This window comes from Thalassotalea sp. HSM 43, from assembly GCF_004752005.1.
Classification (GTDB): Bacteria; Pseudomonadota; Gammaproteobacteria; order Enterobacterales; family Alteromonadaceae; genus Thalassotalea_A.
Genome location: NZ_CP038493.1, coordinates 288,356 through 346,026, shown reverse-complemented (window position 1 = coordinate 346,026; position 57,671 = coordinate 288,356). Strand labels below are relative to the sequence as shown.

54 protein-coding genes (2 of these 54 running past the window's edge) are annotated in these 57,671 nt (G+C 39.5%); 49 read left to right on the top strand and 5 right to left on the bottom strand.

The annotated features are described in order from the left end of the window. The 39 genes from E2K93_RS01570 to E2K93_RS01380 form a co-directional block, all read left to right on the top strand. Positions 1-87, top strand: the final stretch of a protein-coding gene (locus tag E2K93_RS01570; protein ID WP_135437400.1) for a DapH/DapD/GlmU-related protein. It extends 885 nt beyond the left edge of the window; only the last 87 of its 972 coding nucleotides appear in the window; its start codon lies beyond the left edge, outside the window; it ends in the stop codon at positions 85-87. A gap of 16 nt (positions 88-103) precedes the next feature. Further along, the gene (locus E2K93_RS01565) at positions 104-595 is read left to right on the top strand and encodes a DapH/DapD/GlmU-related protein (protein ID WP_135437399.1); all 492 of its coding nucleotides are present in this window, start codon (positions 104-106) and stop codon (positions 593-595) included. A 3-nt stretch (positions 596-598) separates the two neighbouring features. Continuing rightward, positions 599-1,288, top strand: a complete 690-nt coding sequence (locus tag E2K93_RS01560) for a WbqC family protein (RefSeq protein ID WP_135437398.1) — start codon at positions 599-601, stop codon at positions 1,286-1,288. Next, a complete protein-coding gene (locus E2K93_RS01555; protein ID WP_135437397.1) occupies positions 1,285-2,094 on the top strand; it encodes a sulfotransferase domain-containing protein in 810 nt (269 codons plus the stop codon). Before E2K93_RS01560 ends, E2K93_RS01555 begins: the two co-directional genes overlap by 4 nt. Before the next feature lie 3 nt (positions 2,095-2,097). Next, positions 2,098-3,552, top strand: coding sequence for a lipopolysaccharide biosynthesis protein (locus tag E2K93_RS01550; protein WP_135437396.1), 1,455 nt, complete (start codon positions 2,098-2,100; stop codon positions 3,550-3,552). A 1-nt stretch (position 3,553) separates the two neighbouring features. Further along, positions 3,554-4,492 (top strand): glycosyltransferase, encoded by a 939-nt coding sequence (locus E2K93_RS01545; protein ID WP_135437395.1) that lies wholly within the window; start codon positions 3,554-3,556, stop codon positions 4,490-4,492. Between the two features lie 220 nt (positions 4,493-4,712). Next, positions 4,713-5,840: a glycosyltransferase gene (locus E2K93_RS01540; RefSeq protein WP_135437394.1), complete on the top strand. Its 1,128-nt coding sequence runs from the start codon at positions 4,713-4,715 to the stop codon at positions 5,838-5,840. A gap of 282 nt (positions 5,841-6,122) precedes the next feature. Beyond that, positions 6,123-6,998, top strand: coding sequence for a glycosyltransferase (locus tag E2K93_RS01535; RefSeq protein WP_135437393.1), 876 nt, complete (start codon positions 6,123-6,125; stop codon positions 6,996-6,998). A gap of 44 nt (positions 6,999-7,042) precedes the next feature. After that, positions 7,043-8,164 carry a hypothetical protein gene (locus E2K93_RS01530; RefSeq protein WP_135437392.1) on the top strand — a complete coding sequence of 374 codons (1,122 nt, stop codon included), beginning with the start codon at positions 7,043-7,045 and terminating at the stop codon, positions 8,162-8,164. Further along, positions 8,164-8,829: a hypothetical protein gene (locus tag E2K93_RS01525; protein WP_135437391.1), complete on the top strand. Its 666-nt coding sequence runs from the start codon at positions 8,164-8,166 to the stop codon at positions 8,827-8,829. Before E2K93_RS01530 ends, E2K93_RS01525 begins: the two co-directional genes overlap by 1 nt. Further along, a complete protein-coding gene (locus E2K93_RS01520; RefSeq protein WP_228445438.1) occupies positions 8,816-9,922 on the top strand; it encodes a glycosyltransferase in 1,107 nt (368 codons plus the stop codon). The genes E2K93_RS01525 and E2K93_RS01520 overlap by 14 nt, the downstream gene beginning before the upstream one ends. Before the next feature lie 9 nt (positions 9,923-9,931). Beyond that, entirely contained in the window at positions 9,932-11,023 is a 1,092-nt protein-coding gene (locus E2K93_RS01515) for a phosphotransferase family protein (protein ID WP_135437389.1), read from the top strand. After that, positions 11,016-11,702: a hypothetical protein gene (locus E2K93_RS01510; RefSeq protein ID WP_135437388.1), complete on the top strand. Its 687-nt coding sequence runs from the start codon at positions 11,016-11,018 to the stop codon at positions 11,700-11,702. Before E2K93_RS01515 ends, E2K93_RS01510 begins: the two co-directional genes overlap by 8 nt. 9 nt (positions 11,703-11,711) lie before the next feature. After that, positions 11,712-12,818, top strand: coding sequence for a glycosyltransferase family 4 protein (locus E2K93_RS01505; protein ID WP_135437387.1), 1,107 nt, complete (start codon positions 11,712-11,714; stop codon positions 12,816-12,818). Continuing rightward, complete coding sequence (locus tag E2K93_RS01500) at positions 12,811-13,434, top strand: sugar transferase (protein ID WP_228445436.1); 624 nt, start codon at positions 12,811-12,813, stop codon at positions 13,432-13,434. Before E2K93_RS01505 ends, E2K93_RS01500 begins: the two co-directional genes overlap by 8 nt. Then, entirely contained in the window at positions 13,424-14,386 is a 963-nt protein-coding gene (locus E2K93_RS01495) for an ATP-grasp domain-containing protein (protein WP_135437385.1), read from the top strand. The genes E2K93_RS01500 and E2K93_RS01495 overlap by 11 nt, the downstream gene beginning before the upstream one ends. Then, a complete protein-coding gene (locus tag E2K93_RS01490; protein ID WP_135437384.1) occupies positions 14,379-15,032 on the top strand; it encodes an HAD family hydrolase in 654 nt (217 codons plus the stop codon). The genes E2K93_RS01495 and E2K93_RS01490 overlap by 8 nt, the downstream gene beginning before the upstream one ends. A gap of 9 nt (positions 15,033-15,041) precedes the next feature. After that, positions 15,042-16,235, top strand: coding sequence for a DegT/DnrJ/EryC1/StrS family aminotransferase (locus E2K93_RS01485; protein WP_135437383.1), 1,194 nt, complete (start codon positions 15,042-15,044; stop codon positions 16,233-16,235). Positions 16,236-16,250: 15 nt separating this feature from the next. After that, entirely contained in the window at positions 16,251-17,417 is a 1,167-nt protein-coding gene (locus E2K93_RS01480) for a nucleotide sugar dehydrogenase (RefSeq protein ID WP_135437382.1), read from the top strand. A gap of 16 nt (positions 17,418-17,433) precedes the next feature. Continuing rightward, positions 17,434-18,309 (top strand): glucose-1-phosphate thymidylyltransferase RfbA, encoded by an 876-nt coding sequence (gene rfbA / locus E2K93_RS01475; RefSeq protein ID WP_135437381.1) that lies wholly within the window; start codon positions 17,434-17,436, stop codon positions 18,307-18,309. A gap of 13 nt (positions 18,310-18,322) precedes the next feature. After that, a complete protein-coding gene (rfbC, locus tag E2K93_RS01470; RefSeq protein WP_135437380.1) occupies positions 18,323-18,871 on the top strand; it encodes a dTDP-4-dehydrorhamnose 3,5-epimerase in 549 nt (182 codons plus the stop codon). 14 nt (positions 18,872-18,885) lie between these two features. After that, on the top strand, positions 18,886-19,773 hold the full coding sequence (gene rfbD / locus E2K93_RS01465) for a dTDP-4-dehydrorhamnose reductase (RefSeq protein WP_135437379.1): 888 nt from the start codon (positions 18,886-18,888) through the stop codon (positions 19,771-19,773). Positions 19,774-19,801: 28 nt separating this feature from the next. Beyond that, entirely contained in the window at positions 19,802-20,902 is a 1,101-nt protein-coding gene (rfbB, locus tag E2K93_RS01460; protein WP_135437378.1) for a dTDP-glucose 4,6-dehydratase, read from the top strand. A gap of 160 nt (positions 20,903-21,062) precedes the next feature. Further along, positions 21,063-22,982 (top strand): polysaccharide biosynthesis protein, encoded by a 1,920-nt coding sequence (locus E2K93_RS01455; protein WP_135437377.1) that lies wholly within the window; start codon positions 21,063-21,065, stop codon positions 22,980-22,982. A gap of 820 nt (positions 22,983-23,802) precedes the next feature. Continuing rightward, positions 23,803-24,132, top strand: coding sequence for an SH3 domain-containing protein (locus E2K93_RS01450; RefSeq protein ID WP_135437376.1), 330 nt, complete (start codon positions 23,803-23,805; stop codon positions 24,130-24,132). A gap of 261 nt (positions 24,133-24,393) precedes the next feature. After that, positions 24,394-24,999: an outer membrane beta-barrel domain-containing protein gene (locus tag E2K93_RS01445; protein ID WP_135437375.1), complete on the top strand. Its 606-nt coding sequence runs from the start codon at positions 24,394-24,396 to the stop codon at positions 24,997-24,999. Positions 25,000-25,086: 87 nt separating this feature from the next. Beyond that, positions 25,087-25,611, top strand: a complete 525-nt coding sequence (locus tag E2K93_RS01440) for an AraC family transcriptional regulator (RefSeq protein ID WP_135437374.1) — start codon at positions 25,087-25,089, stop codon at positions 25,609-25,611. 3 nt (positions 25,612-25,614) lie between these two features. Further along, the gene (locus tag E2K93_RS01435) at positions 25,615-27,663 is read left to right on the top strand and encodes a tetratricopeptide repeat protein (RefSeq protein ID WP_135437373.1); all 2,049 of its coding nucleotides are present in this window, start codon (positions 25,615-25,617) and stop codon (positions 27,661-27,663) included. Beyond that, the gene (locus tag E2K93_RS01430) at positions 27,663-30,755 is read left to right on the top strand and encodes a tetratricopeptide repeat protein (protein ID WP_135437372.1); all 3,093 of its coding nucleotides are present in this window, start codon (positions 27,663-27,665) and stop codon (positions 30,753-30,755) included. The genes E2K93_RS01435 and E2K93_RS01430 overlap by 1 nt, the downstream gene beginning before the upstream one ends. Next, positions 30,742-31,542, top strand: a complete 801-nt coding sequence (locus E2K93_RS01425; protein ID WP_135437371.1) for a tetratricopeptide repeat protein — start codon at positions 30,742-30,744, stop codon at positions 31,540-31,542. The genes E2K93_RS01430 and E2K93_RS01425 overlap by 14 nt, the downstream gene beginning before the upstream one ends. 11 nt (positions 31,543-31,553) lie before the next feature. Then, positions 31,554-32,033, top strand: coding sequence for a hypothetical protein (locus E2K93_RS01420; protein ID WP_135437370.1), 480 nt, complete (start codon positions 31,554-31,556; stop codon positions 32,031-32,033). A gap of 228 nt (positions 32,034-32,261) precedes the next feature. Further along, positions 32,262-32,912: a MotA/TolQ/ExbB proton channel family protein gene (locus E2K93_RS01415; RefSeq protein WP_135437369.1), complete on the top strand. Its 651-nt coding sequence runs from the start codon at positions 32,262-32,264 to the stop codon at positions 32,910-32,912. A gap of 12 nt (positions 32,913-32,924) precedes the next feature. Further along, positions 32,925-33,485 (top strand): ExbD/TolR family protein, encoded by a 561-nt coding sequence (locus E2K93_RS01410; RefSeq protein WP_135437368.1) that lies wholly within the window; start codon positions 32,925-32,927, stop codon positions 33,483-33,485. Beyond that, positions 33,482-34,045, top strand: coding sequence for an ExbD/TolR family protein (locus E2K93_RS01405; protein WP_189637828.1), 564 nt, complete (start codon positions 33,482-33,484; stop codon positions 34,043-34,045). Before E2K93_RS01410 ends, E2K93_RS01405 begins: the two co-directional genes overlap by 4 nt. Then, positions 34,045-34,983: a TonB family protein gene (locus E2K93_RS01400; protein ID WP_135437367.1), complete on the top strand. Its 939-nt coding sequence runs from the start codon at positions 34,045-34,047 to the stop codon at positions 34,981-34,983. Before E2K93_RS01405 ends, E2K93_RS01400 begins: the two co-directional genes overlap by 1 nt. A gap of 488 nt (positions 34,984-35,471) precedes the next feature. Further along, on the top strand, positions 35,472-36,152 hold the full coding sequence (locus E2K93_RS01395; RefSeq protein WP_135437366.1) for a PEP-CTERM sorting domain-containing protein: 681 nt from the start codon (positions 35,472-35,474) through the stop codon (positions 36,150-36,152). Between the two features lie 167 nt (positions 36,153-36,319). Then, positions 36,320-37,594, top strand: coding sequence for a Vi polysaccharide biosynthesis UDP-N-acetylglucosamine C-6 dehydrogenase TviB (gene tviB / locus E2K93_RS01390; RefSeq protein ID WP_189637827.1), 1,275 nt, complete (start codon positions 36,320-36,322; stop codon positions 37,592-37,594). A 31-nt stretch (positions 37,595-37,625) separates the two neighbouring features. After that, positions 37,626-38,645, top strand: coding sequence for an NAD-dependent epimerase/dehydratase family protein (locus E2K93_RS01385; RefSeq protein ID WP_135437364.1), 1,020 nt, complete (start codon positions 37,626-37,628; stop codon positions 38,643-38,645). Positions 38,646-38,954: 309 nt separating this feature from the next. After that, positions 38,955-39,320 carry a hypothetical protein gene (locus tag E2K93_RS01380; RefSeq protein WP_135437363.1) on the top strand — a complete coding sequence of 122 codons (366 nt, stop codon included), beginning with the start codon at positions 38,955-38,957 and terminating at the stop codon, positions 39,318-39,320. Positions 39,321-39,377: 57 nt separating this feature from the next. Here the strand turns inward: E2K93_RS01380 and E2K93_RS01375 are convergent, their stop codons facing one another. The 3 genes from E2K93_RS01375 to E2K93_RS01365 form a co-directional block, all read right to left on the bottom strand. Next, positions 39,378-40,241, bottom strand: a complete 864-nt coding sequence (locus E2K93_RS01375; protein ID WP_135437362.1) for a universal stress protein — start codon at positions 40,239-40,241, stop codon at positions 39,378-39,380. Between the two features lie 156 nt (positions 40,242-40,397). Beyond that, entirely contained in the window at positions 40,398-41,258 is an 861-nt protein-coding gene (locus E2K93_RS01370) for a universal stress protein (protein WP_135437361.1), read from the bottom strand. Between the two features lie 148 nt (positions 41,259-41,406). After that, on the bottom strand, positions 41,407-42,972 hold the full coding sequence (locus E2K93_RS01365; RefSeq protein WP_228445434.1) for an MBL fold metallo-hydrolase RNA specificity domain-containing protein: 1,566 nt from the start codon (positions 42,970-42,972) through the stop codon (positions 41,407-41,409). Positions 42,973-43,292: 320 nt separating this feature from the next. On the opposite strand from E2K93_RS01365, the gene galU reads away from it, so the two are divergent. Continuing rightward, the gene (gene galU / locus E2K93_RS01360) at positions 43,293-44,204 is read left to right on the top strand and encodes a UTP--glucose-1-phosphate uridylyltransferase GalU (protein WP_135437360.1); all 912 of its coding nucleotides are present in this window, start codon (positions 43,293-43,295) and stop codon (positions 44,202-44,204) included. A 109-nt stretch (positions 44,205-44,313) separates the two neighbouring features. Here galU and E2K93_RS01355 read toward each other — a convergent pair whose 3' ends face one another. Further along, positions 44,314-45,099: a transposase gene (locus tag E2K93_RS01355; RefSeq protein ID WP_135437359.1), complete on the bottom strand. Its 786-nt coding sequence runs from the start codon at positions 45,097-45,099 to the stop codon at positions 44,314-44,316. Positions 45,100-46,280: 1,181 nt separating this feature from the next. Between E2K93_RS01355 and E2K93_RS01350 the strand changes: the two genes are divergently transcribed. From E2K93_RS01350 to E2K93_RS01315, 8 genes are all read left to right on the top strand, one after another. Beyond that, positions 46,281-46,460, top strand: coding sequence for a hypothetical protein (locus E2K93_RS01350; protein ID WP_135437358.1), 180 nt, complete (start codon positions 46,281-46,283; stop codon positions 46,458-46,460). Positions 46,461-46,698: 238 nt separating this feature from the next. Then, positions 46,699-48,090: an HlyD family efflux transporter periplasmic adaptor subunit gene (locus tag E2K93_RS01345; RefSeq protein ID WP_135437357.1), complete on the top strand. Its 1,392-nt coding sequence runs from the start codon at positions 46,699-46,701 to the stop codon at positions 48,088-48,090. 94 nt (positions 48,091-48,184) lie between these two features. Beyond that, positions 48,185-50,572 carry a peptidase domain-containing ABC transporter gene (locus E2K93_RS01340; RefSeq protein WP_135437356.1) on the top strand — a complete coding sequence of 796 codons (2,388 nt, stop codon included), beginning with the start codon at positions 48,185-48,187 and terminating at the stop codon, positions 50,570-50,572. A gap of 269 nt (positions 50,573-50,841) precedes the next feature. Continuing rightward, complete coding sequence (locus tag E2K93_RS01335) at positions 50,842-51,210, top strand: hypothetical protein (protein ID WP_135437355.1); 369 nt, start codon at positions 50,842-50,844, stop codon at positions 51,208-51,210. A 643-nt stretch (positions 51,211-51,853) separates the two neighbouring features. Beyond that, positions 51,854-52,237: a response regulator gene (locus tag E2K93_RS01330; protein WP_135437354.1), complete on the top strand. Its 384-nt coding sequence runs from the start codon at positions 51,854-51,856 to the stop codon at positions 52,235-52,237. Between the two features lie 130 nt (positions 52,238-52,367). Then, positions 52,368-52,913 carry an adenine phosphoribosyltransferase gene (apt, locus tag E2K93_RS01325; protein ID WP_135437353.1) on the top strand — a complete coding sequence of 182 codons (546 nt, stop codon included), beginning with the start codon at positions 52,368-52,370 and terminating at the stop codon, positions 52,911-52,913. Positions 52,914-52,981: 68 nt separating this feature from the next. Then, positions 52,982-55,543 (top strand): DNA polymerase III subunit gamma/tau, encoded by a 2,562-nt coding sequence (dnaX, locus tag E2K93_RS01320; RefSeq protein ID WP_135437352.1) that lies wholly within the window; start codon positions 52,982-52,984, stop codon positions 55,541-55,543. 130 nt (positions 55,544-55,673) lie between these two features. Then, entirely contained in the window at positions 55,674-56,000 is a 327-nt protein-coding gene (locus E2K93_RS01315) for a YbaB/EbfC family nucleoid-associated protein (RefSeq protein ID WP_135437351.1), read from the top strand. A 68-nt stretch (positions 56,001-56,068) separates the two neighbouring features. Here the strand turns inward: E2K93_RS01315 and E2K93_RS01310 are convergent, their stop codons facing one another. Further along, a complete protein-coding gene (locus tag E2K93_RS01310) occupies positions 56,069-56,788 on the bottom strand; it encodes an NYN domain-containing protein (RefSeq protein ID WP_135437350.1) in 720 nt (239 codons plus the stop codon). A gap of 230 nt (positions 56,789-57,018) precedes the next feature. Between E2K93_RS01310 and E2K93_RS01305 the strand changes: the two genes are divergently transcribed. After that, positions 57,019-57,671, top strand: partial view of a leucyl aminopeptidase family protein gene (locus tag E2K93_RS01305; RefSeq protein WP_135437349.1) — the 5' portion only. Its footprint extends 706 nt past the window's final position; the window shows 653 of its 1,359 coding nt (coding positions 1-653); the start codon lies at positions 57,019-57,021; the stop codon falls past the right edge of the window.

The window sequence follows — 57,671 nt, the reverse complement described above, 5'->3', positions numbered from 1 at the left end:
GATATCAGAGAAACGCACTGCGTTGTATCCGGTGTGCCAGCAAGAAAAGTAGATAGAAAAACGGTGCTAAGTGGTGTGCCAAGATAAATTAATAAGGACATGTATGAACACTTCAGTTATATCAGAAAAAGCTAAAATTGGTAAAAATGTAACAATCGGCCATTGGTGCGTAATCGAAGATAATGTAACAATTGGCGATAATACAGTTATAAAGAACTTTGTAGAGCTGAGAGCGGGAACAGTGATTGGAGAAAACTGTGTGATTGATTCTAGAGTTTCTTGTTCTGGGGACTGTATTATAGGGAGCGGGGTCACTATCAGATATGACTCTATAATCGCTAGAGGATGCCAAGTAGGTGATAATACATATATTTGCCCAAGAGTTATGACCAATAATTTAGATACAGGAAAAGAAGCCATTGGTGGTGCGCATTTTGGTGCAAACTGCTTTATAGGGACAAATACGGTTTTACATCATGGAATTTTAATCGGAGATAATGCAGTTACAGGCGCTATGTCTTTCGTGAATAAAGATATACCTGAAAATGAAATTTGGTTTGGAAACCCTGCTAAGTTTGCAAAACATAGAGATTGATTTATGACTGTTGCGGTAATGCAGCCCTATCTTTTTCCTTATATAGGGTATTTCCAATTAGCTCACCATAGTGACTATTTTGTGTTTTATGATGATGTGAATTTTATAAAAAGAGGGCATGTTAATAGAAATAGGATCCTAAATAATGAGCAGGCTTTGAGGTTTACCCTTCCTGTACTCAAAGCTTCGCAAAACGCAAAGATCAACGAATTGTTTTTCGATATCGATGTTTATAAATTACTAAAAACAATTTCTCATAGTTATAGTAAAGCCCCTTTTTTTGAAGAAATATATGAGCTAGTAGAGAGAGTAGTTAAAGATGAAAATAGAAATGTTGCGAAACTTGCGAGTAATTCTGTAAAGGAAGTTTTTGAATACTTAGGATTGGAAAAGAAATTTTATTACTCAAGTGAACTTAACTATGATCGTACATTATCCGCAGCAGATAAATTATGTGAAATAACAAAACTACTAAATGATGTGCACTACTGTAATTCAATTGGTGGGTTGGATTTATATGAAAAAGAGCATTTCGCACAGAAAGGAATTAGCTTAAGTTTTATTAGCACAAAACATTTATCATACGATCAAAAAATCAACGGATTTGTGAAAGATTTGTCAATCATTGATGTATTGATGTTCAACTCTATTGAAGATACTAAAAAGCTTTTTGAGGAGTATCATATCATATGAAAAAAGTAGCTCTCCATTCAGTTCCAAGATCTGGTTCATCATGGCTAGGGGAAATTATAAATAGTTCGGAAGCTGTAAATTATTCATATCAACCATTGTTTTCTTTTAAGTTTAAATCAGTAATAAGTGAACAGAGCTCCTTAAGTGAAATAAATGATTTTTACGAAAAGATATGCTTGTCAGATGACAACTTTCTTACGCAAGAAGAAGCGAGAACTAATGGAATAAAACCATGTTTCGAAAAAAAGGGTATATCACATATAGTGTACAAGGAAGTACGTTATCATTACATTATTGAAAACTTGTTAAATAAAGACCCAAATCAGAAAGTTATAGGCCTTGTACGCAACCCTTTATCTGTTTTAAATAGTTGGAAAAGTGCACCTAGGGAGTTTCGTACGGATTTAAATTGGGAATTCGAAAAAGAGTGGGATAAAGCGCAGCTAAAAAATTTAGGAAGAAAAGAGGAGTATTTTGGTTACCAAAAATGGAAAGAAGTAGCTCTATTATTTCAATCACTGCAAGATAGGTATAGGGATGGTTTTTTACTTGTTAAATATTCTGATTTACTGAATGACACTCAATCGGAAGTGGAAAAAATATTTAAGTTTCTAGAATTAGAATTGTCACAACAGACTTTATCCTTCATTAATCGTTCTGCGTCGATTCAAATTGATGATACTTATTCTGTGTTTAAAACTAAAAGTATTGTTGACGATAATTGGAAAAATAGCATACCTAATTACGTTGTAGAAAGTGTCACTAAAGATTGTAATTCTAATGGTTTATCTGAATTTTTATCCTAAGAAATGAATGATTTAAAGAGTAAAAGCTTAAATGCATTCGCTTGGGATTTCTTAGGGAAGTTATCAACTCAAGGAATGAGTTTTATAGTTACAATATTCCTTGCTCGTATGCTAGCGCCCAGTGATTTTGGCTTAATAGCCATGATCATGGTCGTAATAGGGATAGCCCAAGTGTTTACAGACATTGGGTTAGGAAGTGCATTAATTCAGCGCAGAAAAGTGTTGCCTGTACATTATTCTTCTGTGTTTTTCTTTAATATTTTAATAGCTTGTATATTATCATTTGTCTTCTATATATCTGCTGATTATATAGCTCAGTTTTACGAACAAAATAAGTTGGTACCCCTTGTTCAAGTTTTAAGTGTACTCTTTGTTTTAAACGCATTTAGTAGTGTTCAAAATACAAAATTAAGAAAAGAACTCAACTATCGCTTATTGACAAAGGTTAACTTTATATCATCCTTTTTAAGTGGTGTGGTTGGTATTTCATTAGCTCTTAATGGTGCTGGAGTGTGGAGTTTAGTCTATCAAGTTATTTCTCAAAGCATTTTTTATAACCTTGTAATTTGGTCTGTATCATCTTGGTTTCCCAAGTTGAACTTTTCTTTCAAGGCTTTAAGGCAACTTTGGAGCTTTGGTTTTAGGATGTTTCTAGCGGGCTTATTAGAGGCAATATTCACCAGAATAGATTATTTGCTAATTGGTAAATTATTACCAGTCGCTACTTTAGGGTATTTTCAGCGAGCTAAGCAATTTAACTCATTGGTTATTCAATATTCTTCGGGAAGTTTGATGTCTGTAATGTTCCCAGTTTTAAGCAAGGTCCAAAATGACCTTGCGAGATATCAAAATATAGTTGTAAAGTCTCTTAATATTTTATGTTTTATAGTGTTTATTCTGCTTGGAGGGCTCTACGTAACGGCTAACGAAATAGTTTTATTTCTATTTTCAGATAAATGGCTGCCTTCCGTAATATATCTGAAATTATTGGCACTCAGTGGATTTGGCTACCCTATTAGTGCTTTATTAGTGAATGTTTTAAGTAGTCGAGGTAATTCTAAAGATTTTTTAAGGTTAGAAATGTTAAAGAAAAGTTTACATACGTTGAATTTCTTTAATTTATTTTATAATGGTATTGAGTTTTATTTATATGGCTTGGTTGTCGTTAGTTTTCTTAGCGTAAGTCTAAATATATTGTTTGCATCAAAAGAGACAGGTATAAAAATTACTAAATTTCTAAAACCTATTGTCATTCAATTTAGTATTTGTATTGTCTGTACATTGTGTACTCTATATGCATTTTACCTTGTAGAAGGGAGTTTAATACTTAATTTTTTTACCAAAATTATATTATTCACGACCATGTTTATTGGAATTAATTTGCTTTTTAAAACTGCATCGTTGATTGAAATCAAACTGTTCGTAAAACCTATAATCCAAAAAAGAATTAGTAATTAACATGTTAGATATAAAAAATGTGAAATTAAAAACAGAAGAAGAAATTATGTCTTCTTGGATTGATACAAAAAAGCTTGTTGTAAGTATTGTTTGTACGACATTTAACCATGAACTTTACATTGAAGATGCCATTACCGGTTTTTTAATGCAAGAAACTGATTTTGCATTTGAAATTATAATTCATGATGACGCTTCAACTGATAAAACAACGAATATAATAAAAAAATATCAGAACCAATATCCTAAAATTATAAAGCCAATATTTCAAATTGAAAACCAATATTCAAAAGGTGGATTTAAACCATCTTTCTTCGCAATGCAGCAAGCACAAGGAGCGTACATAACTTTGTGTGAAGGTGATGATTATTGGATTGACTCGAAAAAACTATCGAAGCATATTAAATTTTTTAGAGAAAACTCAGAATACGCTTTACATGTATTCGATTCCTACGAAGAATATGAAGGTAGTGTTAATGAAAACTCCTCTAAATTGAAAAGACTTTCGATCAAGCCTGGTGAATATTCATGCTCTGATATGAAATATCGCTTCTGTTTGCTGCCATTATCTTCTTGCTTCCTTAATAACTTTAAATTCCCACTTCCAAGCTACTTTAAAAAAAGCATTAATGGAGATACTTTAATCAATATATTGTTATCAAGTAAAGGAAAAGCTTATGTAGATAATTCTCAAAAGGTGGCTGTTTATAGAATTCATGAGGGTGGTGTTTGGTCAGCCGTTTCAAGTGAACTAAAGTTTTATGAATCTATGCACAATTTTTTGGTTCACGCTAGGTTTTTTAATGACGAAAAAGATATCAATGAAAAAATAATGAAGAATCTAACTATTTTTATGATTAATAGGATAGGAAAACTTAAGGTTATTTCTATCTTTTTTATGATGGCCATACGTAAGTTAAAGAGGCTACTTCTAGTAGATTGAGAAAATTTCACTCTAAATATTGATTTTATTAAAGTTCGAATAATATATGTTGGCGCAATAGTATGTGTTTTTAGTGTTTGAAATAGGAACTATACTGAGGATCTTTATCGTCTGAATATGGAGGTCGTCCTCAAGAATATTATTTCTTAATGAATTGCTTCAATTTGTTCTTGATTCTGAATTAAACCTAAACTTAAAAAATATAAACTAGGGAGAGGTAATGAACAGTTTATTTTTTGTTAATCAACCATTATCTAAGTCGAGTGGTATTAGCAATAAAATTATTGAGCAAAACAAATGCTTGGCAAAATTTAACAAAAACCATTCTTTTAGCCATTTAGAAAAATGTGACGATAGATATTATCATATTGTAAACGGCCAAAAAATACAAAAATTAAGTTCTAATTCAATAGCTAGAAAGCTGCAGATTGAGTATCGATTTAAATATGTATACAACCTAATTAAAGAAAATGATATTGATCTTTTATATATTAGATATATACACCAATGCAATTTATCGTTTTTGTTTTTTCTAAAAAGAGCTAATGATTTAGGGTGTAAAGTAATACTTGAGGTTCCTACTTTCCCATATGACGATGAAAGAAGTATATCATTTTTCAATGGTCTTCGTAATTTTGCAAATAGTTTATTCATTGTTCAAGAAAGGTTTACAAGGAAGTTTCTATATAAATATGTTGATAAGGTAGTTACGTTTTCGAACGACAAATATATTTTTAATATCCCAACAGTAAGAATTTCAAACGCCGTCTCTAGGTCTTTGTCATATAAGAAAACAAACAAAAATTTGGATTTTAATTTTGTTGGGGTCGCTAGTTTAGAATCTTGGCATGGGTATGATCGATTGATTAGATCTATAGCTACTTATTATCTTCAATCGACTAAAGAGAATAAAGTCTACTTTCATATTGTAGGAGATGGTCAATGCTTTGATGATTACACCGCTTTAGTTAAACAGTTGAACCTCGAAAAGTATGTTAAGTTTTACGGTAGGCTAGATGGAGAGCTTTTGACTAATGTCATATTACAATCTACCGTTGGCGTAGATTCATTAGGTCGGCATAGAAGTAAACTTGAATATAATAACTCCTTGAAGTCAAAAGAATACCTAATGAGAGGTCTTCCATTAATAAAAAGTCATAAAGATTATAGTATAGATTCCCAATACTATTTTCAGATTGATGCTAGTGAAGATGAATTTGATATTGGGCAAATAATTGATTGGTATGAAAATTCTAATTTTGATACTTTTACAATAAGGTCATATGCAGAGTCTTATTTTACTTGGGACAAACAATTTGACAAAGTATTCGAACAATTAGAAAAGTGAACTAACTAGTCAATTTTATAAGAGATTAATTAAAGCTCTCTGATTAAGTACCCATTATAAACATTCTGAATTGAGCTAATAGTTCATGTGAAGCTAATTTATCTAAGTGCTAGTACCAATGGAATTTTTGTTCAACAGGAAATACGATTCTGTTAATGGTATCAGGTAGAATAAACTGCAAACACCTTTCTAAATCCAACATATTAAATTAAGAATAGACCTCAATGTCATATGTTTTCGAAACAATAGACGTTCATTGAACCCAAAAAAACAGGAAAATTTATGAGTGGCATCTCTGTAATAATCGTTTGCTACAAATCAGAATTAGAATTAAGAAGCATTGTTGAATCAATTCTATTTTACAATGATATTTCACTTAGTAAATTAGAGTTTATAGTTGTCGATAATTATGGTTTAGGAAAAGAGCAACATATAGTAAAGAGTATTAAAATAGACCATGAAATTGATATTAAGTACATTAGATCAGAAGATAATTTAGGGTATGGTGCTGGAAATAACATAGGGATTCATGCTGCTAAGAATGACGTTATATGTGTTGTAAACCCCGATGTTAGATTCGTAAAGCCAATTTTTAATTTAGTATTGGATACATTTAAAGATAATGGAAATATTGTTGCTCTTTCAGGTGAGCAAATTAGCGGAAGAAATAAAAGTTACTTTTTAAGGCCTGAATTCCAAATTCCTTTTTTGAAAGGGTTGATAAATCGGTTTATAGACAGCATTGGATACAAATCAAAATTTATGGCTTTATCCGGAGCGTTAACTTTTTATGATAAAAAGTTATTCAAATCTATCGGCTTATTTGATGAAAATATATTTTTATATTGCGAAGAGTCGGATGTAGCATATAGAGCGTGTAAGCATTTATTGAAAACCAAATTTGACTCTAGAATTAAGTATGTTCATTTAGATTGGGATAGAACTGAACCATCACCAGAAACTGTTCAGAATTTAATTGACTCTGTTATTAAGTACTCTAACAAACATAATGAACGTTGTTTAGGGTATTTTTTATCGGGCTATATTCATTCTTTAATTAAGTCTCTATATGCACGATTATCTAATAACCAAAATGAGGCGAATCGTTTAATAAAAATTGCAGATTATTATCGGAAGAATAATTTCAATAGATATTAATCGAGCGCCAAATAAGATAATGATCAAGTCCTACCAATAATATAATGAAAAAAATATTTGTTTTTTTAGTAACTAGTTGCCTATTAGCTCCCATTTTAAACGCGTATGGTTTTTCTGGCGTTGGCTGGTTGGATATTATATTAATAGCAAGTTTACCTTTTGCTGTTTTTCGTTTTAATTTTAATTCTAGAGAATACTACATTGTACTCAGTGTTTTTGTATTTTATAGTTTGCTTCTTCTGTTTAACGGGTTTGATTTAATAGGTTTTTTTCAGTCATTCAAAGTTTTGTTATACATTGTGAGTGGCCTAGTTATACGTCAAGTTATAAGCGAAAATCTATTAGTGCATTCAGCCAAAATAGCTCTATTTATTGTGTTTTCGGGGTTTTTAGTTCAGTTCTTTTTATCGTTGGTTGGTATTTATGAATCAATGGTTTTCCACCGATTAGGATTAATCAACACAGCCATGGAAAACAGCCATTTAATCGCTTATACCTCTGGGGGAATTCGTTACTCGTCTTTTTTTCTTGAACCTTCCCATTTATCATATTGGGCTATTTTAATTTCTGGGGTTTTTATCGCAACATCGACCCTTAACTCTAAGAGAGCCTTTATGATTTTATTTATGCTTTTTATGAGTGGAAGTTCTTTTGGATTCGGTTTTGGTGTGTTGCTTTTAGCATTTATCTTTAGAACAAAACTTAGTATTAGAAAGAATAAAAAATGGATTGTTTTAAGTGCTCCTGTATCCCTCCTTTTAGTCATTTTTATACTTTTTAATAGCTCTAGTGCAGACTATCAAAAGCAGTTAGAGGCAGTTCCTCAATTAGATAGGTTATTAAATGAAAAACAAGTGGTTGATGGGCGAACTTCTGATTATGATTATTCACAGGACACCATTTCTACCATTATATTAGGGAAGGGCCTATATGGAACGAGTGGTTTTATCCCATACATCGAGAAAATGTATTTGTGGGGAGGTTGCCTGTTGTTACTGATGAAGATGATATTGTTTAACTACCTAATTTATCAAGGTAAAAAAGTGTGGTATCTACATATCGCATTAATACCTATGGCTCTGTTTTCTGGGATATTGTCTACGGCGTTAATTTTAACGTTATTTTTTCTTAAGGCTAGGCCTTCAAGTGCAAGGAGTGTTATTTAGTGATATTAAGTTTTTCTGGCTTAGATGGTTGTGGTAAATCTTCGATTATAGAAGCTATTACAGAGCGTGTTAATAATAAACATTCACAAATAAATGTAAAATGTATATGGACAAGGGTAGGGTATACTCCTTTCATTAACTTTCTTAAAGACTGCTTACGCAAATCAAAATTGAAAAGTGTACCTAGTCCAGGTCGGTCAAGACAACGCACTAACACATTGAATAAGAAGCCTGTTAGATTTTTGTGGATATCAATTTCTCTATTAGAGTTGATTTATATATTCTCAATAAAGTTAAGGTTTAGATCTAATAAGGATTTGATACTCTTGGACCGTCAAATTGACGACTCGATAATAGATTTGAGTATTTTGTTTGGTGAAGATATACAAAGAAGTTGGTACGTAAAAGTATTATTGTATGTTTTAAAGGTTACCTCGGTAAATTACTATAAAATTGGTATTGAAATAGACTTACCCACATCCGACTACCGCTGTTCAATAAAGTACGAACCTTTTCCTGATTTACCAGAAGAGAAAATAATTCGCCATAAATACTATGAAAAAGCATTGTCTTCTAATGCTTTTTCATTAATTCTCAATGGAATTGATCCTATAGAAAATAGTCTTGAAAAAGTTATGGATGGAGCTTTACGTGATTTTAACTAAAGACACTGTGTATCATTTAGCTCCTGCGGTTGGCGTAAAAGGCGGCGGCATTAGTGATGTTGTAATGAACCTTTGTAATGAGCAATCCTCAGAATATGCTCTAGTAAATGTTTACGGAGGCGATAAAAACCTTAAAAATGGAAACTTTTGTTACCAGCAATTAACTTTAGTTAAAATGATGTTTTTATTACTGACTATTTTAAAATCTCAGGATAAACACCATGTCATTCATGTTCATGGCGCATGGAGTTTTCAATTTATATATTTAAGATTTATATTGAGTTTTTTAAACATACTAAATTGCACCACAATTGTTTTTCAAGGACATGGGTTGCTTGATGAACTGCGCGTCAATACAAAGTCTAAATATCTAAAAATTCTTGCTTGGAATTTATACCAAAAAGCAATCCTTAATTTGTCTGATTGGATCATAGTTACGTCAAAGACTGAGCTTGAAGGCATCACTTGGTGTAAGTTAAAGAAGCATAAAATTAAAGAGATCACTCTTGGCATTGGAAATGAATTTTTTTCTAAATTAGAGACTATCAAAACGAAAAGTAGCGCATTGCTCTATATGTCTCAAATAATCCCAATAAAGGGGCTAGATGTATTAATAAGAGCTATATATAAGCTAAAAAATAAGAATATCATTATAAATCTCGATATTTATGGTTATGGGCCTGATAGCTATTTAAAAGAGCTTAAGGAGCTAACGTCAGCATTAGATTTGAGTGAACAAATTCGGTTTTTAGGAGAGGTTGAAAAAATGAATAGGGTTTCAACTTTAGACTCATATAAAACATTTATTTTACCTTCTCGCAATGAAAGTTTTGGTTTAGTTGTACCTGAAGCATTAAGTAGGGGCTGTAAGGTATTAACAACAACAGGTACTCCATGGAATATGAAACCTTACACCGAATATATAGATATATTTGAGTGCGATGTATCGAGCGTGGTTATGTTTTTAGAAAATTATATGGCTACTGATTGTAGCTTAACATTTGAGCATCAATGTAAGCAGCAAGACTTCATTAAAAGTGTTTTTAACTGGAAAGAAATATCTATCAAACTTAGACGTTTATACGTCAACTAAGGCAATAAAATGGATTATGCATATAAAGTCTGGAACAACAGACTTTTTTCATTACTGACAGATAAATATGCTTTCTACGAAAAAGCTTTATATTATAAAATACCTAAAACTTCATTTTACATTAAAGACGGTTTTACGTTTAAACAGTATCTATTTATAACCAAGGAAGTACGTTCAGGAAGGTACCCTTTCTTGCGATTTTGCTTGGTCGTTATTAATTATGTGCTTACTAAATATTTGCGGCATGGTGAGAAAATATTAGCACCTGCCAGCGAGCAATATTTTTCCATATTTCTCGGGAATCATAGGTTAAGATATACCAGTGTTGACTACCTAAATGATTTAGTCATTGATTTAAGCGACAAGAAACCAGACTTTAACGGAAGTTCTTTAGCTGTAAAGAATTCTGTTTTAGCCATATACTCGCCAGAACAAAAAATTAAAGATACTCCCAGAGTCATAGAAGAGGAAAGGTTATCAGGAACACCTATCAACAGAACCTTGTTTCTTCAGAGTGACGAAATTAACTTTATTCGGGCCTATCTCAAATTGCAATCGAAAGATAGTTATAACATTTCTCACTCTGATTACATCGCAGACTTTAAAACAAAATATTCTAATTTTCTCATTTCAGAGGGAGGAGATTCGAACAATAACCATCATGATTTTGGATTTTTAATGTCCCAAATTGATAGCCTAATGAGTTTAGCGGGAGCTAATTTGAAAGGGACTGTAAAAATTAGCATGTCACATAGAGATTTAAATCGAGGTAATGTTTTTCTATGCGAAGATAACGCTCTGAAATTAATAGATTGGGAGTTTTGTGGCCCTTCTTATTATAAGTATGATGCTTTTATTTTTGTATCAAATTTTAGACACAATAAGTCAATAATAACCAGTTGGAACAAATATAAAGAAGCATCAATTGAATTGTTTGGTGCAGTTGAATATTTAGATATAGCGTATTTTTTAGTAGAGGAAGTTTTGTTCTTTATTGACAATTATTCTATCCGACCAAATAAGAGAGAGAGTGACCTCAAGGATATGTGTGACAGCCTTGCAAAAGGAATTGACATTTTTAAGGAAGAATATAGTGGATAATAATGTTAAAGGGTTTCTAGTTTCATTTTTATCCAAATTAGAACGCGCCAAGGTGGATTGTTTAATATTAAGAGGGTATGACGATTTACCTGACATTGTTCATAACGATGTAGATTTCTTCGTCTCAAAAAATAGCCATCTAGAGTTTTTTGATTTATTGACTTCTACCGCGGAAGAGTATGATGCAATAATCGATACTGTATTAGAAAGACAAGGCGTTAGAAAGCTTTTAATTTCAGCTCCCAGTTTTATTTTACATTTAGACTATTGGTTTGAGCTTACTTTTTTAGGTTTGAAATATTTAGATTCAAAGAGTTTATTAACTAATAAAATTAACCATAAAACTGAATTGTTTAGTATACCATCACCGGCCTATGAATTTCAGGTTAGCTTTTTAAAAGAAATCTTACATAACCAAATTGTTCGAAAAGATAAGCATACTCATTTGACTGACCTTTACTCGCGGGCGCACTTTTCGCGTAATGATTTCATTTATAAATTAGTTAATAATGGCACAGTAGATAAAGCATTAAAATATGGGCCTTCAAAAAATATCATTATGTTTATTAGGGTTTTTATTGGTTTGTTTACTTTTAATATGATTCAATATGGCGTTATTAATACATTAAGCTCTATAAAAAAGTTTATAGCGATAAAGTATTTAAAAAGACGAGCTTAGCTAGGATTTATGAAAGTTTTAATTGTAACCCCTTTTTTTAATGAAAATCCCTCAGTATCAAGACCTTCATTTGTCAATTCTGTTCTGCAAGATGCGTCTCATGATACTACTGTTTTAACAAGTGATTATTCACATCAAGAAAAAAAGAAAATAAATAGAAACAAAAGCATCTTAATTAGAACAATATCGTACAAAACCAATAGGTCTTTTAAACGGTTGTTATCTCATTTTATTCTTTCATTGAAGTTTGGTTTCTATATTATTTTTAATCATAAAGTTTACGATAGAGTATATATTACAGTACCTTTTGGCATAACCGCACTTTTAGCTAGCTTTATTTGTCGAGATAAAATAGTAGTTGATATTGTTGATTTTTGGCCTGACTCATTACCATTTCCAAAAACTTTAAAAAGCATAGGTGCCCCTGTTTTTTTTATCTGGCGATATATCAATAAGTACTCAATCCAGCGGTGTCCAAAAGTTATGTCGCTATCATCAGTATTTTTGAAAGAATCAGGAAGAGAAAATACTGGTCAACAAATTTTATTGGGTGCAAAACCACAGTTTAAAAACGTTGTTCAATTAAGTTCTAAAAAGCTTAGAATTCTTTATATTGGAAATATAGGGGCTCTGTATGACTTTGACACCTTAATTGATGCTATAAAAGAATCCAAGCTTTCTATTCATATTGATTTTGTTGGTAGCGGAGATTTAGAATTTAATTTAAGAGAAAAGTTAAAGACTAATAATATTTCGCACAATTTTCATGGTGTAATTTACAATGAAAATGAGCTAATTAATATTGTAGCTAAATCAGATGTTGGGTTTAACGGATTTCGTGATACTACCGCCTCGTTATCATACAAATCAGTTTTATATATGAGTTATGGTCTACCTATCATTAACTCAATGTCTGGTGACCTGTATGATTTTGTTGAGTTGAATAACCTTGGTTTTAATTATGAATCTGAAAATATAAACGGGCTAACAAAAGCGCTTGGGGCAGTTTATTATTCTGATCGAGTAAATTTGTCAAACTCAGTAAAACAATTTTTTAGTACCAATTTTGATTATGAAGTTGTATCAAAAAAAATTCTGGATATTTTCAATGGCTAAACGATTATTTGATGTTATCGCGTCATTTTCTATTTTAATAATACTCTCTCCGATCATGGCATTAGTTGCTTATAGAATATCGAAATCTTTAGGAAAACCTGTACTTTTTAAGCAAAAGCGACCCGGGCTAAATGCTAAAGTTTTCGAAATGATTAAGTTTCGAAGCATGAAAAATGCTATTGATGAAAGTGGTAATTTATTACCAGATTCAGAGCGATTAACTCCTTTTGGTGAAAAGTTAAGGTCAACGAGTTTAGATGAACTCCCTGGTTTATGGAATGTTTTAAAAGGTGACATGAGTTTAGTTGGTCCGCGTCCTTTGCTCGTTGAATATTTACTTCTTTACTCTCCTGAACAAGCACGTCGTCATGAAGTAAAACCTGGGATCACTGGTTGGGCGCAAGTTAATGGACGTAACGCTATTAGCTGGGAAGATAAGTTCAAATATGATGTTTGGTACGTTGATAACCAAAGTTTATGGCTAGATATAAAAATACTGTTTTTAACAGTCAAAAAAGTATTTGTTAAAGAAGGTATTTCGGCTGATGATCATGTAACAATGCCATTTTTTACTGGTAGCGAAAATAAAGAAACGGATCAAAAGAATGAAAAATAACGTTTTAGTATTATCGGCTGGTCGTCGAGTATCATTAGTAAAAGCATTTCAAAAAGCCATTGCAGATTTGAGTATTGACGGTGATGTGTTTGGTGCTGATATGAAACCGAGTATGTCGGCTGCTTGTAATGTGTTAAGTAAAAGCTTTGTTTTACCTCATGTACTAAAAGATGAGTATATTGAAGAGTTAAAAAAACTCTGCCTTAAAGAATCTATTAAAATGGTTGTTCCAACCATTGATACAGAGCTATTAAAGCTTGCTGAATTTAAGCAAGAGTTTAAGGAACTTGATATTACTATTGTTGTTTCTGATAGTGAGCTAGTCATTCCGTGTAGAGATAAAAGGTTAACTCATGAGTTATTTGACGAGATTGGCTTCCCGGTACCTATCACTTACTCGTTAGATAACATTATTTTCCCATGCTTTTCAAAACCAATATCTGGTAGTCTTAGTCAAAATATTCGAATACTGCAATCTCAAGAAGAACTCGATACATGGGATGTACCAAAATCAGAAATGATGTATATGGAAATCGTTTCTAATCAAGAGTTTGACGAATACACTGTGGATGTCTATTATACTCAAAACAGTGAATTAATTTGTATGGTTCCTCGTCAAAGAGTTGAAGTGAGAGGCGGTGAAATAAGTAAAGGCCGCACTAACAAAGAGTTAGTAAATTTGTTAAAAGGACCTATGTCAAAAATTACTACTGCATTTGGCTGTTTAACTCTTCAGGTATTTAAATCAAAAACAACAGGACAAATATACGGTATTGAAATCAATCCAAGGTTTGGTGGTGGATTTCCTCTTAGCAATGCTGCTGGTGCTAGATATCCAGAGTTTTTGTTAAGGGAGGTTTTTATGGAAGAAAAGCTATCTTATACCGACGCATGGGAAGATCAGTTAGTAATGCTGCGTTATGATGCTGAGGTGTTAGTTTCAAATGGCTAACCTTAAAAACTATGATGTGGTTGTGTTTGATTTAGATGACACACTATATTCTGAAATGGATTACGTTATATCCGGTTATCGATATTTATCTGAATTAATTGCGAAGTTATATTCAAAAGATACTTACCAAACATTTATAGAAGCACTCGAAAAAGATGAGCCAGATGTATTTTCTTATGTTCTGGCTGAGCATAAGTTACCTAGTTTACTGAAAGAACATTTGATACTGGCTTATCGTTACCACTCGCCTGATATAAAGTTAAACGAAAGTGTTTTAACAACTCTTAAAGAACTTCGTTTGAGAAATGTACCTATGTACTTAATTACTGATGGTAGAGGAATAACTCAACGATTAAAAATTTCAGCTTTGCGTATTAATGACTTTTTTGAGTCTATTTTTATATCAGAAGAAGTCGGAGCTGGAAAGCCTAAACCCGATTCTTTTATAGCGATACAAAATAAACACCCCAAAAAATCTATAGTATATATTGCTGATAATCCCAAAAAAGATTTTATTGTACCTAAACAGTTAGGTTGGGGGAGTATAGGGGTTTTAAATATGCACAATCGCGTTCATAGTTTGATAGGTGATTATCAAGATAAAGCTGATTGTTGGCTAGAATCATTTAAAGAAATTAAAATTTAGAAGTCTAAAATGTTAAACACAAAATTCTCTCCATGGCCTTCGTATACTCAAGAAGAAGCCAATAAAGTATCTGAAGTATTACTTTCAAACAAAGTTAATTACTGGACTGGCCAAGAAGGGCGTGACTTCGAAAAAGAGTTTGCGGCTTTTACTGATTGTGAGTATGCCATTGTATTAGGTAACGGCACGCTTGCACTTGATCTTGCACTTGTCGCTTTAGGTATCGGTGCACGTAATGGCGGTAGTAAATCCGACGAAGTGATTGTAACGTCTCGCACTTTCTTAGCTTCAGCATCTTCAATTGTTACAGCAGGTGCTCGCCCTGTATTTGCTGATGTTGATGCAAACTCTCAAAATATTACGGCTGAAACTGTTTCTGCCGTAATGAGTGATAAAACTCGTGCAATCATTGCGGTGCACTTAGCTGGTCTTCCATGTGAAATGGATGAGTTAATGGCTGTTGCTAATGATCGTGGTTTGGCTGTTATAGAAGACTGTGCACAAGCGCATGGTGCTAAGTATAAAGGCAAGTCTGTTGGCTCTATTGGTCATGTTGGTTGTTGGTCATTTTGTCAGGATAAAATTATGACTACCGGCGGTGAAGGCGGCATGGTAACGACTAATGACGAGTCGTTATGGCGTAAGATGTGGTCTTATAAAGATCATGGTAAGTCGTATGCAGCAGTCTATGAGAAATCACACCCACCAGGCTTTCGCTGGTTACATGAATCATTTGGTACAAACTGGCGTCTAACAGAAATGCAATCGGCAGTTGGTCGTATTCAAGTTCGTCGTATGCCAGAGTGGTTTGCTTTACGTGGCAAGCATGCAAGTATGATAGCGTCAGCTTGTTCAGAGTTTTCATGTATACGTGTACCTACGGTACCTACTTATATGGAACATGCAAATTATAAGTATTATGTTTTTGTAGTTCCTGAGTTATTAGCTGAAGGCTGGGATAGAGATAGAATTGTTGCCGAGATAAATGCATTAGGTGTTCCTTGTATGCAAGGAAGCTGTTCAGAAGTGTATTTAGAAAAGGCATTTGATAATACCGGCTTTAGACCTGAAGAAAGGTTGCCAGTAGCCCGTGAGCTTGGCGATACCAGCTTGATGTTTTTAGTGCATCCGACGCTTACCGAGGATGAGATGGAATTAACTGTTTCTGCTATTCGTAATGTTCATTCACAAGCTCAAAAATAGCCAGTAAGGATTGATATGAAAATCGCTATCGCCGGTACAGGGTACGTTGGCCTTTCTAACGCAGTTTTGCTTGCACAGTACAATGAAGTTGTTGCTTTAGATGTTGTTAAAGAAAAAGTCGAGTTAATCAACTCAAGTAAATCACCAATTGTCGATACCGAAATCTCTGAATTTCTTGCTTCTCGTGAATTGAATTTGAAGGCAACGTTAGATAAGAAATTTGCATATGCTGATGCAGATTACGTAGTTATTGCAACACCAACTAATTATGATCCTATCACTAACTTTTTTGATACATCTTCTGTAGAAGCGGTTATTAAAGATGTTATGGCAATAAACCCTTCGGCATGCATAGTGATTAAATCTACTGTACCTGTTGGTTATACGGAGCGTATTCGTGAAGAACTTGGTTGTTCAGGTTTAATTTTTTCTCCTGAATTTTTACGTGAAGGCCGTGCTTTGTATGATAACTTGCACCCGTCTCGTATTATTGTTGGGGAAAATTCAGAGCGTGCTCGAGTGTTTGCTGGTTTGTTGGCGGAAGGTGCAGAAAAGGCGGATATCGATATCGTATTTATGCGCTCAACAGAAGCAGAAGCGGTTAAGCTGTTTTCAAATACCTACTTAGCAATGCGCGTGGCGTATTTTAATGAGCTTGACTCTTATGCTGAAGTTCATGGGTTAGATGCTCGCCAGATTATTGAAGGCGTGTCGCTAGATCCTCGTATTGGTGATCATTATAACAATCCATCATTTGGTTATGGTGGTTATTGTTTACCAAAAGACACTAAACAGTTGTTAGCTAACTATTCTGATGTACCAAATAATATTATTGGCGCTATTGTAGAAGCAAACCGAACTCGAAAAGACTTTGTTGCAGATTCTATTATTGCCAGAGAGCCAAAGATTGTTGGCGTTTATCGATTGGTGATGAAGTCTGGCTCTGATAACTTTAGGGCCTCCTCCATTCAAGGCATAATGAAACGTATAAAAGCAAAAGGAATTGAAGTCGTAGTTTATGAGCCGGTATTAGAAGGTGATGATTTTTTCCATTCTAGAGTAATTAAAGATCTTGAAGAGTTTAAGTCAACTTCAGATGTTATCGTTTCTAATCGTATGGATTTAGAGTTAGGTGATGTAGCTGGTAAAGTGTATACCAGAGATTTATTTGGTTCAGATTGATTATAAAGGAAAATAAATGAAAGGAATTATTCTAGCTGGGGGCAGCGGCACTCGGCTTTACCCTCTTACAAAAGTTGTTAGTAAACAGCTTATGCCTGTTTACGACAAACCAATGATTTATTATCCGCTTGCAACATTAATGCAAGCAGGGATTCAAGAAGTTCTTGTTATATCCACGCCAGATGAAATTCACCGCTTTGAACGTTTGCTTGGTGATGGCTCTAGCTTTGGTGTATCACTTGCTTATGCTGTTCAACCGTCACCTGATGGATTAGCGCAAGCCTTTATTATCGCCGAAGAATTTCTAGCTGGTGATTCTGCAGCCTTGGTGCTAGGTGATAATATGTTTTATGGTCATGATTTGGTTAAGTCTTTGCGAAACGCATCATCTCGTGATTCTGGCGGAACTGTGTTTGGCTATCGTGTTGCAAACCCTAAAGCCTATGGAGTTGTTGAATTTGATGATGTTGGTAAGGCTATTTCAATTGAAGAAAAACCTGCTAACCCGAAATCTAACTACGCTGTTCCTGGTTTGTATTTTTTTGATTCTCGTGTTGTAGAATTTGCAAAAACCGTTAAGCCATCTGACCGTGGCGAATTAGAGATAACTTCGGTAATTGATGAGTATTTAAAGCGTGGCCAACTAAACGTTGAAATTATGGGGCGGGGTACTGCTTGGCTGGATACTGGTACTCATGATGATTTACTTGCTGCTGCTCAGTTTATTGCCACCGTTGAAAAACGCCAAGGTTTAAAAGTAAATTGTCCTGAAGAAATTGCCTTTCGTAACGGTTGGATTTCAGCGGACGAACTTCGTGCTTTGGCTGAGCCGCTTCGCAAAAGTGGTTATGGTGAATATTTGCTAAATATTATTGAAGAGAAAATTTTTTAATGAGCTTATATAAATGAAATATATAAAAACCCAAATACCAGATGTCGTTATTTTGGAGCCACAGGTTTTTGGTGACGATCGTGGATTTTTCATGGAAACTTTTCGTGTAGATGAATTTTTAGCGAATTGCTCTAAGCGTATGTTCGTTCAAGATAATCACAGTAAGTCTTCAGTCGGTATCTTGCGAGGTCTTCATTATCAAACTGAAAATACACAGGGCAAGTTAGTGCGCGTTGTGTCTGGCAAGGTTTATGATGTGGCGGTTGATATGCGAAAATCATCGCCGACCTTTGGGCAACATGTTGGTGTTGTACTTTCTGCAGAAAATAAAAAGCAGTTATGGGTACCAGAAGGCTTTGCTCATGGTTTTTATGTAATGAGTGACTCTGCTGAATTTGTCTATAAATGCACAGACTACTATGCACCAGAGTCTGAAGTATCGATTCGCTGGGATGATCCTGAATTAGGTATTAAATGGCCACTTGTTGATGGCGAATTACCGTCTTTATCAGGTAAAGACGAAGCAGGCCTTTCCTTTACGGCTGCGCCTAAATTCGACTAATTAAGTTTTAACAAATGAAAAAATTTATTGTGATTGGGAAAAGTGGCCAACTTGCCTGGGAGCTTGAGCACATATCTGCTGACGCTACTAATTATGTTAGTATTGTTTGTCTAGGTAGAAACGACATTGATGTATTAGATTATGACTCAGCACTTTCAGTTATGCGTGAGATTGATGCTGATGCTGTTATTAATGCATCTGCTTATACGGCAGTCGATAAAGCGGAAGATGATAGAGACAATGCTTTTGCATTGAACTCTACCGCTGTTGGTATTATAGCGAAGGTGTGCAAAGAATTAGGTTTACATTTTGTTCATGTATCTACCGACTTCGTGTTTGATGGCCTAAAAAGCTCGCCTTATTTACCAAATGATTTTAAAAGCCCTATTGGTGTTTATGGTGCCAGTAAATCAGCAGGTGAAGACGAGCTTCTTACATCCATACCTAAATCTAGCTGTATTATTCGAACCTCATGGGTTTATTCTGTTCATGGCAATAACTTTGTCAAAACCATGCTACGCCTAATGGAAGATAAGCCAGAACTTGGCATTATTAGCGACCAGATAGGTTCGCCTACACTTGCATCTGGTCTTGCCCGTGTATGTGTTGAAGCTGCTGTTGAACGTGTTACTGGTACTCATCACTATACTGATAATGGCGTTGCCAGCTGGTATGATTTTGCTGTTGCAATTCAAGAGCTAGGTCTTGAAAAAGGATTGTTAAGCACAGGGATTCCGATTAAAGCCATTTCAACGTCGGATTACCCAACTCCTGCTGCACGTCCTAGTTATAGCGTATTAGATAAAAGCTCATTAGTTGAAGCACTTGCTGATGTAGAGCTTATTCATTGGCGTAAACAATTAAGCTCAATGCTTGATGAATTAAAGTCGCGTATTGAATAAAAGAAATTATAAGATTAAAAGATAAACTATGAAAAAATTACTTGTAACCGGTGGTGCCGGTTTTATTGGGGCTAACTTTGTACATTACTGGTTGAATAAATACCAAGAAGATAAAGTTATTGTATTAGATGCGCTAACTTACGCAGGAAATATGGAAAACTTGCATTTGGTGCAAGGCAACGACAACTTTACCTTTATTAAAGGGGATATTTGCGATCAAGCGTTAGTTGAATCATTAATGTTAGAGCATTCTATTGATACTATTGTTCACTTTGCGGCTGAATCTCATGTTGATCGTTCTATCACTGGTCCTGATGCGTTTATCGAAACCAATATTTTAGGGACGTACTCGTTACTTAAAGCTGCTAAAAAGTGTTGGTTAGATGTTGAAAGTGGCTCGGTTGAGCATCGCTTCCATCATGTATCAACTGATGAAGTCTATGGCACACTGTCAGCAGATGACCCAGCATTTTCAGAAGAAACAGCATATGCGCCAAACTCCCCATATTCGGCAAGTAAAGCTGCCAGTGATCATTTAGTGCGTGCATATCATCATACTTATGGATTGAACGTTACGACTAGTAACTGTTCTAATAACTATGGCCCTTATCATTTCCCTGAAAAGCTAATCCCTTTAGTGATCACGAATATTTTGCATAATAAAGAATTGCCGATTTATGGTGATGGTATGCAAATAAGAGATTGGTTATATGTAGAAGATCACGCTTACGGTATTGATCTTGTGTTAAATAAAGGCAGAGTAGGCGAGAACTATAATATTGGTGGTAATAACGAATGGGCCAACATTAATATAGTAAAAGAAGTATGTAAGCTTGTTGAAAGTGAGTTTGCTAAAGCACCTGAGCTTGCAGCACGCTTCCCTGAAGCCGTTGCTGCAATTAATGCTAATACAGAGTCTTTAATCACTTATGTGAAAGACAGACCAGGTCATGACCGCCGTTATGCGATTGATGCCACTAAAACCCGTGATGAACTCGGTTACGAGCCTCAAGAGTCATTTGAAACAGGTATTGCCAAAACGGTTACTTGGTATTTGAATAATGAGTCATGGTGGAAAGCTGTGATGGATGGTTCTTATCAGGATTGGGTTGAGAAGCAGTACAAATAAATTGAATACAAAAACTCCGGCATTTACCGGAGTTTTTGGTTTAAATAACTTTTTGCAGAAAATTGAAGTGTTTATCTAATACAAGGAGTATGCAAAAAGGCTAATCTGTCGTTATAATGTAATCCATTGTCATTTATAAGAAACTAAAATCTCTGGGATTTTGCGGTTTATGGAAAAAATCTTTCAACTGTCTCGACCGTTAAAACGGATGATCAGCGTGTGTGTCGATTCGATGTTTGTTGTCTTCGCGTTTTGGTTTGCAATGTTTTTACGTCTCGATGTTGAGACGGAATTTTTTAACTTGCATTACTGGGCCATGCTGATGTGTGTGGTCGGAGTCAGTATTGTTGCCAATATTCATTTAGGCCTTTATCGAGCGGTAATTCGTTACTTAGGCACGTTAGCTTTATCTGCTGTATTTTTAAGCACCTTTATTTCTGCGGCCTCTTTAGCGGTGGTAAGCTTATCATTTGATGTTTTCGTACCACGCTCAATCCCTGTGATTTATGGTGCGTTTTTACTTATTATGGTTGGTGGATCGCGCTACACCGTCCGCTCCCTTGCTAATCGTGGCAACTCTCAAACCAAAGAAAAAGTTGTAATATATGGTGCAGGTGCTTCTGGCATTCAATTAGTGAAAGCTTTGCGCAATGGCGCCGAATATGATCCTGTCGCTTTTGTAGATGACAATAAAATGTTACAAGGTTTATCGATCAATAATGTCTATGTTTACTCGCAAATAGACATACAGGACTTGGTGATAAAACATAACGTCAGTAAAGTGTTACTCGCTGCACCTTCTGCTTCTAGAAGCCAACGTGCCGCTATATTGAATAAACTTGAAAGTATGTATATTGAAGTTTTGGCGATTCCTGGTATGTCTGATTTAGTCTCAGGTAGAGCCAAAATAGATGACTTTGTTGAGGTGTCGATTGAAGACTTACTAGGTCGAGATCAAGTACCTCCGAATCAAGATTTAATGTCTGCTGACATCAAGAACAAAGTCGTTATGGTGACCGGTGCTGGTGGGTCAATTGGCTCAGAGCTTTGCCGTCAAATCATTAACCAGCAACCGGCAGCGCTTGTATTGTTTGAGTTAACCGAGTTTGCCTTGTATTCGATTCATAAAGAGTTAGAAGACTTTGTGAATGAAAAACAATTACCTATTACTGTTTATCCAATGCTCGGTTCTGTGGTAAAGCAAAATCGCTTAGAAAAGGTTATGCGCGCGTTTGGCGTACAGACAGTCTATCATGCAGCAGCATACAAGCATGTACCTTTGGTTGAGCATAATGTTATTGAAGGCGTTCGTAATAATATCTTTGGCACCTTGCGTTGTGCAGAAGCAGCTGTAAATGTTGGTGTTGAAACGTTTGTGTTGATCTCTACAGATAAAGCGGTTAGACCTACCAATGTAATGGGTACCACCAAACGCATGGCAGAGCTTTGTTTACAAGCGCTTGCGCATCGTGGCGGCCACAATACTCGATTTAGCATGGTGCGCTTTGGTAATGTTCTAGGCAGCTCGGGTTCCGTTGTACCTTTATTTAAGAAGCAAATAGCCGAGGGCGGCCCAATAACGCTGACGCACCGAGATATCACCCGTTACTTTATGACTATTCCAGAAGCTGCACAATTAGTGATTCAAGCTGGTGCTATGGGCATGGGCGGTGATGTATTTGTTTTAGATATGGGGCAACCCGTTAAAATTTATGATCTTGCCCACAAAATGGTTCATTTATCGGGCCTGCATGTTAAAAATGAGAAAAAGCCGCATGGTGACATTGAAATCATTGAAACTGGTTTGAGACCTGGTGAAAAACTTTACGAAGAATTACTAATTGGTGATGATGTAGAAGAAACAGGTAATGAGCGCATTATGACCGCGCAAGAAGTGTACTTGTCGTGGGAAATGTTATCTCCACTATTAAACCGACTACATAACGCATGCCGCGAATTTGACCAAGAAACGATTCGACAAATTCTATTGGATGCGCCTACCGGGTTTCAGCCAGCGGACGAAATATGTGATTTGGTGTATCTAAATCAAATGGATGACGTTGAAGAGAAAGTCAGTTAATACTGGCTTTTTTTTTGCTTTTTTTAAAGTAGTAAAAGATTCAGCATTAATCATTTCTCGTCATCCCGTTGAAAAACGGGATCTTCATTCGGTATTAACCATTCAAAAGATTCCGTGTCGTAGCACGGAATGACCCCCAAGGATGTGGCGAATGCCGAAAACGCATGGAGCAGCTTTCGGTGACGGATAGCTAATTAGGCAGGAATAACCCACAAGGATGTAGGGAATGCCGAAAACGCATGGAGCATTCTTTTCTCGTGCTTTCTTGCTCTCGTCATCCCGATGGAAATCGGGATCTTAAGTCGGTATCCGGAAGCTTAAAGATTCCGTGTCGTAGCACGGAATGACGTAGAAGGGGGCAGGGAATGATGAAAAGGTGGATAGTGTCGTAGCCTGGAATAACCTACGAGGATGTAGGGAAAGCCGAAAACGCATGGAGCAGTTTTCGGTGACGGTTAGCTAATTAGCATGGAATAACCTGAAAGGACGCAGTGACGTATTAGATATTAGTATGACAGAGATGATGTGTGAGATTTAATTAGAGTCTCATTTGTATAAGTTGCTTGTTTTTATTTGTAAAAACGCAATTTTTGCTCTTTTATTAAGCAAGTAGTGGTTATTTCTAGCTTTTATCAATGGTCAGACTTTTTTATTGAATAGTTTTTTGTTAGATTCAAATTAGGTAAAAATTTCGCTAACTTGTTGTAAAATAAAAGTAGTGTAAAAAGTGTGCGGATTTGGGGTGAAAAACACGCAGTGTGGCGTTGGTAATATAACTCATTGAAACCACAAGAAAACAAAAGTCATTAAGGCGTAAGTAATGCAATTTCTAAAATCGGTTTTTCTGGCGATGGTATGTCTACTGTCGTCATCTGTATTTGCTGAACAGCAACCTGTTGTCCAAGTTAATGCCCCCTTTATTGATATGCATACCGGGCCAAGTGGTGACTACCCTGTGTTTTATGTTGCCGAACAAGGTGAGTGGATAACAGTGGTAATGCGTCAACGTGGTTATTTTAAGGTGGTCACACAAGATGGCACCGAAGGTTGGGTACCTGAAATGACGCTTAATAACACACTTGATGCAAACGGTAATCCAGTTAAGGTTACCGCATCAGGGCTTACTGGCTTTTTAGAGAAGTTCCAATAAGCTTTAATACAGTGATGAGTGTATTAACGAGTAACAATACTGAATTTCTGGTTGTTGTGGAATGCGGGTGGAATGAAGGTGAAGTGAATATTCAGTTTTATAAGATAACGCTCACACTGTAACGCGCACATTGATTTGACCTAGAAGTCAGAAAAACTAGATAACAAATTAAATAAACAACAAGATAAAAAGAACAATGAGCTGTGGTAATAGTCACAACTCAAAGGATAAAAAAGGCCAAAAGGCCATCAGGAGCAAAACGTGGTAAATCTAAAATCAAGCTTGGGTACGCTTTTAGCCATTTTGGCGCTTTCTGGCGGCGTTAACGCCGAAGAGAATTCGCAACAAAACTCTCAAGACATCATCGAACCGGCATTGTCACGCCAAACTGTCGATGTGGATATGAGCTCAAACGACTTTGAGGTAGGTATCTTTGGTGGTGGTTTGAATGTTGATGGTGACACTCGATATGTTGATTCGACTACTAATGCGGTTGTGGGCGCACGTATTGGTTATCATTTTACTGAAAACCTGTTTATTGAAGCTTCATATTCTGTAACGAACCATGATCGTGAATTGACGCTGTATAATGCTGTTCTTGGTTATAACTTTCTTCAAGACACCTACGTTACCAATAACTATGACATGAAGACATCGCTATTTTTCGTGCTTGGTGCAGGTATTACCGATTATGATGGCCTAGATGATAATGAAACGGGTGTATTCGGTGCGGGTTATCGCATTATGTTTAATGATTCATTCTCAATGCGATTTGATGTTCGCGGTTATGTCCATGAACAATATGGCGCAGAAGATGAGTATTCCTTTAACACCGATATGACACTGGGCTTTGCATACTTCTTTTAAAAAGGCTTTTTTAACTTCTTAAGAGAAACGTAGAGCAAGTGGACCAAGTGGATTTAGGCAAACGCATAACAAGCGAAAGGTAGTCTCATGAATCAAAACATACAATCAATAATAGCAAGCGTCGCGCTATCAACGATGGCGCTATTGGGCAGTATGAGTACTGCTTCTGCACAATCACCTGATGAAGATCTGCAAACCTTTAAAGGCGGCTTGGTAGATATGGCCGCCGACATTAAAGAATTAGAACTGGCGGTACTTTACCCTGATGCAGATCAGTTAGCGGTGTATTTAAGTATTGATGCCGCAGATACATTTAACGTGACGGCAATCACCTTAATGGTCGATGGTGAGAAGGTACATAGCGCTTTATACACTGAATATCAGCAAGACGCGTTACGTCGCGGCGGTGTCGATAGAGTGTTCCTAGGTGATGTAGAGGTAGGAGAGCATCAAATTATTGCCTACATTAGCGGTACTGACGCAAGAGGGCGAAAAACCAAACGTGGTGTAGCTACAACGTTTATTAAAGCTGCCGACGCCAATGCCATTGAGCTTAAAGTTGGGGTTGATACATCGTCTAATCGCCCAACGTTTGTGGCAACAGAGCTGTAGCTTATGAGTACGTTTTCGATTAAAACGACACGCAATTATTTAACATCTGCAGTATCGGCAGCTTTAGTTTTTGTCACAGCTTCTGTCACTATTTCTGTTACAGCGGCTTCGGCGTTTACTACTTTTAGTGCTCAAGCGGAGACTGCAGAAGCTAATGCCGAAAACGCGCAAACATCTGCATCAGAAAAACTAGCGGCCAAGCAACGCATTGCTCGTGACCGAGCGCTTTATTATTATTTTACCGAAGACTATTTTGCCTCACTAACGCAATTGGCGCTTAACGATAAGCAAGGTGTTGGTGATATTTCCGGTCAAAGCCAAATTTTACGTGCTGGCCTTGAATTAAGTTACGACATGAACGAGCGAGCTAATGAAGAGTTTCGCCAGTTCGATGAAACTCAATCGCTAGATTCTGAACACCGTTCATACATTTATTTTCGCTTTGCCAAAGCCTTTTATAAAAAAGGTCAGTTTAGCCAAGCACGCCAAGCACTCAATAAAGTCGGCGCAGAACTGGCTAAAGAGCATCGTGATGCTTACCACTTTTTGGACGCACAAATGTTCTTAAAAGAGGGCAATGTGCCTTCAGCGCTTAGCGCAAAAGATAATATTCGCCCAGACTCCATATACCATCGCTATTTAGCCTTTAACTACGCCATGTCATATATTGGTGCCGAAGATACCTTAGGTGATGTCGCCAGTAATGAAAACATTATCCAGGCGTTGCAGTCGGTAGTTGACTTAACACCGGTGGCAATAGATGAAAGCGAATCTGAAGAGCTCGCGGATATTGAAATTACCGATGAGTTAGAAGCTATTATCGATCGCTCATACTTGGCACTTGGTTATTTGTACTTAGAGCAAGGTGAAAACCAAGCGGCAATGACGGCGTTTGAAAATGTCGCACAACAAGGCTTAGATAGCGAGTCAGCGCTACTGGGGTACGGTTGGGCTAAGGCCAATAACGAAGAATACGAAACTGCGGTATTGATTTGGCAAAACCTTGCATCGCGCAATAATAATTCTGTGTTTGCGCAAGAAGCGCGTTTGGCGGTTGGTTATGGTTTTGAAAAGATGCACGACAAGCGCCGCGCATTTGCAGCCTATCAGCAAGCCAGTGATGATTTTGCTGCGCAAAAGCAAGTAGTCGATAATGAAATTGCCAAACTAAGCAATGACAACAAAGCGTATATTGAATCTTTGATGGTGGTCTCTGAATATGACATCACCCTTGGCCTTAAAGCCAAGCAAGTCGAATTGAAGTTCCCGTCGGTATATCAAAGTTTTGGTTCAATCTCTTCAGATAGCTTTCAGCAAGACGTAAAAGACATCAACAGCCTAGGCGCTGCAATAAGCTCTATGAAGGTGTGGCAACTTGATTTATTAGCCTTGGCAGAAAGCAATTACCAAATTAGCTTAGATACATCGCAAGACCTACCAAAACAACGTGAAGTGACTTTGCGTAAAGCGCAATTGGATGAATTATCTCGTCAGTTTCGTCAATCTGATTTGATGATGAATCAAATGGCATTTCAATATCTAGGTAAGTTGTTTAAAGCCGACCCTGTGGTTGGTGAGCGCCATCAGTTACGTAATGCCTATGAGCAATATATGACGCTCAGCAAGCAAATCAATGCCATGCCTGCCAGCGATAACAAAGTACAAATGCAGCAACGTCTTGATAGACTAGGCGGTGCCTTGCTATGGCAAATTGGCGATTATTACCTTGATAAAGAAGGTCGTCTCGCCAAACAAAAGGTCGCCAATAACTTATCTCGCTTAAATCAATCTCAGTCTCTGTCGATGTCACCGGTTAATGACATGCACGAGCGCATTGAAGCGAAAATGTTGGTGGCAGAGAATATTCTGCAAACCTTATTCAATGATATTGAAGAAAAGTTAGTGAATGTGCTGAGCGTGCAACAAGAATCCCTTGCCGATTACTTAGAGCAAGCGAAAATCTCGGTCATTCGTATGACAGATGAAGCGTTTATTCGCGACCAGCAAATGGAACTAAATGAAAGCGAACAAAACGACAGAGGAGGCGAGTAATGCGTAAAACATTAATAGCATTGTCGGTATCCAGCATCCTACTGTCAGGTTGTAGTTTGTTTGAATCACAACCTGAACAAACAGCAAAGCGCCAACGTAGCGCTACCTTAGCTGACCTAGATTTACAACCGTCACCGGCGGTCAAGGCTGAGTTACCAAGGCTAACGCTTGAAGAGTTGAGTGAGACCTATAAAGATACACTGGCCTATGTTGAAGACGAAGAAGCGAAAGCGCAAATTCAACAGCGTATTGCCGTATTAGAGATGATGCAGGCTGAAGAAGCACAAATGCGTGGCGATCGCGTTGCCGATGGCCGTTATTATCAAACGGCTATTACCTCATTAGAAGGGTTTATTGAAGACAACCCTGAATCACCAAATAATGACAAGCTATTGTATCAACTTGCCAAGGCCTATGATCTGCAAGGCGAGCAAGACAAGAGTTTGCAAACGCTAAATCGCTTGATCAGTGAATACCCTGAAAACGACCACATGCTTGAAGCCGAGTTTCGAAAAGCAGAAATCCTATTCTCAAGTAAAGATTACATTGGTGCCTTATCCAGCTACGATTACGTGGTCAACAAGAGCCCAGAATCGGTCGAAAATAATCCATATTTTTCCATCTCGTTATACATGATGGGCTGGAGCTTTTTTAAGCTTGAACAAAACCAGCAAGCGTTAACCTCATTCTCTCGACTACTCGATGAGGTTATGCCGTATAAATTTATGAGCCAAGTGAACAACGAAGAAGAGTTTCTTGAGCTTATAGATAAGCGCAATCGTCAATTAACCGAAGAAACCTTTACGGTAATGACGCTGATCTTTTCTGATCAAGGCTCTGAGTCTATCGCTGCGCATTATGCTCGTATAGGTGAGCGTCCATACGAATACCTGCACTATGATTTGTTATCTGAGTACTACTTATCAAAACAGCGCTATTCAGATGCCGCCGATGTATATGACTTTTTCATTGCTCGTTCGCCGTATCATCACGTCAGCGTCTTGTATTCGATCAAAAAGATGGAAATCTTCCGTGTTGGTCAATTTCCAGCCGAGCTAACCGCAGAGCGTGCAGGTTTTGTTGATAGCTATCAATTTACCGGCCCGTATTGGCAAGAAGTTGATCCTGACGCCAAAGACCAAGTACAAGAACAAGTGGCACCGGTGTTATTAGACATCTTGCAAGAGTTTTCACAAAACACTCATGCCAATGCGCAAGAGCAAAAACGTTTATTGGCTGAAAATGACACCGAAGAGCAGCGTCAGATTGTTAAAGCTGCCTACCTTGATACTGCCAAGTGGTATCAAATCTTTTTGGATAACTTCCCAGAGATCAATGGTGCCAGTACCGTTAAGTTCTACATGGCAGAAAGTTACACCGAAGTGGAAGATCACCAACGTGCAGCCGAGTTGTATGAAGATGTAGCCTATTCTGGTGAAGCAATCGAAGAAGCCGCAGCTCGTTTAGAGTTGGCTGAATCGCAACAAGCCGCACAAGATGCTGACGGTGAAGCCCCTGATGTTAACGAGCAAGTGCTTGAAGGTGATTCAGAAGCCGCATTAGCAGGCCAAGAAGCGGAAGTGACCGAGCTGTTTGCAGAAGATTTTAGTAACGAAGCTGGCTACGCACTGATACTCACCTACGATGAGTTAATCGCATTGGCCAAAACCGATGAAGAAAAGCAGCAATTAACGTTACAACAACGTGAATTTAAAGCTAAATTCATTGATACCTATTCGGATGACGAACGTGTTAGCGAAGTGCAACGCGATTTATTCCAAGAATACTTTAAAGAAGGCGATAGCATCAATGCCATCGCGTTTGCGCAACAAGCACTTGATAGCAATCCAGATTTAACCACAGAGCAACGTTTATCAGCGCTACTGGTTATTGGTCACAGTCAGTTTGCTGAAGAGCAATATAGTGAGGCAGAATCTACCTACGCGACGGTACTTGATACCATGCCAGCAGAAGATGAACGTCGCGCTGATATGATTGACCGTTTAGCGGCCAGTATTTACCGACAAGGTGAAGTTGCTGCGACAAGCAGTGATACGCAACAAGCGGATTTGCAAGAGGCGACGCGCCACTTTGCTCGTGTATTGCGACGCACACCAAATTCAAAAGTACGTTTAAACGCGCAGTATGATTTATCAACCTACTTGCTAGAGCTTGAGCGTTACCCTGAAGCGATTGATTTGATGGTCGACTTTAACGAGCGCTACCCAAATCACAAGCTAAGCAAAACATTGCCACCTAAGCTTGCTTATGCCTACCAGCAAACAGAGCAGTGGGAAGAATCGGCGACCTATTTAAAAATGAGCTGGGCTGAAAAGCCAACCTCAGAAGATACCCGCCAAATGTTATGGCTTGCTGGTGAAACGTACATGAAAGCCGACAACAAGCCTGAGGCAATGTTAGCCTATCGTACTTATGCGCACACATATAAAACGCCATTTAATACTTACATGGAATCCTTGCACATTATGAGCGAGTTTTACCGTGGTGATAGTGACTATGCCTTGTCACCAGGTGGCGATTTAATGAAGCGCAATTTCTGGCTCGATAAAATCATGAATGCCGATGAAAATGCCGGTGCCAATCGCACGCCGCGCTCTAAATACTTAGCCGCCAGTGCCAGTATGCATTTTGCTGATGAACTAATGGGTAAATACAAACGCGCGAAATTAACGCTACCGTTGAAAAAGTCTCTGGCACGTAAACGCCAGTTATTAGAGCAAACCTTAACGGCATACAATAAGACCGCCAATTATCAGGTGAAGGATTTCACCACCGTGGCAAATTATCGTATCGCCGAAGTATACAGTCAGTTGGCCACCGATCTTATGGATTCAGAGCGCCCGAAAGATTTGGATGAGTTGGCGTTAGAGCAATATGAAATTTTGCTAGAAGAGCAAGCGTTCCCATTTGAAGATAAAGCTATTGAAGTACACGAAACCAACGCCAAGCGCACCGTAGATGGTATCTATGATGAGTGGGTGAAAAAGAGTTTCGCCGATTTATCTCGCCTATTACCTGGACGATATAATAAAGAAGAACAAGTTGTTGAGGTGATTAATGAGATTTATTAATTGTCAAAAAATAAAGTCCGAAGTACGAAGTACTAAGGACGAAGGATGGAATGAGCGGCTAACTGGACAAGCTAATAGTAATATTCTTAAAGCCTTGTGCACAGCATCTATATTTACACTATTATCTGCTTGTTCGACAATCGGTTTTGATGACTCAGAGCAAGAATCACAAAGCTCCGAGCAACAAACGGAACAAATCGGTCAGCAAGGCTCACAACCGGTCGAGCCGGTGTTTGACCCATACGAAGGTAAAAGCGATGAGTATAAGCGTTTAATGCAGTTGCCCAACGCCTATAAAGCAAACCCAACGCCGGTGCCAAATGAAGTGAAAGTGCAGGTGCAACAAGCGATGGCAAGCAAAGACAGCGATGTGTTTGCAGCCAAAGTCAGCTTAGAGCGTGTGGTTGCCGCGAATCCGCAGCTGTCTGGCGTATTTGTTCAGCTTGGTGATATTGAGCTTGAACTAGGCAATAATGATAAAGCGCGCGATTACTATACTCGTGCGGTGCAAGCCAACGACAATAATTATTTTGCTCACAATCGTTTAGGCCTTATGCAACGCCAAGCCGGCGACTTTACCGGCGCTAAAGCGTCGTATGAAGCGGCACTTGATGCGTGGGGTGCATTTGCCCAAGCACATTTGAATCTAGGTATATTGCTCGATATGTATATGGGGCAAAAACAACAGGCTCTGCAGCACTATCAAACGTATCAAGTGCTCACAGAAGAAAAAAATAACAAGGTAAAGGGTTGGATCGCAGATATTTCGATGCAGCTTAAACAGTAAGGATAACGGTGATGAACTCTATGAACGTAAAGTCGACATCAATTACTGCATGGTCATCAGCGTTAATGCTGAGTTCGGCCATGGCCTTTAGTGGTTTTGTTGTAGCAACGCCAATGTCTCCAGAGCAGGAGACGAACGAGGCTGCTACTACAGCAACTGAAACTGCTCCAGCTGCTCAATCAAATGACGCAAGTGACGCAAACGCGACCACAAATGCGTCGACTGATGAGCAACAAAGTAGCGATGACGGTGATGTTGGCCAAACAGCGACAACAAAAACAAATACGCGTACGGTGATAACCTTAGAATCAACATTTGTTGGTGATAAGGAACAACCGAAAGTAACGTCCATTGTGCCTTGGCAAAAGCCAGAGCAAACAGTGGTCAGCTCGAAAGAGGTAAGCCAACGCGTAAAAATGACGTTTCAACCGCTTGAAGACGACAGCTTAAAGCGTGAATTGAAATACCATAAACAAGCAACGCAAGAATAAAAGGGCACAAGGCACAGGCGCTAATTATTGAAAATTTAGATTTTACGTCATCAAAACCAGGGTTTGTGGTAGAGTATGGCCTGATTTCAGTTTTACAATAATGTAACATCGCGCTGATAACCTATTCCCATATATCCTAACGTTGATTGAACAACGAAATTTTGATTTTTTTATTTTAATAAGCAATGCCCAAGAGCTTGCAAGATAACAACCTAAGGTGATAGACCCATGTTTGATACTATTATTCGTTTTTTCCAGGAAGGTGGATCCTTCATGTTCCCAATCGCTGTTGTGCTGGCCATTGGTTTAGCAATTGCACTCGAGCGCGCAATCTACTTAATGAAAATGTCCATACAAAATGGCTCTGCGATGAATAAAATCACGCCAATGCTACAAAACTTAGATTTTGACGGCATTGAAAAAGTCAATGACGGTGCTGCTATCACCAGTATTTTCAAAGCGGGTATCACTCGCATGAAACAAACACCTCGTCGTGAAGAAATTGAATACGCAATGGAAGAGGGTGTAATGGAAACATTACCTCGTCTAGAAAAGCGTACGGCTTATTTGGCGACCTTGGCTAACATCGCCACGCTATTAGGTCTATTAGGTACCATCATTGGTCTAATTGCTGCGTTCTCTGCGGTTGCCAGTGCTGACCCTTCACAAAAGGCTTCTTTGCTTTCTGACTCTATCTCGGTTGCGATGAATACCACAGCATTTGGTTTGATTTCAGCAATTCCATTATTGTTGTGTCACTCAGTACTGCAAACTAAAACTACGGAAATTGTCGATAATTTGGAAATGGCTGGCGTTAAGTTCTTGAACATCATCAGCAAAAACCACACTGTCGCAAGCAAATCACGCGCGACTGATTAATACGGGGCTAGTATGTTAAGAAAAACCCGAATCAAGCGTCAGGACGCAGAACTCGACATCACGTCATTTATGAACTTGATGATCGTTCTGGTACCGGTGCTTTTGATGATGATGGTATTTTCACACATTACCGTTTTAGATCTTAAGTTGCCGGAACTTACGGACCCTACACTGCAAAGTGAAAACGAAGAGCAAGAGGAAGACGAAACTCTTGAGCTGATGGTTCGTGATAACCAGATTGAAGTATATTACCCACAGACATACTTGCTTAAAACCATTCCTAATACCGATGAAGGTTACGACTTTGAATCGTTAGTGGCTATTTTAAAGCAAGTAAAACAACTGTTGAGCGAACGTGGTATCGATAAAAGCGATATAAGCATTTTGCTTGAACCGCAAATTGATTACCAAACCATTGTCACCTTAATGGATCGATCTCGCTCATATAAAGCGGTTGTTGTCGCCTCGGTAGTCGATGCCGAATTGTTTCCAGATATTAGCTTAGGCGATGCGCCACAGGTAAGTAACCCTGAGCTATTGGAAGCGATTAGTGCACAAGGAGGAAGTCAGTGAAGAAGTCTGTAAGAGCCAAACGTATGGCTCGCCATCATCAGCGTTTATCAAAGACTTCAAAATTGTCTTTGGTATCTTTGATGGATATTTTTACCATTTTGGTTTTCTTCTTGATGGTTAATGCATCCGACGTACAAGTGTTGCAAAATAATAAAGAAATTGAATTGCCTAAATCCTTGTCAAAAGAGACAGCTGAAGACAACTTGATCATTACGGTAAACACCAATGTGGTGCTATTGCAAGGTCGTAAGGTTGCCGATACCCAAGAGCTTATTGATAGTGACGGCGTCATCGTTGACGAGTTACTCAAAGAGCTTGAGTACCAACGCAATCGTCGTACCGACTTAACTGAAGAAGAGTTAGCCAATGGGTTGTCTGTCAATATCATGGCCGATAAAACCGTTGCTTACAGTTTGCTGAAAAAAATCATGCAAACCTCGGCAAACGCCGGTTACACCAATATCTCTTTGGCAGTTGAGCAAACCTACGGTGCATCTGATGAAGATATCTTAAATGGTACGGCAGAAGATGACAGCAGTGATGCGGTAGGGGGTAATTAATGGTGCAAAAGCTTAAACGACACCAGTTACCAACTTGGCAAAAGCACGAAGATAATCGACTGTTTAAAATACTGTTGATTATCGCCTTAGTGGTGACGGTGTTATTCACCATAGTGGTTAAAATCGTTCAATTACCAGAGCGCACGCGCGAAGAAGTTGAACGTATTCCACCACAATTGGTGAAGATTCAAGAGCAAAAGGTTGAAGTTGAACCTGAGCCTGAGCCGGAACCTGAAGAGGTCGCCGAAGCCGAGCCTGAGCCAGAGGAACCTGAGCCAGAACCGGAGCCAGAGCCAGAACCCGTTGAAGCGCCAAAAAGCGCTCGCGAAAAAGCTGAAGAAAGCGGTTTGTTAGCGATGCAAGACACATTAGCAGAAATGCGTGAGTCTGTTGATATGGACAGCCTAGCCGAAAACAGCTTAGAAGATGGTGGTGGCGAAGCCGAAGAAACAGAACGTGTGTTGCTAGGTAAAACCGTCGCAGGCACTTCTGGTGGTGTTGCAACAGGTGCATTGAGTGCCGATGTTGGCAGCGGCAATGGCTTAGAAGGTCGTAAGACAACCGAGTTTACTGCACGGGTTCCGACGACTGGCGGTGGCGCTGGTGACGGTACTGCAGCCTCATTAAGTGAGTCTGAAGCAGCGTCTGGTAACCGTACGACCGAGTCGATTCGTCAAACGTTCGATAAAAATAAAGGTGCGTTATACGCCATTTATCGTCGAGCGTTACGTCAAGACCCTAGCCTTCAAGGTAAAGTGACAGTGAATCTTGTGATCACACCGTCTGGTCAAGTACAAAACGTCAAGATTGTTTCAAGTGATTTGGAACATGAAGATTTCACCAAGAAATTACTGGCACGTATCCGCTTGATTAACTTTGGCGCACAAGATGTGAATGAAACAGAATTGAATTACACCTTCAACTTCTTACCATTCTAATCTCAGTACAAACCCTTGCAAAAATACCAGGCAACGCCTGGTATTTTTTTGCCTAAAATGTGATGCGGCTCCTTTTTGTCATCCCATACTCAACTTCGTCATTCCGACGAAAGTCGGAATCTTCGGTATACAGTCACTTAGTATCCGCTAGCGTCACCCCATACCCATACCCATACCCATACTCAAATCCGTCATCCCGTTGAAAAACGGGATCTTCTGTATGCCTTTATCGTTATTCCATACCCAAGCTCGTCATCCAATACCCAAGCTCGTCATCCCGATGAAAATCGGGATCTTAAGACCTCATCGACTATAGCCTCAATACAATACTCAAAACTGTCAGGAATTCTTACAAAGCCTTGCTAGCAGTAAAGCTATTAATAAAAGAACCCTATATAAGCCATTGATAAGTAGTTGATTATGTTAATTGGTATTAATTATGCAGCAGGCAAGGATCTAATAATATATTTGCATACCTGGAGGCAAACATGTGTAAGCAGCTTGGTAGTATGGTTTTTCTGATAAGTTTACTCATTTCAAGTAACGCATATTCCGCTCTAATCAGTATTGATTCCTGTGAAGGTGATGTAGTTGATTGTGTAATTGTTGATGATCCTAGTGGGGAAACGAGCCAGACATTTGATACTGGTGTTTTTATAGCATGGGACGAAGTGCAAAGTTATACATTAACCGAAGACTTGTTTGTAAATGAGGTCTTTGATATCGACGCTGATTATATCGAAATGGCAGATGGCGGTGGATACTTTATTAAGGCAGGAACCGTTATATCAAGTCATTATGCTCAATGGGATGTATTAGGCACGAGTTTTGGTGCTGTTGAAGCTTCTCTTGTGTTTGACTCTGATGTTGTTGCGTTTATTACGTCGTCACAAGCTTTGATGGATAGTGATGGCAGTATTGGGTTAATTGACGTTGATTACCTAGACTTTGAGTTACGAGGCTTGGAAGGGGAGAGTAGAGGAGATTTTAATTCGTTTTTGGGAGACCAAGTTGATTTAAGATGGGCCGTCGATGTAGGGGCAGATTCAGCCCGTTTTATTACTTTATCCTCTGGTGGTACTGAACCTCCAGAAGTCCCAGAGCCAACTTCACTTTTATTGATGTTAAGTGCTTTAGGTATTGGAGCGTTTCGTCGCAGAATACTTTGAATCATGAACTAAGTTTCAATTAAGTAGAAAGCTCTATCAACAGGTAGGGCTTTTTAGTTTTTTGAATTGTTTAAATTAGCTATATATCAATTTGAACACTAGCCTACAGCGCACTTTCTAAAAACAGATCTATACTTTTGTTTAAACAACAATATTTTATGCAGATAATGGATCTTACAACAATAAAAATCGCTGTCATTGGTCTTGGCTACGTTGGTTTGCCTTTGGCTGTCGAATTCGGCAAAAAATACCCCACTGTGGGTTTTGACATCAAGCAAGCGCGCATTGATGAACTGCGTGATGGCATCGATACCACTCTAGAAGTTTCTTCCGAACAATTTTCAAGTGCAAAACGTCTTCGCTTTACCAATATAGAAAGTGAACTGAAAAGTTGTAACTTTTACATTGTGACGGTACCAACGCCTATCGATAAAAACAAGCAGCCTGATTTAACACCACTGATAAAAGCCAGTGAAATTCTTGGTCGAGTCATTAGTAAAGGTGACGTTGTGGTGTTTGAATCGACTGTATACCCAGGTGCGACGGAAGAAGATTGTGTACCGGTTATTGAAAAGCATTCAGGCTTGGTGTTTAACCAAGACTTTTTCGCTGGTTATTCACCTGAAAGAATCAACCCCGGCGACAAAGAACACTCAGTTACCAAAATACTTAAAGTGACTTCGGGCTCTACACCGCAAGCAGCAGATTATATTGATGATGTTTACGGCAGCATTATTACTGCCGGTACCCACAAAGCGCCATCAATTAAAGTTGCCGAAGCGGCCAAGGTAATAGAGAACACTCAGCGAGACGTTAACATTGCCTTGATAAATGAACTCGCCATTATCTTCAATAAATTAGATATCGACACCTTAGACGTTTTAGAGGCTGCCGGTACTAAGTGGAATTTTTTACCGTTTCGCCCCGGTCTCGTAGGTGGTCATTGTATTGGTGTCGATCCTTACTATTTAACGCAAAAAGCCGAAAACATTGGTTATCACCCGAAGATGATTTTAGCAGGGCGCCATTTAAATGATGATATGGGCGAGTATGTCGTCTCCCAATTGGTCAAAAACATGATGAAGCAACATGCTCATGTTGAACATGCCAATGTATTGGTAATGGGATTGACGTTTAAAGAGAACTGCCCTGATCTGCGTAATACGCGAGTCATCGATATCGTCAACGAGCTGCACGAATACAATATGGTGGTAGATGTATACGATCCTTGGTGCGATAAAGACGAAGCTAAAGCTCTGTATGGCATCGACTTGGTATCTACACCTAAAACTAATCACTATGATGCCATTATCTTTACCGTGGCGCACAAGCAGTTTCTGGCGCTCTCAGAGGCGCAAATTCGTGAATGGGGCAGACGTGGTCATTTTATTTATGATTTAAAATACATCTTGCCCAAGCACGCCGTCGATTTAAGGTTATAACCTTACTGCATTTCGAAAAAGGAGAGTTTTCGTGTCACGATATCAACAAGTTTTATCACAACTGTCTAAACAACCTAAGCGTTGGTTAGTCACAGGTGTTGCCGGTTTTATTGGTTCTAATCTATTGGAAACCTTGCTGAAACATGATCAACATGTTGTCGGCCTAGATAATTTTGCGACCGGTCATCGTCATAATTTGGACGATGTGAAACACAATGTGTCACCTGCACAGTGGCAAAATTTTCGATTCATGGAAGGTGACATAAGTAATTTCGAACGTTGTCGAGAAGCGGTATTTGAGGTTGATTATGTTTTACATCAGGCCGCGTTAGGATCGGTACCCCGTTCATTGGATGATCCGATAAAAACCAATATAGCTAATATCAGCGGTTTTTTAAATATGTTGGTCGCGAGCAAAGAAGCCAAAGTGCAAAGCTTTACGTATGCAGCGTCAAGTTCAACCTATGGAGACCATCCAGCGCTACCAAAGGTGGAGGCAAACATAGGCAACCCTTTATCACCTTATGCAGTGACTAAATACGTCAATGAGTTATACGCTGATGTCTTTGCAAGAGCGTACCAATTTAATGCCATAGGCTTGCGCTATTTTAATGTCTTTGGTCGACGTCAAGATCCTAATGGCGCCTACGCTGCTGTTATTCCCAAATGGACTGCAGCGATGATAGAGGGGAACACCGTAGATATCTACGGTGATGGCGAGACTTCCAGAGACTTTTGTTATATCGATAATGCAGTGCAAGCCAATATCTTGGCAGCGGTTGCAGCCGATGAAGCAAAAAATGAAGTCTATAATGTCGCCGTTGGCGATAGAACCTCGTTAAATCAATTATTTAATGCCATTAAAGAAAACCTATCACCATGTGGTGTTAACTACCCTAATGACGCCAATATGAAAGACTTTAGAGCAGGTGATGTACGTCACTCACAAGCAGATATCAGCAAAGCCCGCGAACTCTTAGGTTACCAACCAACACACAATATCCACCAAGGCCTGGCTCAGGCAATGCCATGGTACGTAGAGCATTTGTAAAAGACACCTTGTTGCTTGATTGCACCTGATTTTAACCGTCATTCTGATGAAAACCTAAATGTTAGGTATTCCTTTATCTTCATCACATACTCAAGTTCGTCATCCCGATGAAAATCGGGATCTTAGTTACTTAGGATGTTGCTCTAAAGATTCCGTGTCGTAGCACGGAATGACGATCGATAAGAAAGAATTGTGTCGCAGTCAAATAGCTTATTCTGGTACTTTTATTAATCAAACATCTACTCGATAGGTGATTGTATTCGTTGTTTTTTTCGCTAACCTTAAATAGAAAGAGTTTAAGGGAAAGCTGTGAAGAATTTATATACGATATTACAAAATGCAGGGTTAAATTGTTCCCTGTCTGAAGATGAAGGTTCGATTAGCGTAAAGCATTTTATTAACGAAAAAATAGTGGTAAGCAAAAACAGTGATAACTACGCGATAAAAAGTGGTATCGAAAGACACATCCTTTTGGTGTTGGTGCTTACTGTTTTGACGTTAATAATGACGGGGAGTGTATACGGTACGGCAATAATTGCTGCTGTCGCCATTTACAGCTTCATACAGGTTATATGCAAAGCGATACTGATGGCAGTGATACAAACCGCCATCATAAATGATCAACGCTCTGAATTATCCAAGGGGTATCGTACCGACTCACCTATGAAAGCATGATGTTTAACATTATTATCGCGTAAATCTTATGCCTTATACCTTGTGATTTTTAACTTACTAAGGCTTTAACGCCAACAAGTCAGTTTTACACAGGTGCATAATGCGTTCAGCGGTATTGCCGATAAGCTTTTGCTCAAGTCCTGTTCTGCCAACAGTGCCAACAACAACCATAGAGGCTTTGCAATCGGCAGCGACAGAGGTAATCACTTTGCTGATGTCACCGGCTTTGATGTGCAGGTTTTCTTGTTTGATGTCATAGTTGCTGCGCAGCAAGGCGAGGCGGTCGGCAAGCTCTAGTTGGCGTTCGGCAACGATTTCTTTTTTATCCAATAAACCTACCGTTGCAAGTATGCTTGGATAGCCAATCGCGTAAACAGCGTGCAACTCTGCGCCGATATGTTTGGCCATAATACTGGCGTTTTCTAGCACCTTTTTATTGAGCCGTTTTTTGTCTTCCAGCTCGGTATCTAGATCGATACAGGCTAATACATGGCGAGCCTTGTGCCATTTGTGATCGCATGCAATCATCACCGGCGCTTTGACTTCTCTGAGCAAGTGCCAATCACTTGGAGTATATAACAGAGCTTCGCTGCGGTGACCTGTTTTTACCACCATAAAGGGGTTAAATTGTGCAACGTATTCGTTGACCCATACAGCGATGTTTTTTGCCCAAATGGTTTCAAATTCGTAGTCACACAAACCTTGTAAAGTATTGACCAGTTTGTGGGCATTAAGCTCATGCAATCGCTGTACTATTTGGGTTTTGGCTTGCTCGACGTCGGCAACACCGCGTAAGTACTCATAACAAAAGTTGACGATGTGCAGATCACAATCATACGCCTTAGCCAATTCAGCGGCTTGTTTAATGGCGGTATAATTTTGTTCTTGTTGGTCAGAGATTACTAGAATGCTGTTTTTCATAATGCGTTAACCTAAGGTCAATGAAAACATCTGATATCCGCGTGCGGTATCATAACAATGGTTGTTGTGCTGCCTAGCTTCGTTACCGAATTAGATTACGTGGTAAGTATCAGTGCAATCCAAGCAGGCTAGGCTAAATTAGTGTTATCTAAACGCTTAAGGTTTTAATGCCAGTACGTTGGTCTTTAAGCGGCTTAATATTTGTTCTGCGGTATTGCCCAGTAGCTTTTGTTTTAAGCCTTTCCTGCCAACGGTACCTAACACGACGATCTGGCAATGCAGTTCACCGGCGGTTGATGGGATCACCAATTCTGGCTTACCTGCATGAACGTGAAAATGCTCACCAGGAATATTATATTTTGCCGATAATTCACCAATGGCGTTCATTAATGTGTCTTTTGCATGAGCTTCCACTTCATCTTTATACTGAATGCCTAAATCGCGCAAAAACGTGGAGAACAACGGTGTGTATAATACCTGCACATTCACGTCGAGCATTTGCGCTAACTCGCATGCTTGCAGCAAAATATCGTGATTCAGCTGTTGCTTGTCTGGTAATTGAGTTTGTAAATCAACACAAGCCAATATGTCATGAGTTTTATGCCATTGCTCCTCACTAACAATAAGCACAGGCGCTTGTGTTTCTCTCAGCAAATGCCAATCGGTAGGGGTGTAGAACATTGACTCGCTGCGATGACCTGTTTTAACCACCATAGCAACGTCGTGTTGGTCGACGTATTTATTTACCCAGTTGGCAATGTGTTTTTGCCAGACGACTTCGTAGGTATATTGATTGTTGTCGCAGATCTCAGCCAGCTGATCATTGGCTTTGTCTTCTAATCGCGATAACAGGCTGTCTCTAAGGGCTGAACCCTTGGCTCCAAGGCCTCGTAAATCTTCATAATAGAAATATACGACGTGCAAATTAGCGCCCATCGCTTTGGCGATATTATCTGCCTGCTCGATGGCCGTGGTCTGTTCAAAATCTGGGTCGGCGATGACCAGTATTTTATCCATAAATTTCCCCGATCAATATTTTCATTATCATGCCTTAAGCATAATAGGTTTTTATAAAATTATTTTGATTTGTATCAGAAAGTTATGTAATTGCTTTGGCAATGTAACTTTCCCGTATTTTCTTTTCTATTCAGTCTATTAGCATCCTTTATTGGTTTGGTATGACGATTTGTGATGTTGGCAATAAGGTTTGCAATTTATCCGCTAAAATTGCCTTTGCATCTGTGTCGCCATGGACAATTCGAATTTGCTTGGGTGACGGCTTTATACCTTGAATGAAATTGAGCAAATCGTTTTGATCCGCATGAGCGCTGTAACCACTTAATGAATGGATGACGGCATTCACGTTTATTTGCTCGCCATCAATATCAACTGTGCGATGTTTTAAGTTTTTTTGCCTATTTTGGTGTTGAACTAATTGTTGCAACCGTCTACCTAAGGTGCCTTTTGCTTGATAGCCGACAAACAACACATCGGTTTTAGCATCAGATAAAAATGCCTTCATATAATTGAGGATACGGCCGCCGGTGCACATGCCCGATGCGGCAATGACGATGGCTGGCTTTTGTGTTTTTTGCAAATAATCAATGGTTTGGATATGCTGTTGATGGTCAATAATGGTGCTTAGTTGCTCAAATGACAGTGGGTGCCTACCGCTATCTACTTTGTGTTTTGCTTCATCATCCCAAAGCTGTTTCAAGCCTCGATAATGCTCAGTAAATTTTGCCGCTAAAGGCGAGTCAACGATGATATCAATGCGATCAAGTAATTGTGCCAAGGCGTCATCTTTGCGATTGCCGAGCTGTTTGTCAGCGTTTAACTGCTGATGATTGCGATGCAATATGTCTTCAATCTCGTACATTAATTCTTGCGTGCGACCAATGCTGAACGCTGGAATAAGTACCATGCCGTTATCGGCTAGCGCCTTGCGTAATACGTTTTCTAAGGTGCTGCGGCGATGCGCTCTACCTTGATGGTTTTTATCGCCGTATGTCGATTCAATGATCAAAGTATCACAGGTTTTAGGTGATCTTGGCTCAGGCAATAACGGCGTATTGCTAGCGCCTAAATCACCAGAGAAAACGATGGTTTGCTGCATCGGCTGTAGCGGTTGTGTTGTTGAATTCTCAGACTGCTCAGTTTGTAATGGCCGACCACAGCATTGAATTTCAGCATAGGCTGATCCCAATATATGACCAGCAGGTTGCATGGTTAATCGTGCCGTTAGTGTTTCGTTGCTACCGGGTAATTCAACACGTTGGCCATAATCTACCGCAACGATTTGCTCATTAAGCCGTTGCATGACTTTATCAATTAAGCGTTGATTTGAAATTGCGCCAACTTTTAGCGCATCTTTTAACACCAAGGGCAGCAGTGTGGCGCTGGCGGTAGAGCAGAAAATAGCGCCTTTAAAACCGGCGGCTAATAAATAGGGTATTCGGCCAACGTGGTCGATATGGCAATGGGTCACTATTAGGGCGTCAATGTTATCAACGTTAAATTCTATTGCTAAGTGGCCTGGCAAAATATCATCGGAATTTGTATTGGCTTGGCGTGATTTATTTTGTTTCTGTTGGATTTCAGCGCCTTGAAAAAGGCCGCAATCGACCAAGTAGGACAGCTGATGTTTTCCCAAGGTCGCGGTGAGCTGATGGCAAGAGCCTGTGACACCTTCGACAGCGCCATGATGATCAAAGTGAATATCCATACTCATCAAATACAATAATTAGCGTTAAGTTATTATTATTAAACGATTAAATACAGCTTAGCAAAGCACACAAATAAATCTATGTTTATGTCATAACGGACAATGTCTGAACAATAGGGCGCAGCAGAAAAGGTAGATAAACAGGCGTTGTTAACGGCGTTTTATTGCAGGTTTGGGGTTAAATAATTTCATTTGTCAGGGCATAATATAAGTGTCACAGTACTGTGAAACAATCAAACAGCGTTTTAAAGACACTTTTATTTTAGTGTCTATACTGAAAGATAATTAATACACGTTAGAAAAAGAAAAACAAAAGGAAATACGTTTTGTCTGTAACTCAGCCATTCTCATCTATTAAAAAAGCCGTTATTCCTGTTGCTGGCCTTGGTACCCGCATGTTACCAGCGACTAAAGCCATTCCCAAAGAAATGCTACCTGTGGTTGATAAACCGCTAATTCAATACATCGTTAACGAGTGTATCGCCGCCGGGATCAAAGAAATCGTATTAGTGACGCATTCCTCTAAAAACGCTATCGAAAACCACTTTGATAAACAGTTTGAATTAGAAACCACCCTTGAGAAGCGGGTAAAACGTCAGTTATTGGATGAAGTGCAGGCAATTTGCCCAAAAGATGTCACCATTATGCATGTACGCCAAGGGGAAGCCAAAGGCCTTGGTCATGCGGTATTAAAAGCGCGCCCAATTGTTGGTGAAGAGCCATTTGTGGTTGTCTTACCCGATGTGTTAATTGATGACGTAGCCAGCGATCCAAAAACAGAAAACTTAGCCGCCATGCTGAGTAAATTTAAAGACACAGGCGCCAGTCAGATTATGGTAGAGCCAGTACCACAAGAATTGGTAAGCAGCTATGGTGTGGTAGATTGTGGTGGCGAAGACATCGAGCCGGGGCAATCACATGCGATGACTGCAATTGTAGAAAAGCCAGCATTAGAAGATGCACCATCGAATTTAGCCGTCGTTGGGCGCTATGTGTTGTCAAAAGAGATCTGGTCGTTATTGGAATTTACCCCACCAGGCGCTGGTGATGAAATTCAATTAACCGATGCCATTGCCAGTTTGATGAAAGTCGAGCCAGTAGAAGCGTTTCATATGACCGGTAAGTCGCACGATTGTGGCTCAAAAATTGGCTACATGAAAGCCAATGTGGTTTATGGCTTACGCCACCCTGAAGTGAATGGCGAGTTTGAGCAATTCTTACGAGATATCCTCGAATAGCATTGCGTTAGATAATCATAGAAAAGGCAGCTGACGCTGCCTTTTTTGTATGTGCTTGTTTCTTATGTTTATGACGTTATTAACGCTTACTAGCGATTTTTACCGCTTACTATAAAAGCGGGTTTCTGGCGCTTAACATAAAACCAAACAGTGACTTTTTCTGTTTTCGTGGTCGACCTCGTTTGCTATGTGAAAACAACAATTGGGTTTCAAAGCTCAGGTTGCGAATAAAATATGGGCTAGCAATCGGGAAGTTAATCTTCAGATTGTCTTCGATAAACTTAATGGTTGGTTCATCAACTTCGTCGATACATAACTGCTGATAATATTGTTGTCGATTGAGTTTATCAGTGCCCAGACGCAGGTAATTTGGGTGCGGTGTGATGATTTCGGCAATAAGCTCTGCGATTTGTGGCTCTATGCTAGGTTGTTGCTCTTGCTCTTGCTCTAGGCAGCCGTTGGCACTGTAACTGCAATAAGGGTAAGTATGAGCATCGTTTGCCTCTGAGCAAGTACGACCATAAAGAGTCTCGATATACGCCATACAGGCGATTAGGTAGCCATCTGGGTCAACGATACTGGCTTTGTGTCGCCCTTGAAACAAGGTACCACTGCGCTCATAGCAGCGGTTAACGTATTTTACATAACAGCTATTGAGGTATTGAATCGCCCGCGGTATCGCTTCTTCATCACTGGCGCTAAGTAATAAATGCACCTGATTATCGAGTAAAGTGTAGGCATGAATGGCGATGTGGTATTTGCGCATCATCATACTCAAATACTGACAAAATTGTTGATAGTCTTGCTCGTTAAAAAATATCGCCTGCTTGTTATGACCTGACAGCAAAATATAATGCGGCACATTGGCTAGATAATGTCTCGGTTTTCTGGGCATGCTTACTCCTCGTTTATAGCGCCTATACAGCTATATAGACAGATAAAAAGATCGGTAGAGCATCAGTACAACGTTCTGGTCATTCATCGTTACGTCCTGTAACCCAGAATGAAAGGGCATCATACTGTACGTCGCTCCGCTCGTGTGTTTCGCTTGTCTGTCCATAACTTGCGAAACATCTGTGCCGATCTCACATGACCGGGCACTGCTGCTTACTGGTTAGGGATTATCCGTAAGACAGCAGACCCAATCATGCTCGTTACTTCACCTGATTACTCGGTGAAGATTTTTGCCACTCCTTGGCTACATCCATGTACACAATGCATCCTGCAATTGCTCAATCCTTTGAGGGCTTCCTGTGAAAGTTAATCCATTAACTTTCATTTTGCTGTCGTTCGAAAAGGGGTAAAACGACAGACAAAATTCTTTTAATTTGGGTGGTTGGTTTATTACAGATTTGTTATCGATTCATCTGACATATAGGGCTTATATAACTGCAACTTCATAAGCAGGTTTGCGTCGCAAACAGAGGGGGCTTTTGCGGTGGGCTTATGGCTTAGGTTTGTTAACTGAAAACATCCTGTCATCATCATACTCGTCCTTGAATTTAGTATTTTTGTTGTTTGACAATGATGCACATTGCCTATGGAAAATGTAAGAATTTATTAATTGAAAAGCAAATTGAAAAATTGTGCAATAAGATGTTTTTGTTATTTAAGTCGTTGAATTGATTCAATTATATTTTTTATAAAATGTTGTTTTTTAGGCTGTGTAATCAAAACGTAAATAGTGTCAGAGTGACACCCTAATCAGTTGTCATGAGTCAATATCAAGCGGTAATGGCGTACACAGCCCAATTGACAACGCGTGTTGTAACCACCGTCAGAACGACTTAGATAACGGTCTTAAATATTTCATAAAAAATTAAACCAATTCAGTTTGACAATTAGCAGTTCAGATCTAGGCTTGAATATACACTTGGTTAATAAGCCATATAAAAATGGGTGGACCGGTAGAGTAACTTTTAGGATGTTTTGCGCTAAGACATGCTTGCTTACCAGCCAACGTAAATAATCTTTATCAGCAGAAAACTGAACAGATTATTCCATTAAAACAAACCCGCATAACAACAGGTGGCAGTTATGTGTCAAAAGACACACATACATAAGGAAAACGTTGAAATGCAATTTTCAAAAATTCAGCAAAAACGAATGCAGTTTGCCGCAGGCGCAGCGGTTTCATGCTGGTTAGTAACAAATACTGCCTGGTTGGCAACCGACAGCAGCTCATTGGTTCCGTTAGCAACCTTTACCTTGAGCACGGTATTGGCATTAACGGTATTTTTGTATAAACCTCACTAATCGAACAAGCTTAATACAGGATGAACCCTAATTAGTATTCAAGCTCAAGGTATTTAATACTAAGGCTCAAAGCTTTATCAAAACTAAAGGTTAATAAACGTCCATGGATTGGAACCTCTGCCTTTAAATTTAACGTTTTGCCATGAAAGTAGCGTTACGAAAGTAGCGTTACGAATGTTGTAGCTCGCAACTTGCACAGCAATAGTAAACCCAATCACTATCGAGTATTCAAGGATGAATGATGGTCGACAACACGCCAAAGCGCTTAACGCCGAACGCGCAACCCTCTCAAAATAATGTTGCACGAAACGAACCTAAAGATTCTAGTAGCGCTCGTGACTCTGGCTTATTTCGTCGACAAGTTGTTGATAAAACCCTATCGCTTGATGGCGAGATCATCGTCAAACAACCCATTGGCTTTACCTTACTGACAATATTGTTTGCTTTGTTGTTATTAACCTTAGTGATGTTTTTAATAAGCCAGGAATATACTCGCAAGACCCGTGTCTATGGTTATCTGCAGCCGACACAGGGCTTGGTAGAAAGTTTTGCTGAGCATGCTGGCACCGTCAGTCACGTCACGGTAAAAGAGGGAGACAAGGTTAACGCCGGCGATGTGTTATTTGTTGTTGAGCAAAAACGCTTGAGCGCGCAAGCTATTGGCGTTAGCAGTGGCGGTATTAGCAATGGCAGTGCAAATGAGGTATTGCAAGATGCCAACATTGGTCAGATAGAAGCAATACAAAACCAAATTAGCCAACTTGATGCCGAACGGAATAATCAACAGCAACGTTATAAAACATCTAAGCAAAGCTTGCACATAAAGCAACAACAAACGGCAAGCTTACGCGGCACTATCGACAAACAATACTCGGCATTACAGCAGCGTATTACCTTGGCGCAACGACAATTTCAAAACGGCAAACAATTGTTGGCGCAAGGTCACATTGCCGATGAGCAAGTGGTTCGCTTACAGCAAAGTGTTTTATTATTGCAGCAACAGGCGTACGAGTTAGAGCAATTGCAGTTACAGACCGACTCCGAACAGCAACAAGCGTCTCAGCAATTACAGCAACTTGAGTATCAGCATGCCTCAGATGTTCATGCGCTTTTACAACAGCAGCAACAACTGCAGCGCCAACTCAGTAATGCCAAATTTCAATATCAGTATACTGTGGTCGCCCAAATTAGTGGCCAAGTGACCAACCTTAAATACAAGGTAGGGCAAAGCGTCGTTGCAGGCAGCTCATTGCTAACCATTGTCCCTGAAAACTCGCAAATGGAAGCGGTATTATTGGTACCAACCCGTGGTTTCGGTTTTATCAATCAAGGGCAGGTCGCCAAGCTCAAGTATCAAGCCTTCCCGTACCAACAGTTCGGCAGCTATCAAGGCAGGGTGCGTAAACTTGGCAATGCCGTACTAACCAAAGCAGATAGCCATATGCCAATAGCAATTAATGAGCCGGTTTATAAAGTCACCGTTGCTCTTGAGTCGCAATCGGTACAAGCCTACGGTAAGGCGATAACACTGTCGCCCGGTATGTTGCTGCAAGCGGATATTGAAGTAGATAAACGTTCCTTATTGGATTGGCTTTTAGAGCCTATATATAGCCTTAAAGGGCGCATCTGATGGCGCTGCGCAGAGAAGCAAAGCGGTAATTAACGGCTAATAAGCTGCAGAAAATAAGCAACAAATAATAAATAACAAAGGATAAGAGGCAAGGATGTCGAGTGAAAGCGCAATACCTAATCATGAAAATAGTCATAAAAATCAGCAGCAAAATCAGCAGCAAAAGCAGCAGCAAAAGCAGCGCGAAAACCAGCACTTAAACAAGGCCGGCGTGTTTAACGCGGGGCTAGAGTTTTTTAGAGGTCAGAAATTACCGGTTATTTTGCAAACCGAGGCGAGCGAGTGCGCATTAGCCTGTCTTGCCATGGTTGCCAGCTTTCATGGTTTTAAAACAGATTTAGCTTATTTGCGACACCAGTTTGCGATTTCCAGTCGCGGTGCCACATTAGCTCATGTCATCGATATCGCTGATGGCATTAAATTGAACAGCCGCCCATTAAAGTTGGCGTTATCGGATCTAACCAAGCTAACCACACCGTGTATATTGCACTGGGATCTAAACCACTTTGTAGTGCTCAAATCATGCAAAGGTAAAAGGATAGTAATTCACGATCCTGCGCTGGGTGAAAAAACATTGTCGTTAAGCGAATGTGGTGAGCACTTTACCGGTGTCGCGGTTGAGCTTATCCCTAACGAAGGCTTTGTTAAAGCAAGAGCAAAGCAATCACTGCGCATCAGCGACTTTGCTCGACACATCGTTGGCTTATGGCCAACGGCGTTTAAGGTATTAGCGCTTAGTGTGATGCTGCAACTGTTCGCGATTGCCACACCTTACTATTTGCAGTTAGTCATCGATGATGTGGTGGTGAATGGCGATAGTGACTTACTGATGATCCTCGCACTAGGCTTTGCTTTGTTGGCACTGTTTGAATTGGTCAGCAAAGCGTTACGCTCTTTTGTTATCTTACATTGTTCAAATGTGCTGAACCTACAGATGGCCAGTCAGCTATGCCATCACTTGTTACGATTACCGTTGGCCTTTTTTCAACGACGGCACATGGGCGATATTGTTTCGCGGTTCGGTTCGATGGACTCGGTACGGCAATTACTCAGTAATGGTTTAGTAGAAGCCATCGTTGATGGATTAATGGTAATTGTCGTGCTGGTGATGATGTGTCTGTATAGCGTCAAGCTAACCATGATCGTGATGGTTGCGGTCAGCGTGTATGCCATTATGCGCAGTCTTTGCTATAAACCACTCAAACAACTTAACGAACAACAGTTGGTTGCAGGAGCCAAACAACAAAGCCGTTTTATGGAAAACGTACGCGCCATTGAAACCATAAAGCACAGACAATGTGAGCATCAACGCCAACAGGTGTGGCAGCAAAGTTTGGTAAAACAAATCAACTTATCCATAAAGCTGGGCAAGCTGCGCATTCATTTTAATTGGCTGCATGATGTCATCTTTGCCGCGGAAAATTTGTTGGTTATCTATATAGCGGCGACCTTGGTTATGGCAGGCGATCTTAGCATCGGTATGTTGACCGCATTTATTGCCTATAAACGACAATTGATCAGCAAACTTATCAATCTCATTGAACGACTTATTGATATGAAAATGCTGACTCTGCATTTATCACGCATAGCCGATATTGCGCTAACAGATAAAGAGCCTCACTTTGATAATCAAAACCCAGTTAATGCAGTTAATGCCGTTAGTTCAGTTAATGTGGTAATGCATCCGCCTATGCGACCAATCAATCCAGTCAATCCAGTCAATCCAGTCAAAGATACAAGCCCAATCAATCCAACCAGCTCAAGCAGCACGCTTAAAACTCAGGCAGCGATATTGCGTATCGAGGATCTCGCTTTTCGTTATCATGATAAAGAGCCGTGGTTATTTAAGAACGTGTCGTTTTCGGTAACGCCAGGGCAAGTGGTGGCAATTATTGGCGCATCAGGCTCGGGTAAAACCTCGCTGCTAAAAGTTCTGATGGGGTTGCAAGCGGCAACACAGGGGAGGGTGTGTTTTTATGAGCATGAGATCAATCAATATGGTCTAGGCCAATATCGGCGTAAGCTTTCTGCCGTCTTGCAAGATGACCAGTTGATCAGCGGCAGTCTTATCGACAACATCAGTTTCTTTGCCGAACAAGTTGATAGACAAAAACTGGCCAATGTCATAGAGCAGGCGCAATTGAGTCAAGATATCAAAAGCATGCCGATGGGGGTAAACAGTTTGATTGGTGAAATGGGCAGCAACTTATCCGGAGGGCAAAAACAGCGGTTATTATTGGCCAGAGCTTTGTACCAACAGCCTGAGATATTGTTTTTGGATGAAGCCACCTCACACCTTGATAGCAATAATGAATTTTATGTAAATCAGGCGATTAACGCATTATCGATGACCCGAATTATTGTTGCGCATCGATTAGAAACCATAATGCAAGCCGATGTGATTTTGCAGTTAACAACCAGTGGCGTGATCGATTGTACAGACAAAGTGAAGTCTCAATATGCAGCAGCGAGGCGCGGTTAATGTCGATAAAGGCATTTGTTAACTCGATTATTGACGAATAAATAATGCTTTTTATTGATCAAAATAATGGCCTTTTTCGTAGTGTGGATATGTGACCTTAGTATTTGTTTTTGTTAAAAACTTGCTAAATTCTCAAACTAGTGAAATTATTTAACTGTAACCTTGGTCTGTATGGGATACCTGATTTGCTCGAAAATAAGCAATCGGGCCACGACCTGGACTGAGTGTTTATGGTAGTAAGTAATCAAATAATATTTAGGAAGACAACTATGAAAGTATTTAAAAATTATTTTTTCACAGCGGCCTTAAGCGCTCTGATGTTAACGGTTTTTGCAAGCATGCCTGCCAAGGCTGATGTTAATCCGTTTGATAGTCAAAGTGTTGTAGCTTCAGCTGAATTCGACGGTGACGAAAAAGAGAAAGAAAAAGGCAAGTGCGGCGAAGGTAAGTGCGGCGAAGGCAAAAAAGGTAAGTGCGGCGAAGGTAAATGCGGCGAAGGCAAGGAAGGCAAAAAAGGTAAATGCGGCGAAGGTAAGTGCGGCGAAGGCAAGGAAGGCAAAAAAGGTAAATGTGGCGAAGGCAAATGTGGTGAAGGCAAGAAAAAAAGCAAATGCGGTGAAGGCAAATGCGGTGAGTAACGCCTAATACATTTGGCTTCGGTCAAATATTTAAAAGCCAGCATTCGCTGGCTTTTTTTATGACTTATATACAGAACTTTTTATCGATAACCTAGATCCTTTTTAATCGTATTGTTGTTTCAGTGTCTCGCTTGGGTTTTTTTCAATTACCATTGCTAAAAACGACAACGCTAAAAATGACAATAATATCTTTTTAGAATGTTGGTTGTTTAAATTTTAACCACTCAAGAACTTCTCAAATATCATGCAAATATCAGCTCAAAATCAAGTAAATTAAGGCGTTCAAAGGCGCTGCTTTTTTTTATGAAAATTATTGCTTTTAACGCTGAACTTTTTAAAAAAATGTTAATCAAAACTCATGCTTGTAAATAAAATTGTTTAAAAAAGCAATTTAGTTGCTAGATCGAAAAATAATTATCTTGATCTATATCAAAGTTTAAATTGATCGTGTATTATCCCGCCAGATTTTTTTAGGGAGACCGATATAATGTCACATGATAACTTTAAAGAAGCTTCTTCGAAGCGCCACCTTTTTGCTGCTCTATTAACTTTGGTTGCAATGCCATTATTGCCAATGTTAATGGGTTGGTTTACCTACTTGTAACCCATACAAGTTTCTCTAAAGCTGTAGTAAGGAAGAATTATGACAATGCAAGTTCTGTTGGTTGAAGATAACGCCAAAGTCGCGACCCAACTGGAGAATGCGTTAACCAAGGCTGGTTTCGATGTCACCACAGCAATTAATGGTCTAGATGGATACAACAAAGCACAACAAACCCGTTTTGATGTATGTGTTGTAGACCATTTGATGCCGTTAATGGATGGTCGTCAATTGTTGAAAAATTTATCAGCATTAACTGACAACCAACCATCGTTTGTCGTCTTTATGTCGACTCAAGATCTAAAAGCTGTTGAGCAATTACCAGAAGTGCAGTTCGCTGACACTATTCTGTCAAAGCCTATCAGTGATGAAGATTTTATTGCCCTTATTCATTCGTTAACTGAGCAATCAACCGAGGTTGCTTAATTAATTACGAATCTTGAGCGCAAGATCCTCTAAATACGCGAATTTTTATCCGCTTAAATGCAATCTCGACTATAAAATTCGCGTCAAATCTATTATCCTTTTAATCAAACTTTTAAGCCATGTTTGATTAATGACCGAACAAGACATCAATTACTTAAAAAGCGTTATACATGACGTGCCTGATTATCCAATCGAAGGCATTATGTTTCGCGATATCACCGGCATTTTAGATGATGCCAAAGCCTTTCTGTTTTGCATTGAGCACCTAAAAGAAAAATACCAAGATATGGGCATCACCAAAATTGTTGGTACTGAAGCCCGTGGGTTTTTATTTGGTGCGCCATTAGCATTGGCATTAGGCATTGGTTTTGTCCCGGTAAGAAAGCCTGGCAAATTGCCACGCGAAACTTTTTCGCAAACATACGACTTGGAATACGGTCAAGATACCTTGGAAATTCATCAAGACGCCTTAGTCGCTGACGATAAAGTGTTAATGATTGATGATTTACTGGCCACTGGTGGTACTATAGAAGCAACCACTAAGTTAATTCGCAACGTTGGCGCTTCAGTTACGCAAGCTGCGTTTGTCATCGGATTGCCTGATTTAAAAGGCCCAGAGCGCCTAGAGTCGATGGGTGTCGATGTTTACACTATGGTGGATTATGAAGGCGAGTAACCGTTAACGGGCACGCCTTTGCATTGTTGTAACAGAATAATAAGAACAAATTTAGGGTTGTAAACACTATGAGCTATCAGGTACTTGCCAGAAAATGGCGGCCAAAGGATTTTACCCAATTGATGGGGCAAGAGCATGTTGTCACTGTGTTGATGAATGCCTTGAGCCAACAGCGCCTGCATCATGCCTATTTGTTTACCGGTACTCGAGGTGTCGGTAAAACCACCATAGCTCGTATTTTTGCCAAAAGCCTAAATTGTGAACAGGGCGTCACGGCCAATCCATGTGGTCAATGTGATGTATGTCTTGATATCGATGCCGGCCGCTTTGTCGATTTACTTGAAATCGATGCCGCATCTCGCACCAAGGTTGACGATACGCGTGAGATCCTGGATAACGTGCAGTACGCGCCAAGTCGTGGTCGTTACAAAGTGTACCTTATCGATGAAGTACACATGTTATCGAAAAGCAGTTTCAATGCCTTATTGAAAACCCTTGAAGAGCCGCCCGAGCATGTGAAATTTATTCTCGCCACCACCGATCCGCAAAAGTTACCGGTCACGGTGTTGTCGCGTTGTTTGCAATTTCATTTAAAAGCATTAACACCAACGCAAATCGAAACCAAGCTTAAAGAAATTCTTGATGCGGAAACCGTAACCTTTGAAGAAGACGCGATTGCCTTATTAGCGAAGGCTGCACGCGGCAGTATGCGCGATAGTTTAAGCCTTACCGATCAAGCAATAGCGCAAGGGCAAGGCCATATCGTTGCCGACAATGTGGTGCAAATGCTAGGTGGTGTTGATCAAAATTGGGTATACAAGATCCTTGTTGCATTATTAAAACAAAACCCGCAAGAATTAATGCAATTGAGCCAAGATATTGCCTCATACGCACCTAACTATCACCGCCTATTGGCAGAGCTATTGCAGCTATTACATCAAGTGGCGTTGTGGCAATTGGTGCCAAACGGTGTTGATCTTGATGCACAAAAAGCCAAATTGATTGATAAGTTTGCTCGCGCTATGGCACCGGAAGATGTGCAGCTTTACTATCAAATTGCCGTCAATGGCCGCAAAGATCTGGCCTATGCTGGTGATGAACAAAGCGGTTTTGATATGGTAATGTTACGTATGTTGGCGTTCAAACCTGCAGCATCTCATCAAGCATTGACCAGTGCTATACCGGACAACGCGACACAAACGATTGAGTTTGATGCAGATACTGAACAATCAACGGCTACAACAGCAGCTGTGCAAAGCGTAACGCCAGCGGCCGAGCCTGAAAAAAAGGCAAAAGCCGAAGCGGCACCTAAAGCTGAGCCTACACCAGAACCTAAATCAGAACCTAAGCCAGAGCTTAAGCCTGAACCTACGCCAGAGCCTACACCAGAGCTCAAGCCAGAACCTGAACTTGAGTTAAGTTCGGCAGATGAGCAAAACCCAACGCCTCAGGCGGATGTGTTCGCAGCAAAACAAATGCGAGCAACATCAGCGGAGCAATTGCAATCGGAGCAGCAACAGCTTGAAGCCATGGCTGAGGTGCAACGTGCGCCAGCATCAGAGCAACTGCCAACTCAAACGACAGAGCAGGCGATTGAGCCGGTTCTGCATTCTGAGCAACAAGCTCAGCCAGTACAACAAACTCCACAGCAGTCTGCTGAGCCACAAGTCGACAACCAACAACCGGTTGCTGACAATGTAAACTCCGATGTTGAGAAAATGCTTGCCACACGCAATATGTTGCGTAGCCGCCGTAAAGCGGCGGAGGATACTGGAAAAAAGCCATCAGCTCCGGTAGCAAAGGCGACTCTTAGTCCGCCAAAAGTTAGCTCCCAATCTTCTCAACAAGTAGATTCTCAACAAGTAGAAGCTCAACAAGCAACAGCTCAAAGCGACGCTAATACCAGTGAATTCAACTTGAGTGCTACTGACGCAAACACGGCTGAAGCAGAAGCGGTTGATGTAAGTAGAGCTACTGCGACAGCGACACAAAATGCAACCGTCGAGCCAACCGCTTTAAGCCAACCACACGATGATGTGGCCGTTGCTGAAGCGCCGATCTCAGAAGAGAAAAGCACAGAAGCGCCAGTCACAGAAGGGCCAGTTACAGAAGGGCCAGTTACAGTAGCAACAAGCACAGCGCAAGCAAATCCTACGGCTGAACATCAAAGTCATCAAGCAGTGAACTTGTGTCACTCAAATGAATTTAATGCCGATGTGATTGATCCTGCTGTTATTCGCGATGCTAATCAAATTGATAGTTGGGCCCATACCATCGATGCCATGGGCTTGAGTGGGCGAGTGCGTCAATTGGCGTTAAATGCCGAGTTGGATTTAAGCACAACCGACAGTCAATTGGTCATTAATCTGGATAACCGTTGGATGCATTTAAACTCGCCCGCGGCATTAGAAAGCATGAAAGCATGCTACAGCAACTTAAAGCAACAACAGGCTGACGTTATCATAAACCCTGTCGATGAACCGAAATCAACACCGTTTGTGATCCAGCAAATCATCAATGAAAAGCGATTGGCTTGGGCCAAACAGCTAATCAATGACGATGATTTTGTCACGGCATTGCAGCAACAATTTCAAGCATTTGTCGATGAAAATTCGATCATGCCATTGTAACGTCGGACATCAAGCCTTACATATTAACGCAAATTAACCGATAAGCGCCCTTAACCTTATCTGCAAGGGCGGTTATAATAACGACAGAGATTCGATGCTGCGGCATCATTTATTGTATTGGAGAAGATCAATGTTTAAAGGCGGCATGGGCAACATCATGAAGCAAGCCCAGCAAATGCAAGCAAAAATGGAACAAGCGCAGAAAGAAATCGCAGATATGGAAGTTATCGGTGAGTCTGGTGCTGGTATGGTTAAAGTAACCATGACAGGTAGCCATAATGTTCGTCGTATCGAAATCGATGAAAGCTTGATGGAAGACGACAAAGACATGGTTGAAGATTTGGTTGCCGCAGCATTTAACGACGCCGTTCGTCGTGTTGAAGAAACCTCGAAAGAGAAAATGTCTGCCGTTACTGGCGGTATGCAAATGCCTCCAGGAATGAAAATGCCATTCTAATCTGAATTCTATAAAAAATAGCGCCTTGTGGCGCTATTTTTTTGTCTGGAAATAGGTCTTGTCTGTAATTAGGCTGCTTTAGCCTTGGTAACCAATTTAAACTCTAAACCACTGTTTTTTGGGTTTCTCGTTTTGTAACGACCAGGAAAGCTTTCAAAAAAGTCGCTTAGTTTTTTCAATCCGTAGTTTCTTGTATCGAAATCAGACTTTAATCTCTTAAGATAGGTACCTACTTCACCTAGTTTTGCCCAACCATCTTCATTACGGTAATTTTGCCAAGCTTGGTGCATTAAATTCCACAGTTCGCGCTCTAATTCAGCCAAATTATTTGTTTCGGTTTTTGATGCTTCTGATTTTGGCTCAAGAACTTCTATAGCGATAAAGTCATCACAAGCATTCTTGAATGAGATAGGAGTTGTTGCTCTGCCAACACCAATTACTTGAATTTCAGATTCTCTTAGCCTAGCAGCAAGACTTGTGAAGTCACTATCACTCGACACCAAAGCAAAACTATCGAACCTTTCACTATAAAGAAGATCCATAGCATCTATTATCATTAATGAGTCGGTTGAGTTTTTACCCGAGGTATAAGCGAATTGCTGGCGAGGTTGGATCGCCATTTCATTCAATGGAGTTTTCCAATTCTTTAAGCAATCATGAGAAAAATCACCATAAGCTCTTTTTACGACTATTTGACCAAAGCTGGATAATTCTTCGATAATAAAGCTAAGTTTTGTATGAGGGGTGTTGTCAGAATCAATAAGTACTGCAATTTTTCTATTTTCCATATATTGATAAAATCCTTTTAAATTACTACATAACCACCCCATAATATCGAACTACCTTAAAAGTGCAAGTCACGAAAATCATTGACTTATTTACAGAATCATTATGAATATTCTGCGGATACTGAAGCAATCATTTCGACAAAATGCACTGAAAAACAAACTTGTATTTTAGTGTCTCTGTCCCAATATCAATGACACAACAAGATTTTCCTACGTTAAAGAGAGTGACTATGTCCAATCTGCTGATCGCCTGCACCACTGGCACCCCGTTATTTGTTATCAATGAAAGTGACTACCAAGACTGGTTAGCGTCACAAAGCGATGCGCTAAAAAACTGGCTTTCGCAAACCGGTTACAAAGGCAATGGCGTTGCCATTATGCCAAATTCTGATGGTAGCTTGGCTGCGGCGCTGATGGTGGTGAAATCCGCGAGCGAGCATTTTGCTTGTGGCGATTTGATCAATAAATTGCCGAGTGGTCAATATGCGCTGCAAACTGATGCGCAAAACCGTGAAGCAGTCGCCTTTGGATGGTTAATTGGTGCGTATCAGTTTGATCGTTATAAAGCGGGTAAAAGCGATTTTCCTGTGCTTGCCATTGATGATGCTGACTTGGTTAAGTCAACGCTTAAGCAATATCAAGCGACCGCTCTGGTACGTGATTTAGTCAACACACCAGCGGCAGATATGATGCCGCAACATTTATCGCAAGTCAGTCAACAGATGGCTGACGAGTTTGGCGCTGAGTTTTCGGAAATTGTCGGCGACGATTTATTAGAGCATAACTACCCAACCATTCACGCCGTAGGGCGAGCGAGTTGCCACGCACCACGTTTGCTTGACTTGCACTGGGGCAATGAAGATGCACCGAAAGTAACCTTGGT

Bases quoted from the DNA above. Each gene is read 5' to 3' on its own strand.
- E2K93_RS01490 (WP_135437384.1), top strand. From the start codon at position 14,379: ATGGCTAACCTTAAAAACTATGATGTGGTTGTGTTTGATTTAGATGAC.
- rfbD (WP_135437379.1), top strand. From the start codon at position 18,886: ATGAAAAAATTTATTGTGATTGGGAAAAGTGGCCAACTTGCCTGGGAG.
- E2K93_RS01335 (WP_135437355.1), top strand. From the start codon at position 50,842: ATGAAAGTATTTAAAAATTATTTTTTCACAGCGGCCTTAAGCGCTCTG.
- E2K93_RS01310 (WP_135437350.1), bottom strand. From the start codon at position 56,788: ATGGAAAATAGAAAAATTGCAGTACTTATTGATTCTGACAACACCCCT.
- E2K93_RS01420 (WP_135437370.1), top strand. From the start codon at position 31,554: ATGAACTCTATGAACGTAAAGTCGACATCAATTACTGCATGGTCATCA.
- rfbC (WP_135437380.1), top strand. From the start codon at position 18,323: ATGAAATATATAAAAACCCAAATACCAGATGTCGTTATTTTGGAGCCA.
- E2K93_RS01350 (WP_135437358.1), top strand. From the start codon at position 46,281: ATGCAATTTTCAAAAATTCAGCAAAAACGAATGCAGTTTGCCGCAGGC.
- E2K93_RS01545 (WP_135437395.1), top strand. From the start codon at position 3,554: ATGTTAGATATAAAAAATGTGAAATTAAAAACAGAAGAAGAAATTATG.
- E2K93_RS01540 (WP_135437394.1), top strand. From the start codon at position 4,713: ATGAACAGTTTATTTTTTGTTAATCAACCATTATCTAAGTCGAGTGGT.
- E2K93_RS01450 (WP_135437376.1), top strand. From the start codon at position 23,803: ATGCAATTTCTAAAATCGGTTTTTCTGGCGATGGTATGTCTACTGTCG.
- tviB (WP_189637827.1), top strand. From the start codon at position 36,320: ATGGATCTTACAACAATAAAAATCGCTGTCATTGGTCTTGGCTACGTT.
- E2K93_RS01435 (WP_135437373.1), top strand. From the start codon at position 25,615: ATGAGTACGTTTTCGATTAAAACGACACGCAATTATTTAACATCTGCA.
- E2K93_RS01370 (WP_135437361.1), bottom strand. From the start codon at position 41,258: ATGGATAAAATACTGGTCATCGCCGACCCAGATTTTGAACAGACCACG.
- apt (WP_135437353.1), top strand. From the start codon at position 52,368: ATGACCGAACAAGACATCAATTACTTAAAAAGCGTTATACATGACGTG.
- E2K93_RS01430 (WP_135437372.1), top strand. From the start codon at position 27,663: ATGCGTAAAACATTAATAGCATTGTCGGTATCCAGCATCCTACTGTCA.
- E2K93_RS01425 (WP_135437371.1), top strand. From the start codon at position 30,742: ATGAGATTTATTAATTGTCAAAAAATAAAGTCCGAAGTACGAAGTACT.
- E2K93_RS01535 (WP_135437393.1), top strand. From the start codon at position 6,123: ATGAGTGGCATCTCTGTAATAATCGTTTGCTACAAATCAGAATTAGAA.
- rfbA (WP_135437381.1), top strand. From the start codon at position 17,434: ATGAAAGGAATTATTCTAGCTGGGGGCAGCGGCACTCGGCTTTACCCT.
- E2K93_RS01345 (WP_135437357.1), top strand. From the start codon at position 46,699: ATGATGGTCGACAACACGCCAAAGCGCTTAACGCCGAACGCGCAACCC.
- E2K93_RS01365 (WP_228445434.1), bottom strand. From the start codon at position 42,972: ATGAGTATGGATATTCACTTTGATCATCATGGCGCTGTCGAAGGTGTC.
- E2K93_RS01550 (WP_135437396.1), top strand. From the start codon at position 2,098: ATGAATGATTTAAAGAGTAAAAGCTTAAATGCATTCGCTTGGGATTTC.
- E2K93_RS01400 (WP_135437367.1), top strand. From the start codon at position 34,045: ATGGTGCAAAAGCTTAAACGACACCAGTTACCAACTTGGCAAAAGCAC.
- E2K93_RS01330 (WP_135437354.1), top strand. From the start codon at position 51,854: ATGACAATGCAAGTTCTGTTGGTTGAAGATAACGCCAAAGTCGCGACC.
- E2K93_RS01410 (WP_135437368.1), top strand. From the start codon at position 32,925: ATGTTAAGAAAAACCCGAATCAAGCGTCAGGACGCAGAACTCGACATC.
- dnaX (WP_135437352.1), top strand. From the start codon at position 52,982: ATGAGCTATCAGGTACTTGCCAGAAAATGGCGGCCAAAGGATTTTACC.
- E2K93_RS01440 (WP_135437374.1), top strand. From the start codon at position 25,087: ATGAATCAAAACATACAATCAATAATAGCAAGCGTCGCGCTATCAACG.
- E2K93_RS01495 (WP_135437385.1), top strand. From the start codon at position 13,424: ATGAAAAATAACGTTTTAGTATTATCGGCTGGTCGTCGAGTATCATTA.
- E2K93_RS01415 (WP_135437369.1), top strand. From the start codon at position 32,262: ATGTTTGATACTATTATTCGTTTTTTCCAGGAAGGTGGATCCTTCATG.
- E2K93_RS01480 (WP_135437382.1), top strand. From the start codon at position 16,251: ATGAAAATCGCTATCGCCGGTACAGGGTACGTTGGCCTTTCTAACGCA.
- rfbB (WP_135437378.1), top strand. From the start codon at position 19,802: ATGAAAAAATTACTTGTAACCGGTGGTGCCGGTTTTATTGGGGCTAAC.
- E2K93_RS01340 (WP_135437356.1), top strand. From the start codon at position 48,185: ATGTCGAGTGAAAGCGCAATACCTAATCATGAAAATAGTCATAAAAAT.
- E2K93_RS01375 (WP_135437362.1), bottom strand. From the start codon at position 40,241: ATGAAAAACAGCATTCTAGTAATCTCTGACCAACAAGAACAAAATTAT.
- E2K93_RS01560 (WP_135437398.1), top strand. From the start codon at position 599: ATGACTGTTGCGGTAATGCAGCCCTATCTTTTTCCTTATATAGGGTAT.
- E2K93_RS01515 (WP_135437389.1), top strand. From the start codon at position 9,932: ATGGATTATGCATATAAAGTCTGGAACAACAGACTTTTTTCATTACTG.
- E2K93_RS01395 (WP_135437366.1), top strand. From the start codon at position 35,472: ATGTGTAAGCAGCTTGGTAGTATGGTTTTTCTGATAAGTTTACTCATT.
- E2K93_RS01530 (WP_135437392.1), top strand. From the start codon at position 7,043: ATGAAAAAAATATTTGTTTTTTTAGTAACTAGTTGCCTATTAGCTCCC.
- E2K93_RS01505 (WP_135437387.1), top strand. From the start codon at position 11,712: ATGAAAGTTTTAATTGTAACCCCTTTTTTTAATGAAAATCCCTCAGTA.
- E2K93_RS01315 (WP_135437351.1), top strand. From the start codon at position 55,674: ATGTTTAAAGGCGGCATGGGCAACATCATGAAGCAAGCCCAGCAAATG.
- E2K93_RS01500 (WP_228445436.1), top strand. From the start codon at position 12,811: ATGGCTAAACGATTATTTGATGTTATCGCGTCATTTTCTATTTTAATA.
- E2K93_RS01485 (WP_135437383.1), top strand. From the start codon at position 15,042: ATGTTAAACACAAAATTCTCTCCATGGCCTTCGTATACTCAAGAAGAA.
- E2K93_RS01355 (WP_135437359.1), bottom strand. From the start codon at position 45,099: ATGCCCAGAAAACCGAGACATTATCTAGCCAATGTGCCGCATTATATT.
- E2K93_RS01555 (WP_135437397.1), top strand. From the start codon at position 1,285: ATGAAAAAAGTAGCTCTCCATTCAGTTCCAAGATCTGGTTCATCATGG.
- E2K93_RS01565 (WP_135437399.1), top strand. From the start codon at position 104: ATGAACACTTCAGTTATATCAGAAAAAGCTAAAATTGGTAAAAATGTA.